Here is a 57,671-nt window from a genome sequence, read left to right as displayed (position 1 = left end):
CATCAATTAATATACAGTTAGTATGGTGTAATAAAGATGTGGGCGTTACCCTAAATCGGGTCGGGCTTTCAGTGTTACACGGTAACAGCTTCAATCCCTAACGCTAAGACTCATACATTACAAAGCCTTAAAATAAATCTAAAGCAAAGGTAGAATAATTATAATACCTTTGCACCTTCAAAAATGCAAAAGGTATGCCAATGCCTTGTTATTTTTTAAGACCGACAAAACTACAGTATTCTATGAGTAACATAACCTTCGCTTTAATAAAAGAACGTAAAAATCCGCCAGACCGTCGTGTGGTATTTTCACCATCTAAATTAAAAGATGCATCTAAAGCATTTAATGATGCTAATTTTATAGTAGAAGCCTCTAATATAAGGATATTTAAAGATCAAGCATACGTAGATGAAGGTTTCACAGTTACTGAAAATGTTTCAGAGGCTGATGTCTTTCTTGGAGTTAAGGAAGTGCCTGTAAGTGCTCTTATACCAAGCAAAAAGTATTTTTTCTTCAGTCATACCATTAAGGAACAACCATATAACAGAGCATTGTTACGTTCTATTTTAGACAAAAAAATAGAGCTTTATGATCATGAAACAATTGTAAAGGAAAATGGAGGAAGACTTATAGGTTTTGGTCGCTATGCTGGTTTGGTTGGAGCTTATAATGGCTTTAGAGCTTTAGGCTTAAGAGATACACTGTTTAGTTTGCCAAAAGCAGAAGGTCTTACAGATCTTAATGCTATGAAAACCGAACTGGATAAGATTACTCTTCCTAATATTAAAATAGTACTTTCTGGAACAGGTAAAGTGGCTTTAGGAGCTAAAGAGATTTTAGATCATCTCAAAATTAAGCAGGTTAATGTAAAAGATTACTTAACTACTAATTATGACGAGCCTGTATACACAATGATCGATGTGTTAGACTATAATACGCGTATAGATGGAAAAGAAGGTAACCGTTATGAGTTTTATAATGATCCTACGCCTTATAAATCTAACTTTATGCGTTTTGCGAAAGTGAGCAATATGTTTATTGCTGGTCACTTTTATGGTAACGATGCACCTTTTCTCTTTACTAGAAAAGACGCTAAACACCCAGAATTTAATATAGATTTAGTGTCAGATATTTCTTGTGATGTAGATGGTCCAGTAGCATCAACACTTAGGGCATCTACTATTGCAGATCCTTTTTATGGCTATAATCCAGAAACAGAACAAGAGGTTCCTTTTAATGAAAAAGGTGCAATAACAGTAATGGCTGTAGATAATTTGCCTTGTGAACTTCCTAAGGATGCCAGTGAAGGTTTTGGTGAAATGTTTTTAAAACATGTTATTCCAGCATTTTTTAACGGTGATAAGGATGGAGTTTTGCAAAGAGCGCGAATGACAACAAGTAAAGGCACGCTAACAGATAGATTTAAATATCTGCAAGATTTTGTGAACGGTAATTAATATTAAGACATTCAACGCGTTAAAAAATTGCATTTAACTTAACATTATACTTTTTTACCTATTTTTATCGGTAAAAGACAGTATTTATATGTTAAGACAATTACCCTTTGCCATTTTAAGATGTATTTTTCTATGTGTTATACTAGTAATAACTGCTTGTTCAGAAGATGATGGTTATGAAGAACCACCTACTACTGTAGATCCTACAGATGATGATCCAGTAGATGATGGTAATTCTGGTGGAGAGAATGAGACATTGGTGATTTTTAATCCAGCAGAAGTTCCTTATCAAAATCTATCTGACTATAATTTCTTTCAAGGAGACATTTCAAATTTAATTCCTCAGGACGATGTTCTGCCTTACGACTTACAGTCACCACTGTTTTCAGATTATGCTAAGAAAAAACGATTTATCTGGATGCCATCTGGCGTTTCAGCTTCATATACTTCAGATGCGTCTCTTCTAGACTTTCCAAATGGCACAGTGCTTATTAAGAATTTTTATTACATAAACGTACAGCCATCAAACACTACAAAAATTATTGAGACTCGTGTTATGTATAAACTCAACAATACTTGGGAGTTTGCAGAATACGTTTGGAATGAAGATCAAACCAATGCCGTACTAGATATGGATGGCAGTTTTACAGATATAACTTGGGTTAACGATGCTAATGAAACTCAAACAATAAACTATCGCATACCTTCTGAAGGCGAATGCTTTACGTGTCATAAAAAAAATGACCAACCAATTCCTATTGGTCTTAAGCCTCAAAACATTAATAAGATATTTGCCTATACCGATGGTGAAATGAACCAATTGGAGAAATTTCAATTTCAAGGATATTTAGATAGTTACCCTTCAACTATACAAACTGTAGTAAAGTGGGATGATACATCTGCAGATATTACAGAGCGCGTAAGAGCTTATATAGATATTAATTGTGCGCACTGCCATGCAGAAGGTAGCCATTGTGATTATAGGCCAATGCGCTTTGCGTATAATGAAACTGCAATAGCCGAAAATTTAGGAATTTGTGTGACACCTGATGAAAATATTGGAGACCAGTTTACACATATAATTGCATCGGGAAATGCAGCAAGATCGGTACTGTATGAAAGAATAAGCAGTACAGATGAAGCTATACGAATGCCACTTTTAGGCAGAACTGTAAATCACGAAGAAGGTGCCGCGTTAATACAGGAATGGATAAACAGCCTAGAGCCATCCTGCAACTAAGGAAACTAAACTAAACTTAAATACTTAACTTATGAGAAAAATTACTTTAAGCTTCTTATGTTGCCTCATCTCAAGCTTGGGGTTTTCCCAAGACGATTGTGCGAGTGCAATAGCAATAACCGAAGGTATATATACAGTTGATGCAATAGATGGAACAGAAGTGCCATCGCCAATTTGTGCAGCTAATGGTGGTGGTGCAACTGCAGGCGAATGGTATACATATACCGCACAAGAAAATTTAGGGCTTACAATTACCACAGACCTATCCCAAAACCAAAATCAAGATCCTCAGGCAGACACAAGGTTTCATGTATATACTGGAACTTGTGGAGATTTAGTGTGCCGCTCTGGAGATGATGATGCAGGAACTGGATTTTTATCTATAGCACAATTTAATGTTGAAGCAGGTACAACGTATTATATTGCTTTTGATAATAAATGGAATTCTTCAGGGTTTGATTTTCAAATTATTGAAGGTGCAGTTATTGCAGAACCAGAGACAATCATCACATTTACTTCTACTAGTTCTGATACAGATGGAACTCAAAGAGCATTGGTCGATATGAATGGCGATTATTTAGATGACATCGTTTCAATTAGCACTACCAATGTTAATATCAGATATCAGCAAACTTCAGGTGACTTTACAACAGCAAACATCGAAACTACATCTGCAGAAAACTCACCGTCGTGGAGCTTGTCTGCTGGAGATATAGATGGTAATGGCTACAACGATTTATTATATGGAGGTGCAAGTGGTGTCACATTTATGATAGCAAATGATTCTGGTACTGGTTTCTCACAAATTTCAGGGTCAGAATATGTGTTTTCACAACGCTCTAATTTTGTAGATATTAATAATGACGGTCATTTAGATGCCTTTGTATGTCATGATGTTGAACCTAATGTGTATTATATAAATGATGGTAATGGGAACCTAACCTTTAATCAAGGTGGATTAGGAGATACTGTAAATGGCGGCAACTACGGCTCCATTTGGATAGATTACGATAATGATCGCGATATGGATTTGTTTATAGCAAAATGTCGTGGAGGTAACTCTGGTGCCAACATTAATCAATTACATGAGAATGATGGTAGTGGTAATTTTACAGAAGTGAGTACGGCTATGAATTTGGCAGACCCAGTGCAAACTTGGTCTTCTGCTTGGGGAGATTTTGATAATGATGGTGATATGGATGCGTTTATTGGCGCCAGTTCATTTACTAATGGAGGTCATAAATTTATGCGTAACGACGAGTCTACTTTTACAGATGTTATTACAGGTACAGGTTTAGAGAATTTTGAAGATACAGACATAGAGTATGTAACTCATGACTTTGACAACAATGGGTATTTAGACATTTACTCAGGTTCTGGAAATTTCTTTTTTAATAACGGAGATATGACCTTTACTCAACAAATAGTAAACTTTGGAGCTGGTCCTATTGGAGACCTTAATAATGATGGATTTTTGGATATACTCTCTGGTAATATTTACATGAATGATGGTAATGATAACAATTGGCTAAAAATTACAACAGAAGGTGTGCAAAGTAACTGGAATGGTATAGGAGCAAGAATTGAAATACAAAGCGCAATGGGATCTCAAATGCGAGATATACGTAGTGGAGATGGTTTTAGGTATATGAGCTCTCTTAATGCACATTTTGGAATAGGTACAGATACAGAAATAGAAAGTGTAACTATTTATTGGCCATCTGGTATTGTAGATACTATTTTAAATCCGACTATAAATGAAACCTTGTTTGTTCAAGAAGGTCAAACATTATCAATTAAAGACAATAACGCACTGCAGTTAAATGTATACCCAAATCCTACACACCAATATTTGTATGTAGAAGGTTTACAGAATGATACAAAGAATGCATCTCTACAAATTGTTGGTGTTCAAGGAAAACAAGTAAATAATGCTAAGTTTAATTCAAATAGGGTAGATGTTTCTCAGCTATCTAATGGAATTTACTTTGCAACAATTACTATTAATAACCAAAGTCAGACTTTAAAATTTGTTAAAGATTAAAACTATTGAATCCAGCTGAAGATTATATATTAAAAAAACCTCAACCTTGGCAATCTATTTTGCTAGAGTTGAGGTTTATAATTTTATCAATTTCAGAAGATGTAGAAGAGTCCTACAAATGGAGTTTGCCATTTTATGGTGCCTACAAACAAATGTTCTGCTTTCTAAATTTCAGAAAAACTTATGTCGATTTAGGTATTCCTTATGGTATTAATATAAAACAACATACGCAATACCTTATTGATGGGGAAAACAGAAAAATGCTTAGATCTTTAAGATTTCACACTTTAGAAGATATAGATCATGCTATTGTAAAGGCAATTCTTACAGAAGCATTTCAGAATTTTAAACAACGCTAAAATGTATTAACCACTTGCCTTAATTTAGTAAGGTTAGTAAGTAGGCTTTCTAAGTATTGTAAATCTAGCATATTGGCTCCATCACTTTTAGCATTAGCAGGATCAAAATGAGTTTCAATAAATAATCCATCTACACCAGCTGCAATTCCAGCTCTTGCAATAGTATTAATCATATCTGGTCTTCCGCCAGTAACACCACTAGTTTGGTTTGGTTGCTGTAAAGAATGCGTAACATCTAAAACAGTCGGAGCGTATTGTTTCATTGTAGGTATGCCTCTAAAGTCTACCACCATATCTTGGTAGCCAAACATAGTACCTCTATCTGTAACCATAACTTGGTTATTACCACTATCTGTTACTTTCTTAACTGCATGTTGCATACTTTCTGGAGACATAAATTGTCCTTTCTTAAGGTTTACAACCTTACCAGTTTTGGCAGCAGCCACAACAAGGTCGGTTTGTCTTACCAAAAAAGCAGGGATTTGTAAAATATCTACATACTCTGCAGCTAGAGCAGCATCGCTATTTTCGTGAATATCTGTAACCGTAGGAACATCAAAAGTGTCAGAAACTTTTTTTAAGATCTTAAGTGCTTTCTCATCACCAATACCTGTAAAACTATCTATACGACTTCTGTTTGCCTTTTTAAAACTTCCTTTAAAAACATAAGGAATTTTTAATGTATTGGTAATCTCTACCACGCGTTCTGCAATGCGCAAAGCCATATCTTCACTCTCAATAGCGCACGGTCCAGCAAGTAAAAAGAAGTTGTTAGAATCTGTATGCTTTAGTCTTGGAATTAAATCAAGTTTCATAGGTTCTTTGTTTGCTGCAAAGGTACGTATATTCAGGCTCTTTTTTAATTCTGAATTTTAGTATTAAACACTGAAAAAATAGTAGTACATTTGCACGCTTAAAATAAGGCAAGACCTATGGAAATCAAAAATATAGCAATTATTGCTCACGTTGACCACGGTAAAACAACCTTGGTTGATAAAATTATGTATCACTGTCAGTTATTCAGAGAAAATGAAAACACTGGTGATCTTATATTGGACAACAACGATCTTGAACGCGAACGTGGTATTACAATTACATCTAAAAACGTTTCTGTAAACTACAAAGACATTAAGATTAATATTATTGATACACCTGGTCACGCCGATTTTGGTGGAGAAGTAGAGCGTGTACTTAACATGGCAGATGGCGTTTTATTATTAGTAGATGCTTTTGAAGGTCCTATGCCTCAAACTCGTTTTGTACTACAAAAAGCTATAGACTTAGGCCTTAAGCCTTGTGTAGTTATAAATAAGGTAGATAAAGAAAACTGTACTCCAGACTTGGTACACGAAAAAGTATTCGACTTAATGTTTGAGCTTGGTGCAGAAGAGTGGCAATTAGACTTTCCAACTGTTTACGGTTCTGCCAAACAAGGTTGGATGAGTGATGATTACCAAAAACCAACAGAGAATATCGAGCCATTATTAGAAATGGTTTATGATCATATTCCTGCGCCAAAAATTGAAGAAGGAACAACACAGATGTTAATTACATCTTTAGATTTCTCTTCTTACACAGGTCGTATAGCAATAGGTCGTTTACAAAGAGGACATCTTAAAGAAAATATGCAAATCTCTCTTGTAAAAAGAGATGGTAGCATACAAAAAGCTAGAATTAAAGAACTACATACTTTTGAAGGTCTTGGCCGTAAAAAAGTAGAAGAAGTAAAAGCTGGAGATATCTGCGCAATCGTAGGATTAGAAAGCTTTGATATTGGAGATACTGTAGCAGATTTTGAAAATCCAGAAGGGTTAAAAACTATTGCTATAGATGAGCCAACAATGAGTATGTTATTTACAATTAACGATTCTCCTTTCTTTGGTAAAGACGGAAAGTTTGTAACATCTCGCCACGTAAAAGACCGTTTAACTAAAGAACTTGAGAAAAACTTAGCACTACGTGTTGAAGAAACAGACAGTGCAGACAAGTTTATGGTATTTGGTCGTGGTGTACTTCACTTATCTGTATTAATTGAAACAATGCGTCGTGAAGGTTATGAATTACAAATTGGGCAGCCACAAGTAATCATTAAGGAAATTGATGGTGTTAAATGTGAGCCTTTTGAAGAATTAACTATTGATCTTCCAGAAGAAGTTTCTGGTAGAGCAGTGGAGTTTGTATCGCTTCGTAAAGGAGAGATGACAAGTATGGAAGCTAAAGGTGACCGTATGGTTTGTGAGTTTATTATTCCTTCAAGAGGTATTATAGGATTACGTAACCAATTACTTACTGCAACAGCTGGTGAGGCAATTATGGCACACCGTTTTAAAGAATATGCACCACTTAAAGGTGATATTCCACAACGTCAAAACGGTTCTTTAGTATCTATGGAGAATGGTTCTGCTATTCCTTATTCTATAGATAAGTTACAGGATAGAGGTCGTTTCTTTGTAGATCCAGGTGAGGATATTTACGAAGGTCAAGTAATTGGCGAAAACTCTCGTGGTGATGATATGGTTGTTAACGTAACTAAGACTAAGAAACTGTCTAACGTACGTTCTTCTGGAGCAGATGATAAAGCGAAGATTACACCAGCAATTAAGTTTTCTTTAGAAGAGGCTTTAGAATATATTCAGAAAGATGAGTATGTTGAGGTAACGCCAAACCACTTAAGATTACGTAAAATCTACTTAAAAGAAGTTGATAGAAAACGTTACAAGATTGTATAATCTAAGTAATGTCTAAATATATAAAACGCTTCAGGTTTTTCTGAAGCGTTTTTTTTATGCCTATGTGTTATTACTAAAAAAAATCTAGTTCTGTGAAGAACTAGATTTTTAATGTATGTTATATTGATTGATTACCAATCAAACTTGTAGGTGGCACCAGCCATTCCTTGTATACCGTAAACAGGAAAATTTAACCACTTCTCGTAACTATCAGCGAAAAGATTGTTTCCTTTCACAAAGAATGATAATTGATCATTTATAAGGTAGTTTAATTGCACATTAGCATCAATATAAGAATCTAATGTAATGTTCTCTGTGGTAAGGTTACCACTCATATCAAAATCTGATGCTTGAGCTTGACGTTCTCCAACAAAGAAAAGATTAGCGCCTGCAGTAAATTTATCAGTTATTTTATAGTCTGCTAATAAAGATGCTTTAAGTTCTGGCAAGTTCCAAGCTTCTTCTTGGGTGTCGGTATTGTAGCTAAAATATTCAGCATTAACCCCTAATCGTAGCACCTTTGTAATATCAAAGTTTAGTTCTCCAAAAAAGGATACTGTTTTAATATTGTCATACACAACACCAAAGCTGTTACCATATTCATAGTCTTCTAACAAACCTCCTAAAGGAAAGGTATTAGTGTTAGATTTAAATAAAGGCTGTGCTTCTACATTAGCGTAGCTTCCTTTAATATTATAACTAATAACATCACTTAATTTACCTTTTGCTCCTAAGGATCCAACATATTGTTGGTCTGTAGGCGTAATTGCAAGAGTAGGAGATACAAATGGATTGTTATCTACAAATCCTTTATAGCTATTTTGTTTAAGCTCTCCATTTAAGCCAGCATAAGCAATAAAATACTCGCCAGCTAGTCTGTAGCTTGCATTTATATTAGGATATACAAATATGTTAGATTCACTACTTTCTGAATCTAAGCTATAAAATACAGAAGCTCCTAAATTTAATTCTAAGTCATCCCTTAATATTAAGATGCTTGGGCTTAAGCCAAGGTTAAGGTAGCTAGAGGCTAGGTCTGTAGTGCCTTCGTAATTTTGGTCAAAACTAGTATTTAAGTAATCTACACTTACGTTAGTTTGAATCTTTTCGCCTGCAATCTCAAATTCCATTTCTGGTTTTAAAGTGGCATTAATTTCAGAAGAGCCATAACTATCTCCAAATACAGACAAGCCAAATCTTGTTTGATCTAAGAAGCTGTCATTTAAACTTAAGTTTGCTCTTAAACCTGCTCCAAAGTAATTTTGGACAACATCTGTACGATTAAGGTTGTCATTAGTAACTATAATGTTATTAGAAAAACCGTACCAGTTATATTGCTTATGCAACGCATCTAAACCAATTGTATAGCTTAAATCTCTATCTCTAAAAGAGTAATCTAAACCAAGATTAGTGTCGTAATAATTATCATCTAACAAAACATCATCTATGCCTCCTTGAGCCGAGTTATGTTTAAAATTAATACCGAAGTTCTCGCCGCGATTAATCTCAAAATTGGTGTAAAATTCTGCAAAAGCAGATGTGTAGTTTCCTACACCTAAAGTTGCATAACTGTCAAAAGCCTGAATTGGTCTTGCTTTCTCTACTCTAGCTGCAGTTCCTTTTGTAGGTGTAAATGTAGAAGCTACTGGTACAGAAAAGATTTTATAAGTAATACTTTTCTTTTGCAAAGTAATAGAGTCTAAAAGCTGTGGCGTTTGTTTTACTTTAAACGCATCACTAACAGATGGTGTGTAGGGCTTTACAACAACTACAGTTTCAGAACCAATAGTTTCTTTGTCATCTTCTTGAGCTATAAGGCCAGAACTTGCCAATATAGCTATGGTTAAGATTAGGTATTTTATATTTAATTTGGACATATCCAGACTTAGATTTTTTGTTAGGTGTAGGTTAATTTGAGTGTTTAACATCTTAAAGAACTTAGTTGCCGTTAGTGTTAACATCTGCATTTGTTTTAGCTTCTTCTGTTTTAATTTTAATTAGCTCTGCTTTAGCTTCATCTACAACTGTAGGGTAGTCTGTAAAGTTGTTAATGATATTTTCTAAAATATAAGTAGCTTGGTATGCATCTTCTAAAGCATAAAAGTTCTTAGCCATAACTAATAAACTCTTTACACTATATTCTTTATATCCTGAGTATTCTTTAGCTAAGGTTTGTACACTTTCATTTGAGGCTTTGTAATTACCTGCTTTATTCTTAAAATAAGCATCATAGTATAAAGCTTCTGCAGCTAACTTTCCTGTAGCAGTTTTTTGCACCGTAGCATAAGCCGTTTTTGCTTTAGCTTCATCTCCAGTTTTCATTGCAGATCTTGCTATAATGATATGCGCATCATTTTTAACCTTAGTATCTATACTTGAGTTTGCCAATACATTTTCTGCATAGGAAACAGCTTGCTCATAATTATCTTGCTGGTAATAGCTTTTCATTAAGTTAGATTGGGCAAAGACAATGTTCTGCGGGAAATCTGCTTCAGTCTCTAAACGTTTAAGCACTGGTATAGCGTCTTTATAATTTGATTTCTCTAAATAAATTTGAGACAATTGTGCTAAAGATTGTTCTGTAAACTCATTACGTTCTTTGGTTAATACAAATTTATAATGAGAGATACTTTCTTCTTTTTTATTGTCTTTAAATTGAAGTTGAGCTAGATAGAAATGACTTTGTAACGCATGTAAACCATTAGGAAACTCTTCTAAGTAATTTTCAAAACCTCTTAGTGCTGCATTTGCATTTTCCTGCCTGTATTGTTGTTCTGCAGCCTCATAAGTTGTGTTGTCAAGATCTGCATCTGTAACATTTACAAAATCTAAAGTTTTAACCCAGTTGGCATATTCAGAAGTTCGTCCTAAATCTACATATATTAATCGAGCAGTTTTAACAGCTTGGTCTGCCTGTGCGGTTCCTGGAAAATCTGCGGCTACTTTTTTAAATTTCTCCAAGGCTTCATTACCACGATCTGAGTTGTAATAAATAAGACCTTGTTTTAAAAGTGCTTTTGAAACATAAGAGCTTTTAGGGACATCTCTAATTAAACGGTTGTATGCTTTTATACCTTCTTGTGTATTGCCGATAGCTACATAAGTGTTACCTAGCTCATAAAGGGCATCATCACGATATGTAGACCTTGAAAACTGATTTAAAAATGAAGTTAAGTCCTCAATTTTTCGGTCGTTCTTGTTTACAAAACCGTAACTAATAGCTTTTTGAAATGCAGCATAATCTGCAGATTTACCACCAAGAGCAATAGCATCATTATAGCTTTCCATTGCTGGCCAATATTTACTAGTAACAAAGTAAGTATCACCCAAGCGTAAAAAAGCATCTTTTTTTCTTGAAGTATCTGAAGAGGTTTCAGAGTATTTTTTGAAATATGAGATGGCTTGCTCGTAATCTTTTTGTTTAAAGTAAGCGTACCCTAAATTATAATCTAAATTTTTATATGCTTCTGTTTGAGAGGCCGCACTCATACCTTGAAACTCTTTATAACCAATTAGAGCATCTTGAAAATTATTTAAGTTATAATCTGTTTCTGCGTTCCAATATGTAGCTCTTGCTGTAAAAGAAGCGTCTCTAGGTTCGCTTAAAGATTTTTCGAAATATGTTTTTGCTTCGGTATAGTTGTCTTCATTGTATAACTCAATTCCTCTGTAAAAAGCAACTTTTTGATATGCCACTTTATTATCAAAATCTCTACTGCTTTCTAAAAGCTCCATAGCTTCAGCGTAGTTTTTAGAGGTAATATATGAGTCGATTAATAAATTTTGAAGCTCAGTTTTTTCTGCAGTATCTGGATACGTTTCTAAGTAACGTGTTAACACTTTTGGCGTGCTCTCATAACTGTTCCCTATTTCATAGGATAGCTTTGCATAATTAAGAAGGGCGTCTTTTTTAATAGCATTATCAAACTCCATTTCAGAAGCGTTTTTAAATGCATTTAAGGCTTGCTGCTTTTGGTCAAGCTTTAAATAAGATTCTGCTAAGTGGTAGTATGCGTTTTGAGCAACAGCATTTTTACCATCTACAATTTTATTAAATTCAGATATAGCATTATCAAACTCGCCTTGTTTGTAATAGGCGTAACCTAGTTGGTAGTAATCTGTATTGTTCCATTTTCCTCTTGTACCTCTATACTCCTTTAGGTAAGGAACAGCTTCAGCATAATTACCTAAATTAAAATAGCTCTCACCAATAATCTTGTTAAGTTGCGACTTTTCTTTAGGATTAGACTTTGCGAGTTGTGCTTTACCTTCGGCTACAGCTTTTTCAAATTTACCAAGCTTGAAATTCATATCAGCTTGAAAGTAACTTAGGTTTTTCTCATAACGATCGTTTCCTTTTACTTCTTCAAACAGCTCGTCTGCTTCCTGATAATCGTCACCTTCATAAGCCATAAACCCTAAATAATATTTTGCCTGCGCACCATATTCTTTAGAGTCTCTTACTTTATTCATATAGCTTTTAGCATCATCAAAACGTTTGTTCTGAAATAATGTATAGCCATAATTAAAATTGAATTTTTCTTTTTCTGAGTTAGAAAGATTACTTTGGTTTACTTGGTCATACCATTTTCTTGCACGAGAATATTGACCGTTCTCAAAGTAATAGTTTGCAACATCACTAAACGCTGAGTTGCGTTTTGTACTTGTAGGATATCGATCTACAAAATCCTGCATAAGATCATCTGCACCTTGCTGGTTAAGTCTTACTGCACAATTAGCAATATAATAGGAGCAATTGGCCTCAACAGTACCATCTTCTGTGGTTAGCTTTACTTTTTCAAATTGCTGTTGTGCTGCAGCAAATTGATTGTTATCGTACAAAGACAGTGCTTGTTCATACGCTACATATTGATTTGTAAATACAGCTGTTTGTTGTGCTGAGGCTGTATGTAACAGTAATCCGAAACTTAGGATGACTAATATTTTGGGTAGTTTCATTATAAATAATTGTTAGTAGGTTCTGGAGAACTAAATTACAAGTTCATGACTATCATAACGTGAAAGTTCTGTTATAATTATGCAAATCTTATACAGCTTTAACGTAGTTAATTATACAACAGTAAATTTATGATGATACTAAGGTGTTTAAGTTGAAGTTATAGAAGAGAAGCTTTTTTAAATATGTTGTCTGTATATTAAAAACTATAGCAACATTTTACGCCTCATTAGCTAAAATTTGTACTTTTAACCCAAAACCTACACCAATGTCTGAAACTGTTTTAGAACTTAAAAATGCAGCAATTTATCAACGTGAAAGCCTTATACTTTCTGAAGTAGATGTGCATATAAACAAAGGTGACTTTGTGTATTTAATAGGAAAAACAGGAACAGGGAAGAGTAGTTTTATGAAAACACTATACGGCGATTTACCATTGCAAGAAGGTGAAGGTAGTATAGTAGATTATAACCTGAGAACATTAAAAGAGAAAGATATTCCCTTTTTAAGACGAAAGCTAGGTGTAGTATTTCAAGATTTTAAATTATTGAATGACAGAACTATTCGAGGTAATTTAGAGTTTGTTCTTAAAGCAACTGGCTGGAAAGACAAAAAAGGGATGGATAGTAAGATAGACGAAGTTCTTGATAAGGTTGGCATGAAAACCAAAGCCTTTAAGTTTCCTTACCAATTATCTGGTGGCGAGCAACAGAGAGTTGCAATAGCAAGAGCTTTGCTAAATGATCCAGAACTTATTTTGGCAGATGAGCCAACAGGTAACCTTGACCCGCAAACGAGTGTTGAGGTTATGGAAGTTTTGCAAGACATAAACAAAAATGGCAACACTATTTTAATGGCAACTCATGATTATGCTTTACTCCTTAAATATCCTTCAAAAACTTTAAAGTGTGATGGTCAAAAGGTATTTGAGGTTGTTCAGAAAAAACAAACTACTTAGCCTTACTTAAAGACTTAAGTTTTGGATATAATAAAACACTCAAAATAATAATTAAGGCATAGTTAGGAACGTTGAGCCTGTCATATTGTTCTGCAGAAATCCCTATAACCGTTATTGTATATCCTAAGGATAGCGCAATAAATAGCAGTAATTTATCTTCTTTAAATTGTAGTTGCTTTTTTAAAGCAAGGAAAAGCGTTAATAATAAACCTACTATCCCTAAACACGAGAATGCAATATTTTGAAATTTTGAAAGCAGTAATAGTATAGTCTTGCTTAACGTAAAGTAAGGTGTGTTCTTTAAATTTTTAGCATCTAACACATACAAACTTGGAGTGGTGAGATTGTGCAATTGGTTTTTTAAGTACACATTTATTACACCAAAAGGGTTTTCTGAAATTTCAGAAATAAATTTAGAAGTAGCATATTCACGACGCTCTGTATATGGTTTATTAAAATAAGGAGACATCCAATCGTCTTCGAAAGCTTTGCGGTCTGTGTAATTAGATGTAGCAAAAGAGGCAGGCTCTGTTAGGTAATGGTGTACTGTAAACGAATCTATGTAGCTAATTGTAAAATCACCATACTCTTGTTTCATTAAGCTACAATGTCCTAAAATGATTAAAGCAGCAGCGGCAACAAAAAAACGACTTTTAGATGCTAAAGATTTTAAAAATGTAGACCCATAAATTAATAGTAATAAAAATATTATGAATTTTGAAATTGGTCTAAATTCAATAGATATAATTATAAAAGCTATCCCAACACTCAGCCATAAAATACTGTTATCAATCTTATGTTTTGTTAGGCCATAAATACCTATGAGAATGCAGAATAACCAAGGAATTTCAGAAAGCAATAAATTATTTAATACTGTTAAACCTATACAAGACATAAATAAAAGCGCACCATAAAAAGCGAATTTCCTATTGCTTAGCTTTAAGATAATGTGGAATAGGAAGGTTATGCAGCCTAACCAAAGTAAAAGGTTTATTGGTTTTACATAGGTAAAAACACTTTGATAATCTTGCCCTAATGCACCTGGTATAGTCGCATAAATCGCCATACCTAATGGTCGCCATTGGTGAGGCTGAAAATCATAAATTAATAACTGTGCAGCTTTTAGGTAAGTAGAGCAGTCTACATAAATTGAATTCTGGCTCCACAAATTTATACTTGCAAATACTAAGACATACCAAATGACAGAAATACTAAGAAGTAGATATAGCGTTTTGTAACTTGATTTATATTTTAGAGCCACTATGATTAATTGAATATCTTTGCAATATAAATATTTTATTATTGCTTTCTATTCTCATCCCAACATATAATGATAGTTGCAGCACCTTGGTTAATAGCCTTGAAGAGCAAGCAAAGGCGATTAAGGAGCCTCTAGAAATCATTATTTTAGATGACGGATCAACCAATTCCAATATTACATTAGAACTTGAAATTTTAGAGAAACGTCCTTTAGTGACCATAATAAGGAATGCTAAAAACAAAGGAAGGTTAAAGTCTAGATTAGCTTTAGCAAATGCAGCCAAATTTGATTGGTTACTGTTTTTAGATGCAGATGTTTTACCGTGCGCGTCTAATTTTTTAAAGCAATATTTACTTGAGACAGAATTGAGTCATCCTTTTGTTTTTGGAGGTGTGTCTTATAAGGATGATGTTTCTCCTGCAAAAGAGTTTAGATTGCATTGGTTATATGGTAAGACTCGAGAACAGCGCGATGTAGCAGTGAGGCAAAATAACCCTTATANCACTATTGTTTCAGCAAATATGTGTGTACAGAAGTCATCGTTTATACAAATAACAAGTACTAATGCGACATCTAATTATGGGACAGATATTATTTTTTTAGAAGCGATAAAGCAAAGTGGTAAAANTGTNAAACATATACATAATCCCGTATATCATTTAGGNCTAGAACCTATACATAGGTATTTACCTAAACAAATTGAAGCTTTAACAACANTAAAGCAGCAAGTAGAAGCAGGTAATTTGGCTGCCAAAGAACGACCGCTACATAAAGCATATTTGTCGCTTAATCAATTTTACATGACAGCCATATTTCAAAACTTATATAGCCTATTNTCAAAATATATCATGGCGAACCTAAATAGTGCATCACCTTCAATTAGATGTTTTGATTTATTTAAGTTGTATCACTACAGTAAACTTTATAACTAATGCCATTTTTTTCAGTAATCATACCGTTATTCAATAAAGCAGAATATGTTGAGCGTACGTTGAATTCTGTGTTATTGCAGTCTTTTGATGATTTTGAAGTAATCATCGTAAATGATGGTTCTACAGATAACAGTTTGAAAATTGCTGAATCTTTTACAGACGATAGAATTGTAATTTACTCAAAAGACAATAAAGGTGTGTCAACTGCTCGTAATTACGGCGTAATAAAAGCAACTTCTAATTNCATCGCCTTTTTNGATGCAGATGATATCTGGAAGCCAAATCATTTAGATGCCTTGCATAATCTTATAGTTGATATGCCTTCTTGTGCACTTTATTGTATGGGTTATATAAAGCAAAAATCTGANAAAAGTAAAATTAGAGCTCAGTTTGGAACAATAGCAGATGGTTATAAAGGTGTGGTTAGTGNATATTTTAAAAATTCATTNCCATTTACAATTGCAGGTATGGGCGCTGTAGCAGTTAATAAAGCNAAGTTTATTGAAGTTGGAGGTTTTACTGAAGGNGTTACTCATGGAGAAGANATAGAACTTTGGACAANCTTAGCACTACAAGACAAAGTNGCATTGCATAATATTGCCACTGTTATACATTTAATTAATATTAAGGGCAGAGTAAGTAACCTGAAANTAGATGATAAAGTCTTNCCNGATTTTNNTCAATTNAATGANNCAAGAATCNNANANCTNNNGATTTAAAGNNNTATNTAGATAATAACAGATATGCAATNGCNTTGGNATANCGATTAGCNAAAGATTCAAAAAATTATAAGTTTTGGAAAAATCAAATTGAGTTAGAAAACCTTAATAAAAAACAGAAATTACTTTTAAAACTACCTGTAGATTTAGTGGTTACATTAAAAGAAATACATCAGTTTTTATTAGAAAAAGGTTTTTATATATCAACTTTTAGATGATTTAAAGTCGGAGTATTCTCTAATATAATCTGCCTCCTCAAAAATATCACTTGCGAGTACTAAGCATACACTTCCTTTTGTGAAGTCTTCAAGTTCTCTCCAAATACCATTAGGTATTAGTAATCCTTTTAATGGGTTATCTAAAGTAACACGTTTTTTGTCTTCACCATCATCTACAATTACGGTAAAACTGCCATTTAAAGCAATTAAAACTTCAGATTGCTCTATATGGGAATGACCGCCACGTTTAGCACCTTCTGGAACATCAAATAAATAGTAAACACGTTTATGAGAAAACGGAATAGTTTGTTGTTCTATAACTGCTAAGTTGCCTCTTGGGTCTATAATTTTTGGAATATCTAAAAACGTTACGTCTTTTACGGTGGTCTTATCTTCTGTCAAGTCCTTGTTTTAAAAGTTGTTTATAATCACTAATGCCTTNTTGCATTTTCCATAGCTTTTTTGGAAGCTTAGAGATAGATACATAACCTTTTCTAAGCATAAAAAAACCATATTTTGCTACATACAGATAAGCAAAGCTACCGTATTTTTTATAAAAAACTGCGCCACGAGTATATAGAATTCTGTCTGTNGAAACTTCGTCACTTGAGGATATAGGTTCGTGTAAAACTATTGGTGTAGGGTCTTCATAAAACTTAAGGCCTTGTTGCCATAAATCCTTCAAGAAAAATTGATTACTCATATTTGGAAACTTAGCACCTAAACCAAACCATTCATTAAATCGGGCTTGCTTTATAGACCCTTTTTTAAAGCACATTTCAATAGATAAGATTCTACTTAATTCTTTCTTTTTTAAAGCTCTTGGTACTTTTATATAATTTCTAAAAGGTTTTCCATTTTCATTTACTATGGTTTTAAATGAAATAAAATCGGCATCTGTTTGTCTGTTGAAACTTTGTATTATGTGTTGTCCAAAATCTTTTAAATAGACAACATCATCATCGGCAATGAGAACAATTTTTTTTCGAGCTTGTTTTAATGCCATGTTTCTGCTTTTAGACAAACCAAGTTCTGTAGTGTTTATTACTCGAACATTCTCAAAATCACTTTCAAGTTTATTGTTTCCAGTAGTTTGATTAATTATAAGGATGTGATAATTCTCAATTGGGATATTCACAAACATCGCTTTAAGAAAGTCGAAGTTANTTCGGTTCATAGTTGAAACCAAAATCTCCAAATCGTCTAAAGTATATGTATGTTTAAAGGTTATGGCGACTATCTTTTATAAAGTTCATAAGCTGTTCTTACTTGGTTGTAAATTTTTAAACCTTCTTGCCAAGTTTCAGAAATTTCTTCAGCAGTTAATCCGCTTTCAATTTGTTCTTGTAAGATTGTAGTTCCTGCTAATTTTGTGAAAAATGAATTGAAGAATTCAGCTTTGTTTGCTGTGTTGTTATAGGCAGAAATTAAAATTTCTAAATGAAGCTCTGTGAANCGTTTNTTGTTTTCGCTTAAATCAAACCCATAACATAACTCTCCCAAATGCTTAGGGTATTTTGACCCTTCATTTGCTTTGGGAGTGTATTTAAAATTATAAATCTCAGGATTTAAATACGGTGAGCCAAACACCTGAAATTGCTTATTGGTACCGCGACCTGCATTAACATTAGTGCCTTCAAAAAAACACAATGTAGGATATAAATTTACAGCAGTGGAGTTAGGTAAGTTTGGTGATGGCTTAATAGGTAAGCTATAAGGCATAGACTTGTTGTAATTTTTAACAGGTATTACGGTAAGGTCGGTCTTTTTAGGAGTGTCTAACCAGCCTTCACCACTAATCATNTGTGCATANTCACCTATAGTCATACCGTGTACAACTGGCACAGGATGCATACCTACAAAGCTAGAATGTTTTTGGTCTAATAATGGGCCATCTGCATAATGCCCATTAGGATTTGGCCTGTCTAAAACTATAAGCNGTTTACCTTGTTCTGCANAAGCTTCCATAATATAATGTAANGTTGAAATGTAAGTGTAAAAACGTGCACCAACATCTTGTATGTCAAACANAATAACATCTACATTATTTAACTGNTCAACACTAGGTTTTTTATTATTACCATATAATGAAATTATGGGTAGTCCTGTTTTAGTGTCTTTAGAGTCGTTTACTTTTTCTCCAGCATCTGCTTGTCCTCTAAAACCGTGTTCTGGTGCAAANACTTTAGTAATAGTAACTCCTTTAGAAAGAAGTGTATCTACAAGGTGAACATATCCGCTATTTTTAAAAACAATTGAGGTTTGGTTACCAACAATNGCCACTTTCTTGTCTTTTAAAAGCGGAAGATATTCCTCAAATTGATTGGCGCCAACAGTTACCGAAAGTCCGCGTTGTGGTGATCGGGTTGTAGTAGATTGGGTTGTCTTAACNTTTTCGTTTTCTGAAGCTTTGGACGTATTATTTACTTGAGTTTTTCCATTTCCGCAGGATAGGAAAGTAAAAACCATTACAAAAGCTGTATTTTTGAACCACATATTCATCATAAATTAATCATTTGAATCTCGAACGCTTTATTGCCAAACGGCTTATTGGCTCAAAATCGTATAAAAGTAGCATTTCGGCACCGATAATTAAAATTGCTATCGTGGCAATTGCTGTGGGTGTTATTATGATGCTTATTGCATTTGCAACAGGTTTAGGATTGCAGAATAAGATACGAGATAAGATATCTGCGTTTAATGGGCATATAACCATTTCAAATTTCGATAATAACAACGCCAANGTTAGTTTNAAACCTATATCTAAAAATCAAGACTTTTACCCAGAATTTAAGAGTGTAAATGGTATTACTCANGTACAAGGTGTAGCATTTAAAGCTGGTGTGATTAGAACTGAAGATGATTTTGAAGGTGTTGTAATAAAAGGTTTAGATACAGATTATAATTGGGNCGTGTTTAAAGATTACGTAGTGCAAGGCANATTGCCAAATTACAAGGAGTCTTTAAATGATGAAGTTCTTATTTCTGAATATATGTCTAATCGANTAAATATAAAATTAGGTGATAAAGCAGTTACCTACTTTTTAAGGGATAACACATTAGAGAGGCCTTTGTTGAGAGCGTTTAAAGTTGTTGGGATATATAATTCAGGTTTTCAGGAATTTGATGAAACCTATGTCATAGGAGATATAAGGCATATAAGACGTTTAAATAAATGGAATGATAATGATGTTGGACACTTTGAGGTTTTTATAGATGACTTTAGTGAACTTGAAGAAAAAGGGGTTGAGGTATATGAACACATAGATTCNACCTTAGATTCTAAAACCATAAAGCAACAGTATTACTCAATTTTTGAATGGCTTGGACTGTTCGATTTTAATATTGCTCTTATNATAGGAATAATGATCCTTATTGCAGGTATTAATATGATTACAGCGCTCTTAGTTTTAATATTAGAGCGTACACAAATGATAGGAATCTTAAAAGCACTTGGTAGTAATGACAATAGTATTAGAAAGATTTTCCTTTATAATGCAGGTTACCTAATTGTTGTAGGATTATTTTGGGGTAACCTAATCGGTCTAGGATTATTGTTTATTCAGAAATACTTTAAGGTACTTCCGCTTAATCCAGAAACCTATTATGTGACAGAAGCACCAGTTTATATTGGTTGGTATATTCTATTTGTAAACTTAGGAACACTAACCTTGTGTTTGCTTATGTTGCTCATACCATCTTATGTTATTTCAAAAATAAATCCTATAAAAGCAATAAAATTNGATTAGGGATTCTTTACTCAGAATTAACCTTTTTGCTAATTTCATTTACTAATTTTGCACCTTCAAAATAAAAGATATGCAATACGCTGAAAATATATTGGGTACTATTGGAAATACACCAATGGTAAAACTTAACAAACTTACTGCAGAGCTACCTTGTCTAGTACTTGCTAAATATGAAACATTTAATCCAGGTAACTCGGTTAAAGATCGTATGGCGGTACAAATGATTGAAGACGCAGAAGCAGATGGCCGCTTAAAACCAGGCGGAACAATAATAGAAGGNACAAGTGGTAATACAGGAATGGGNTTAGCATTAGCAGCTATTGTTAAGGGCTANAAAATGATTTGTGTATTGAGTGACAAACAGAGTAAAGAAAAGATGGATATCTTAAGAGCTGTAGGAAGTGAAGTACACGTTTGCCCTACAGATGTTGCTCCAGATGATCCAAGGTCTTATTACTCTACTTCAGCAAGATTAGCTAAAGAAATCCCAAACTCTTGGTATGTTAATCAATATGATAATTTAAGCAATACAAAAGCACACTATGAAAGTACTGGCCCAGAAATATGGGAGCAAACAGATGGCAAGGTAACTCACTTTGTTGTAGGAGTAGGTACTGGTGGTACTATTTCTGGTGTTGGGAAATATTTAAAAGAACAAAACCCGAATGTAAAAATATGGGGAGTTGATACTTACGGTAGTGTCTTTAAAAAGTATCATGAAACAGGAGAGTTTGATGAGAAAGAAATTTACCCTTACGTTACAGAAGGTATCGGTGAAGACATTTTGCCGAAAAATGTAAATTTTGATATCATAGATGGTTTTACCAAAGTAACAGATAAAGATGCTGCGGTTTATACACAACGCTTATCTAAAGAAGAAGGTATGTTCTTAGGGAACTCTGCTGGAGCAGCTATTAAAGGATTACTTCAACTTAAAGAACACTTTTCAAAAGATGATGTTGTTGTGGTATTATTTCACGATCACGGTAGCCGTTATGTTGGTAAAATGTATAATGACGATTGGATGAGAAAGATGGGTTATATTGAGTAATTCATTATCTTTCTGTTTTATTTATAATGCTAAATGAAACTGAAAAACCCTTTTAGAACAAGTCCTGTACCCGCAAATACTAGAGAAATTTTAGCACTGGAGCGTACGCGTTTAGCAAACGAGCGTACGCTCTTGGCATATATAAGATCNTCTTTATACTTGCTAATTGGCGGCATTGCAGTNTTGCAACTAAAAGATTTTAGTACGCTACATTCGGTTGGTTATTTGGCTTTAGTTTCTTGTGTGATATTTTTAACAATAGGAATATCAAGGTTTTTGTTGTTGAAACGAAAATTGTTTAAATGGAAAAAAATCTTAGGTGAGGAGTTGTTGGAAGAATCTTTAAATGAGAAAGAACACCCTAAGGAAATCTCTGAAGAATGAAAATTCAATATATCTTTCAAGTACTTTTAGTTGTTTTAGTTTGTATATTTTTTCAATGCAAAAGTGTTCCTATTTCAGATACTAAAAAAGGTGTTTCTTTTTTGGCATTAGGAGACTCATATACTATTGGTCAAAATGTTTCAGAAGATAATCGTTGGCCTAATCAACTAAAAGAAGCTTTAAAACGTGATGGATTAAAGGTTAGGGATATAAAAATTATAGCTAAAACAGGTTGGCGTACAGACGACCTTATAAGCGCTATTAATTATAGATTAGATNAAACTGAAACCTANGATGTGGTTTCAGTTTTAATAGGCGTAAANAATCAATATCAAAAAAAATCTATAACTACTTATGAGNAAGANTTAAAAGTAGTTTTTGAAAAAGCAATAAAACATTCAAAAAAAGGCGCTAAAGGTGTNTTTGCTTTAAATATTCCGGATTATGGTTCTGCACCNATGNTACANCATAAAGCAGAACAAGTAGCAGNTGAAATAGACGAATTTAATACTGTTTTTAAAAAAGTAGCTAGCACTTATGANATTCCAGTTTATGATATTAATACAATTTCAAAGCAAGCATATTCCAATGAATCTTTAATTGCTTCAGATGGCTTGCATCCTAGTGGTGCACAATATAAACTTTGGGTAGAATATATGCTTCCATTTGTAAAACAGTACTTTAAATAAGAGATTTTTGTAACTTTAAAGGTGCAAGAAACACTTCTACATCATATNTGGAACTTTAAAAAGTTCGATTTCCTTAATGCAACTACACAACAAGGCCAGCAACTTATTATAAGTTCTGTGGGTATTCATAATACCACGCAGTCCGGNCCAGATTTTTTTAATNCAAAATTAAAGATTGATGATCAACTTTGGGCAGGTAATGTAGAGTTGCATTTAAAATCATCAGACTGGTATGCGCACNNTCATGAGAAAGATCCTGCTTATGATAATGTGATACTTCATGTTGTTTGGGAGCATGATGTTGAGATTTACAGAAAAGATGGACAGCCTATACCCACATTAACATTAAAAGAACTTGTTTCAGAATCNTTATTAAGGAAAGCTCAGAAGTTACTATCTAACAAAACCAAATGGATTGCTTGTGAAGATGAGTTTCCGTTAATTGAGGAGTTTACTTTATCCCATTGGTTAGAGCGCATGTATTTAGANCGTTTGGAAGAAAAATCTAATGAAATTGAACGTTTGGTCGAACAGACACAATCTAATTGGGAAGAAGTATTGTTTTTAATGTTGGCCAAAAACTTTGGTTTAAATGTAAATGGTTCATTTTTTTNTAATGCATTACAAAGCTTACCCTTTAACGTCGTTTTAAAAACTCGTCATAATAGGTTTCAATTAGAAGCTTTGGTTTTCGGCCAATGTAATTTGTTGCAAGCCAATGAAGAGGTGTTTTATGCAAACTCACTTTTAAAGGAATACAATTATTTAGTCAAGAANTTTAAGCTCGAAAATCATAGTACAGAAANACCAAAGTTTTTTAGGTTGCGTCCTGACANTTTTCCAACAATTAGACTTGCTCAATTTGTAGAGCTTTATGCGTCGAACAGTAATTTATTTTCAAAAATTATTGAGTGTACAACTCTTCAGGAAATAGAAACTGTATTTAAGATTGAGGTGAGTGAATTTTGGCAAACACATTATTCATTCACATCGTCTCATAAACAAAAAAAGAAACAACTTAGTAAAGCTTTTGTGANGTTGTTGATTATTAACACCATCATACCTTTAACGTTTTTCTACAACAAGAAAAATGGTCTNGAAAACACAACTATTATCAATTGGATGAGGTTATTACCTCTAGAATTAAATAATATTACTAAAGGTTATACAGCTATTTATCCGTCACTAAACGCTAATGCTCTTTATTCACAAGGCTTAATACANATGAAGAGAAATTATTGTGATAAGCTAAAATGTNTAAATTGTGAAATNGGGTTGAAAATTATCAAAAAATAAGAATAAATATGATTTTTAAGAATAAATATNAATAATTACTAATATTTAACTATAATTAACAAATATTAATAATTTTTTAAGTTTTCATTTTAATATGTATGCATAGTTTTNGCCTGTACAAACCAAAACCCTTTTAATATGAAAATTTTTAAACCAAACACAACTTTTATAGCCATNGCAGGTATGGCTGTNTCATCTCTATTTTTGTCTTGTGAGGCAGAAGAACAAATTACAGAAACACAAAATTTAAAAAATGATTCTAGTGTACTTCAGGAATCACAATCCCAAGCAATATCTGGGCAATATATTGTAACCTTAAATGAAGCNGCTTCAAAATCTATTAAGAATGATNATTCTTATAAAGGTAGATTAGCAAATGTAAATGCATTTGTAAATGAAGTGATTGCAGCTCCGCACATGAAGTCTACATCTGTAAAACAAGTATATGGTTTTGCAATGACAGGATTTACAGCAACATTGTCNCCTGAGCAANTAAAATCATTACAGTCAGACAGCAGAGTAGCAAGTGTAGAGCCAGATGTAATGGTGAAATTAAGTGTTGCAAAAGAAGAAACTACAGCTATGNCATTTGTAGCTCAAAATACACCTTACGGAATTACTAGAGTAAATGGTGGTGTAGATGGTACAGGTAAAACAGCTTGGATTATAGATAGCGGAATAGATTTAGATCACCCAGATTTAAATGTAGATGTAGATAGAAGTAGATCTTTTGTTCCAGGAGAACCTTCACCAGATGATCAAAATGGTCACGGTAGTCATGTTGCAGGNACTGTTGCAGCAATTGATAATGGAATAGGAGTTATTGGAGTTGCNNCAAATGCAAAAGTAGTGGCATTAAAAGTGTTNGGAGCAGATGGTAGTGGAGCTACATCTGGTATTATAGCGGCGCTAGATTATGTTGCTGCTGTAGGAGAACCTGGTGATGCTGCTAATATGAGCTTAGGNCCAGCAGTTCCAATTTTAGGAATAAACAGTGCTTTAGATAANGCTACCACAAGAGTAGGTGCNAAAGGTATTGGTGTTGCAATTGCAGCAGGTAACTCCACAAGTATAGCAAACCTTTACTCTCCAGCAAGAGCTTCTGGAGAAAATGTATATACAGTTTCTGCAATGGATAGCAATGATCAATTTGCTTACTTTTCAAACTTTGGAAGTGTTGTAGATTATTGTGCGCCAGGTGTAAGTGTATATTCTACATCTATGCAAGGTGGTTATGCTACGTTAAGTGGTACATCTATGGCGGCACCTCATGTTTGTGGGTTATTATTATTAGGAGATTTGAGAACAGACGGAAATGTGTTTTTAGATCCAGATTTTAATCCAGATCCAATTGCAGTTCACTAATTGAATTTGATTTTTTTATAACAAAAACCACCTTGAAGTTAATTTAAGGTGGTTTTTTCTTGGTGTNTATTACATATCTTATCTTTGGAATATGTTAACTGTGGTATATAAAATAAGGCANTTTTTTGAGAGACATGGGTTTTATGTGTCTTCAAGATTAGCAGACAGATTAGGTATGCGNGCTAAAAGTGTTCGCCTATTCTTTATTTACGTATCTTTTGCAACTTTAGGAGTTGGCTTTGCAATTTATTTAACNCTTGCATTCTGGTTAAAGCTTAAAGACTTAGTATATACTAAACGAACTTCTGTGTTCGATTTATGATTAAAATATTTAAATCTAGAATTTACGTAGCATTCCTACTACTTTCAGTTAGTTTAGGATTCGGNATTTTAGGATANCGTTTCATATCTAATTATGATTGGATAGATGCACTTTATATGACGGTTATTACCATTNCCACAGTTGGTTTTGGAGAAGTAAATCCGCTTACAAATGCCGATAAGGTATTCACAATTTTCTTAATTTTATTTAGCGTTGTTATTTTAGGTTACGTAATATCTGTATTTACAGAATACATGTTTACAAGACGAAGCTACGAGGAATTTAAACACAAAACTTTGGAAAAAAAGATTCAGAAATTAAAAGATCACGTTATTGTTTGTGGTTTTGGAAGAAATGGTAGAGAAGCTGTAGAAAAACTAAAGAGTTACAAGAAAGAGTTTGTAATTGTAGAGATGGATGAAGATTTGGTTTCTAAACATGAAGATGATGATACCATGTTTTGTATAGGAAATGCCAACGAAGATGAAACCCTTATCCGTGCAGGTATAGACCAAGCTTCAGCATTAATATGTGCAATGCCTGAAGATGCAGATAATTTATTTACAGTGCTTTCTGCAAGGCAATTAAATAAAAACCTTAAAATAATTAGTAGAGCAAGTGTAGATACGTCTTTTAGAAAACTAAAACTTGCAGGTGCAGATAATGTAATTCTTCCAGATAAAATAGGAGGAGATCATATGGCAAGTTTAGTAGTAATGCCAGATTTAGTTGAATTTTTAGATAACCTTTCCGTATCAGGTCAAGATAATGTAAACGTGCGCGAAATACTTTACGAACATGTATGTCCGGATAATATAGATAAAACTATACGCGAGGTAGATTTAAGAAATTTAACAGGCTGTACAATTATAGGATATAAAAATCCTGCAGGAGATTATGTAGTGAACCCAGAAGCGTCCACGCTTATAACAAAGGGTTCAAAATTAATTGTTATAGGAAAGCCAAATCAAATAAATACCTTAAGAAATGAGTTTAATATTTAACAATAGAATAACATTTTAATGCCTTTACTTTGATAAAGGCAATTTTTTTGTCATATTGCAATCTTCAAAATTTTAACTAAAAATAATAACTTTTGATATGAGAAAACAACTTCTCTCAATTTTCACTTTATTAATACCCATTATTACGTTTGCCCAAGAGCAAACAACATCAGAAAAGATAGACGCTGTCTTTAGCAAATACACTGGTTGGTTTGTTGAGGGCATTTTTTATGAAATCCCATTTTCTGAAACCTTTCAAATTCCTTGGGTACTTATAGTATTAATAGGTGGAGCATTATTTTTTACAATATATTTTAAGTTTATAAATATTACTGGTTTTTCTAAAGCAATTCAAGTTGTTAGAGGAAAATATGAAGATATTGAAAAGCACGGAGCAGAAGAACTTTATGGAGCCGATGGTATTGCAATGTCTGATGAAGGTGATATTGTAGACACTATAAGAGATGAAAGCGCAGATGGTGAGGTTTCTCACTTCCAGGCATTAACTGCAGCATTATCTGCAACAGTAGGACTAGGTAACATTGCAGGTGTTGCAGTAGCACTATCAATTGGTGGTCCTGGTGCTACATTTTGGATGATAGTTGCTGGTCTTTTAGGTATGGCATCTAAGTTTGCAGAATGTACACTTGGTGTAAAATACAGAGATGTTGGTCCAGACGGTACAGTTTATGGTGGCCCTATGTACTATCTTAAAAAAGGTTTAAAGGAAAAAGGCCTAGGTGGTCTTGGTAAGGTATTAGCAGTTGTCTTTGCTATATTCGTTATCGGAGGATCTTTTGGTGGTGGTAATATGTTTCAAGCTAACCAAGCAGCTGCTCAATTTGTGCAGTTATTTGATATAGAATCTGCAAATGCAGGTATGTTTTTCGGTATAGGTATGGCTGTGCTGGTTGCAGTTGTAATTATTGGAGGAATTAAAAGAATTGCTTCTGTTACAGAAAAGATTGTTCCGTTTATGGCTGGTATTTATGTATTAGCAGCTTTAATAATTTTAGGAGCTAACTTCACGTTAATTGATGATGCCTTCGGTTTAATATTTGAAGGTGCATTTTCTGGATTAGGAATAGCTGGTGGTTTAATAGGAGTAATGATACAAGGTATACGCCGTGGTGCATTCTCTAACGAAGCTGGTGTTGGTTCTGCTGCTATTGCTCACTCTGCAGTACGTACTAAGTATCCTGCTAGTGAAGGTATTGTTGCATTATTAGAACCATTTGTTGATACAGTTGTAATTTGTACAATGACTGCATTAGTAATTATTATTACAAATTTCGAATCATCTTTTATGGAGTACGGAACTCCAATTACAGAAGGTGTAGAGCTTACTGCAACAGCTTTTGATACGGTAATTCCTCACTTCTCAATAGTATTAACAATTGCAGTAATCTTGTTTGCATTTTCTACTATGATCTCTTGGTCATACTATGGAATGCAAGGTTGGAAATTCCTTTTTGGTAAAGGACGTATTACAGATTTAGTATATAAATTCTTATTCTTAATGTTTGTAATTGTAGGAGCATCTATTAGTTTAGGTTCTGTTATTGATTTCTCTGATGCAATGATTTTTGCAATGGTAGTTCCAAATATTATAGGTGTAATCTTGCTTTCACCAAAAATTAAGAAAGAACTTAAAAAGTATAATAAAGCAATTTCTAAAAAACACAATGCACTAGAAGATGGTGCTACAGATGTAAATAATCTTTAAAATTTATTAATGATATGAAATCCCATTTCGTTTTCTCAAAAAGTGAACGTAATGGGATTTTTTTATTGGTGACAATTATACTTGTGCTTCAATTAGCATATTGGTTAATTCCTTTTCCTAAGTATATTGCTCCCAAGGATACTCCAGAACTAGTTAGATTTCAACAGAAGGTAGATTCTCTTAAGCAATTAAAAATTAAAGAGAATACGCCTAAGCAGTATCCTTTTAATCCAAATTTTATAACAGATTATAAAGGTTATACTTTAGGAATGTCTACTCAGGAAATTGATAGACTTTTGGCCTATAGGAAGCAAAATAAATGGGTAAATTCAAAAAAGGATTTTCAAGATGTTACAAAAGTTTCAGACTCATTATTAAATACGTTTTCACACCTTTTTAAATTCCCAGATTTTATTACAAACCCTAAAAAGAAAAAGGTTTTTGCTAAAGACCGTAAATTATCCTATAAAGATAAAATTGACCTCAATAAAGCTACAGCACTGCAGTTGCAAGAGGTATATGGTATAGGACCTTATTATTCAGAAAAAATAATAGCTTACAGAACTAAGTTGAATGGTTTTTCAGATAATGTTCAACTTAAAGATGTATATGGTTTAGAGCCAAATGTTATTAATAATATACTAAAGAAGTTTACAGTGAAAACACCTGTAAACATTAAAAAAATAAATATAAACACAGCTAAAGTTACAGATCTATCAGAATTGCCAAATTTAAATTATGAAATAGCACGGCAAATTATTAAGTATAGAGAACTTAATGGTGAGTTTAACGATATTAACCAACTCAAGTCGATTGCTGAGTTCCCTATTGAAAAGTTCGATAGAATTCAATTATATTTGACCTTGTAATAAAACCAATTTGAATGTATTTTACAGAAGAACATAATTTATTTAGAGAAAGCTTTAGAGAGTTTTTACAAAAAGAGGTTGTACCACATATTGACAAGTGGGAAGAAACCGGCCATATAGAACGATTCATCTGGGAGAAGTTTGGTGAGATGGGATATTTTGGTCTTACTTATCCAGAACAATATGGAGGGCTTGGTTTAGACTTCTTTTATACTGTTATCTTCTTGGAGGAATTACAGCGTGTTAATTCTGGTGGTTTTGCAGCTGCAATGTGGGCTCATAATTACTTAGCTATGACACACCTAAATGCCGAAGGTGATGAGCGCATAAAAGAAAAATACCTGTCCGCAAGTATCTCAGGAGAAATGATAGGTTGCCTTTGTGTTACAGAGCCATTTTGTGGATCAGATGTAGCTGCAATGAGAACAACAGCAGTTAAAAAAGGAGATAAATACATTATTAATGGATCTAAAACATTTATAACAAATGGTGTTTATTCAGACTACCTTGTAGTTGCAGCAAAAACAGCTCCAGAACTTGGTAACAAAGGGATGAGTATGTTTGTAATAGATAGAGATACAAAAGGAGTATCTGCCACTAAACTTAATAAATTAGGTTGGAGAGCATCAGACACAGGAGAAATAGCATTTGATAATGTAGAGATACCTGCAGAGAATTTAATGGGAGAAGAAGGTAAAGGTTTTCCTTATATTATGCAGCACTTTGCTTCAGAGCGTTTAATTATGGGAATAAATGCTCACGCCAGAGCAGAGTTTGCTTTAGAGTATGCTATGGACTATATGAAAGAACGTGAAGCTTTTGGCCGCTCAATAGATAAATTTCAAGCTCTAAGACACATTATAGCGCAACGTGTAAGCGAAGTAGAAATGGCAAAAACATTTAATTATACAGTCTCTAAACGCTTAAGTGAAAATGAATATGTTGTTAAAGAGGCAAGTATGTCTAAACTTTTGTCTACTAAAATTGCAGATGAAACAATATATGACTGCTTACAAATGTTAGGAGGTTATGGTTATATTGAAGAATATCCTATGGCAAGATTGTTAAGAGATAGTCGTCTTGGTCCTATTGGTGGAGGTACTTCTCAAATTCTGAAAGAAATTATAGCCAAAATGGTAATAGATAAAAAAGAATATAAAGCTGCTGCTAGGTAATCCTAAAGTTACGCAAACTTTGTAGGTTAATTTATTCTTAATGATTACGAAATCGTCAGTTTTTACTGGCGATTTTTTTATTTTCATCAATATTGTATAACCAAAATTAACTATTATGAAAAATTATTATAAGTATAGTGCTTTATTGCTTATTGCATTATTTTTATTTAGCTGTAATAAAGATGAGTCTTTTACTGAAACTGAAACCATTTCAGAAGAATCAGAACTTACTGTTAATGCGATGGCTACTATAGGAAGCGGAGTAATGATGCAGGCTTTTTATTGGGATGTACCTGCTGGCGGAACATGGTGGAATACAGTTAACGGTAAGCTCCAAAATTGGAGCAATGCAGGAATAGATGCAATCTGGTTACCACCAGTTTCAAAAGCTCAAAATGGTCCTTTTTCTATGGGGTATGATCCTTTTGATTATTATGATTTTGGTGAATATGATCAAATGGGAAGTGTAGAAACAAGATTTGGCTCACGAACAGAATTAGAGTCTTTAATTTCAACAGCTCATAATAATGGTATTAGCGTTATTGCAGATATTGTAATAAACCATAATAGTGGAGGAGCATCAGAAAGTAATGTCTTTACAGGCTCAGATACTTATACAGATTACAATCCTGCTTCAGGTATTTTCTATAGAACGCAATATGATTTTCATCCTAATGATTATCATAACAATGATTCTGGAGCCTTTGGCGGATTTCCAGATCTCTGTCATCATAAATCTTATGTACAGGATCATTTGTGGAACAATCCTAATTCTGTGGCAAAATATTATAAAAACGTTCTAGGGTTTGATGGTTGGAGATTTGATTATGTTAAAGGCTTTGAGCCTTGGGTTGTAAACAGTTGGACAAATGCAGTTGGAGGTTTTTCTGTTGGAGAATATTGGGATGCTAATGTAAATACATTAGAGTGGTGGGTTAATAACTCAGGATCAAGTGCTTTCGATTTTGCATGTTATTACAGGATGAGAGATGCATTTCAAAATAATGATTTAAATAATTTAAGTGGTGATATGTTATGGAAACGTAATGCTAACAAAGCAGTCACTTTTGTTGCAAACCATGATACAGATGAAATCTTTAATAATAAACTTTTAGCTTATGCGTATATACTAACCCATGAAGGTTATCCTACGTTATTTTATAAAGATTATGAAGAATGGTTAGATAAAAACAAGTTGAATAATCTTATTTGGATACATAATAATCTTGCAGGAGGTTCTACAATTAACCTCTATACAGATGTAGATGAATATATAGCCAAAAGAAATGGCTACAATAATAATGGTTTAGTTGTTTACTTAAATATTAGTAATAATTGGCAGGAGCGTTGGGTACAAACAAACTGGAACTCAACTAGAATAAAGGATTACACTGGAAATTCATCTTGGGAGCCAGTTACTCAAGCAGATGGTTGGGTTAAAATTCAGGTACCTCCAAATGGGTATTCTGTGTGGTCTGTAAAATAAATTCAATTTTATATTTCAGAATTCAGAAATAGTTTTATATTTGCACCCTATTAATCAAAACGAATCAGTTTTAAAGAAAGGAGGTACATCTATGTTAATTATACCAGTAAAAGACGGAGAAAATATCGATAGAGCGCTTAAGCGTTTTAAGCGTAAATTTGATAAGACAGGAACGATGCGTGAGCTTCGTAGACGTCAGCAATTCAATAAACCTTCTGTAGTACGTAGAGCTGAGATTCAGAAAGCTGAATACATTCAACATCTAAGAGACCAGGAGAACAAATAATCTCCGTTTAAATACGTATAAATTAAACCGCTAATTTCATAACTTTGAAATTAGCGGTTTTCTTATGGCTACAATTAAAGCATTTTTAGATTATTTAAGGTTGGAAAAAAAATATTCCATCCACACTATTAGTGCATATAATAATGATCTTGTAGCATTGTCAGATTTCGTTTCTAGAGAATTCTCAGAGACATCAATTAATAACATTCCTTATGCCCTTATAAGGAGTTGGATAATTAGCCTAGTCGATTCAGGTATTTCTAATCGCACAATTAATAGAAAAGTTTCCTCCCTTAAGTCTTACTACAGTTTTTTGCAAAAAATTGAAGAGTTAGAAGTTTCCCCTTTAATAAAACATAAATCTTTAAAAGTTGAAAAAAGGTTACAGGTACCTTTCTCTAAAAAGGAAGTTTCAGATGTGTTGTCAGGTTTCACATTAAATTCATTTGAAGACTACAGAGATAAAGCAATAGTTGAGTTATTCTATAGTACAGGAATGAGACGTTCAGAGCTAATTAATTTAAAATTGTCTGATATTAATATAGTTAACCATTACGTAAAGGTTTTGGGTAAAAGAAATAAAGAGCGGATTATCCCATTAATTGAGAGTGTGTCGCTTACTTTAAGACAATATTTTGAGATTAAAGATGCTGAGTTTAAAGAATCTTCTAAATGGGTTTTTGTAACCTCTAAAAATGATAAAGTTTACGAAACGCTTGTCTATAGAATTATTAATAATTACTTTAGTAAGGTGTCGAGTAAAATAAAAAAGAGTCCACATTTATTGCGGCACTCATTTGCTACACATTTATTGGGTGAAGGTGCAAACCTAAATGCTGTTAAAGATTTATTGGGGCATTCAAGCCTTGCTGCAACACAAGTTTATACTAATAATGATATTGCAGTAATTAAAAGAGCTTACTCTGCATCGCACCCAAGAAACAAAAACTAATCTATTAACCTAAAATTTAAGAGTATGAAGGTAAATGTTCAGTCCGTTAACTTTAATGTAGATCAGAAACTTGTAGTATTTATTCAAGAGAAACTAGATAAGTTGGAGCAATTTTATGATAAAATAATATTTGCTGATGTTTTTTTAAAGGTGCAACATACCAGCGAGAAGGAAAATAAAATCACAGAAGTATTATTAAGTATTCCTGGAGATGAGCTTATGGTGAAAAAAAATACTAAAACTTTTGAAGAAGGTATAGATGAGTGTGAGCGCGCACTACAGAGGCAATTAATAAAGAAGAAAGAAAAAATAAATGCACATTCTAATAAAAAAATTGCATAAAAGTTTTGTCAATCTATAAATATGTTTAAATTTGCAGTCCGTTAGAAATAGCGGACTTTTTTATGCGGAGTTTGTCGCTTAAAAAAGGAACTAAAAAGCCGATGTAGCTCAGCTGGCTAGAGCAGCTGATTTGTAATCAGCAGGTCGTGGGTTCGAGTCCCTCCATCGGCTCTTTTTAAAGTTCATTTAAATAAAATATTGAAACCTTTTTATAAGGTTCGTTGGGGAGATACTCAAGCGGCCAACGAGGGCAGACTGTAAATCTGCTGACTACGTCTTCGCAGGTTCGAATCCTGCTCTCCCCACTAAATATTTTAGAAGGATTTTCCTTCGTTAGATTTATATTTTAAATCTATTTTATTGTTACCATTAATTCTATATGAATTATAAATGCGGGAGTAGCTCAGTTGGTAGAGCGTCAGCCTTCCAAGCTGAATGTCGCCAGTTCGAACCTGGTCTCCCGCTCTAATAAAATCAATAATAAATTTGATTTTTATTGAGCTGAATAGGATATGAAGAATTCGTCTTTTGCGGACATAGCATCGTGAAAGTCGGAATTTTGGTGTATCTGCTCTTTCTGGCCGACGTAGCTCAGGGGTAGAGCGTTTCCTTGGTAAGGAAGAGGTCACGGGTTCAATTCCCGTCGTTGGCTCTTTGTGAAGATTTCAAACTCTTTGCAATTAATAATGAACACTAATATATAACTAAGAATAAATAAATTTAATTATGGCTAAGGAAACTTATGACAGGTCCAAACCGCACTTAAACGTTGGTACTATTGGACACGTTGACCACGGTAAAACAACTTTAACTGCTGCTATCACTAAAGTTTTAGCAGATGCTGGATTCTCAGAAGCTTCAGCTTTTGATCAAATTGATAATGCTCCAGAAGAAAAAGAAAGAGGTATTACAATTAACTCTTCTCACGTAGAGTATGCAACTGCTAACCGTCATTACGCACACGTTGACTGTCCAGGTCACGCGGATTACGTAAAGAACATGGTTACTGGTGCTGCACAGATGGATGGTGCTATTCTTGTTGTTGCTGCAACAGATGGTCCAATGCCACAAACTCGTGAGCACATCCTTTTAGGACGTCAGGTTGGTATTCCTCGTATCGTTGTTTTTATGAACAAAGTTGATATGGTTGATGATGAGGAGCTTTTAGAGCTTGTTGAAATGGAAATCCGTGACTTATTATCTTTCTATGAGTATGATGGAGATAATGGTCCTGTAATTCAAGGTTCTGCTTTAGGTGCGCTTAACGGTGAGCAAAAGTGGGTTGATACTGTTCTTTCTTTAATGGAAGCAGTTGATTCTTGGATCGAAGAGCCACAGCGTGAAGTAGATAAGCCTTTCTTAATGCCTATCGAAGATGTATTCTCTATTACTGGTCGTGGTACTGTTGCAACTGGTCGTATTGAGACTGGTATCGCTAATACTGGTGATCCAGTAGAGATTATCGGTATGGGTGCAGAGAAGTTAACTTCTACTATTACTGGTATTGAAATGTTCCGTCAAATCCTTGATAGAGGTGAAGCTGGAGATAACGCAGGTATCTTATTAAGAGGTATTGAGAAGTCTCAAATTTCAAGAGGTATGGTAATTGTTAAGCCAGGTTCTGTAACTCCGCACAAAAAGTTCAAAGCTGAGGTTTATATCTTGAAAAAAGAAGAAGGTGGTCGTCACACACCATTCCATAACAACTACCGTCCACAGTTCTACGTACGTACAACTGATGTTACAGGAACAATTAGTTTACCTGATGGTGTAGAAATGGTAATGCCTGGTGATAACTTAACTATTACAGTTGAATTACTTCAGACAATTGCAATGAACGTAGGTTTACGTTTCGCAGTTCGTGAAGGTGGTCGTACTGTAGGTGCTGGTCAGGTAACTGAAATTCTAGATTAATTTAGATTATATATAAAAGGCGAGGTGTCTTGATAGTTCAAGATACCTTACCTTTTTATTTACGGGTTTAGCTCAGTTGGTAGAGCACTGGTCTCCAAAACCAGGTGTCGGGAGTTCGAGCCTCTCAACCCGTGCAAAAAGAAAGTTGAATTTCAACATACTTAAAAAATTTCAAAATGGCAGGATTTATAAATTACGTATCTGAGTCTTTTAATGAACTCAAAAACCACGTAACGTGGCCAACTTTTGCAGAAGCTCAAAAGCTTACTGTTACTGTAGCGGTATTTTCAATTATATTTTCTTTAGCTATTTGGGGAGTAGATACTGTTTTTAGTAACCTTATCGACAAGTATTTCGAATGGGTTAAATCTTAAAATTACAGTAGTATGTCAGAAGTGAAAGAGAAAAAATGGTATGTTGTACGTTCTGTAAGTGGTCAAGAGAATAAAATTAAAGACTATATAGAGCGAGAAATATCCCATCACGGTTTAGAAGACTTTGTAGATCAGATTTTAGTTCCTACAGAAAAAGTTATTCAAATACGTAATGGAAAAAAAGTAAATAAAGAACGCGTTTACTTTCCTGGATATATAATGGTTCAGGCTAATTTGAGTGGAGAAATTCCTCATATTATTAAAGGTATTAATGGTGTTATAGGCTTTTTAGGTGAAGTTAAAGGAGGAGATCCTGTGCCACTTAGAAAATCTGAAGTAAACCGTATGTTAGGTAAGGTAGATGAATTATCTGTTGCGGCAGATAATGTTGCAATACCATATACAGTTGGTGAAACTATTAAGGTTATAGATGGACCATTTAATGGCTTTAATGGTACGGTTGAAAAAGTAAATGAAGAAAAACGTAAACTTGAGGTAATGGTTAAGATTTTCGGAAGAAAAACACCATTAGAATTAAGTTATATGCAAGTAGAAAAAGTATAAATGTTACATTTTATAGAGTTATTCTTATTGCTTCCACATTCAGAACAACTCAATTAAATTTAATTAGAAATGGCAAAAGAAGTAAGTAAAGTAGTAAAGCTACAAGTGCGCGGTGGAGCGGCAAACCCATCACCACCAGTTGGGCCTGCTTTGGGTGCTGCCGGTGTGAACATCATGGAATTCTGTAAGCAATTCAATGGTCGTACACAGGATAAAGCTGGGAAAGTACTTCCGGTTGTTATCACCGTTTATAAGGATAAGTCTTTCGACTTTGTAATTAAAACGCCACCAGCAGCAGTTCAAATATTGGAAGCAGCAAAAACTAAGAGTGGTTCAGGTGAACCTAACCGTAAAAAAGTAGCTACTATTTCTTGGGACCAGGTCCGTGCGATTGCTGAAGACAAGATGCCAGATTTGAATGCGTTTACAGTAGAGTCTGCTATGCAGATGGTTGCTGGTACAGCACGTTCAATGGGCGTTAACGTTAAAGGCGGTAATGCACCCGTTTAATCCTAAAAAAAAGTTTAAAAATGGCAAGATTAACAAAGAAACAAAAAGAGGCTCAATCTAAGATTGAAGCTGGCAATACCTACACGGTAGCCGAGGCCTCTGCTTTGGTTAAAGAAGTCACTAACGCAAATTTTGATGCATCTGTAGATTTAGCAGTTCGTTTGAACGTAGATCCTCGTAAAGCAAATCAAATGGTGCGTGGCGTTGTAACATTACCTCATGGTACTGGTAAAGACGTTAAGGTGCTTGCTTTAGTCACTCCAGATAAGGAAGCAGAAGCAAAAGAAGCTGGTGCAGATTTTGTTGGTTTAGATGAGTATCTAGATAAAATTAAAGGCGGTTGGACAGACGTTGATGTAATTATTACTATGCCAAGTGTTATGGGTAAGTTAGGACCATTAGGTCGTGTATTAGGACCAAGAGGTCTTATGCCTAACCCAAAAACTGGTACAGTAACAATGGATGTTGCTAAAGCAGTATCAGACGTTAAAGCTGGTAAAATCGACTTTAAAGTTGACAAATATGGTATTGTTCATGCTGGTATCGGTAAAGCATCTTTTGATGCAGACAAACTAGCTGGCAATGCAAGAGAATTATTAACCACATTAGTGAAATTGAAACCTACTGCAGCAAAAGGTGTTTACATAAAGTCTATCTATATGTCTAGCACAATGAGCCCAAGTGTTCAAATTGATACTAAAAGATTTACTGAGGACTAAGTTATGGCAATGACAAGAGAACAAAAAGGACAAGTTATAAAAGACTTAACCGCTCAGTTAAATGATAATTCAATCATTTATTTAGCAGATATTTCAACGCTAAATGCTGGTTCAACATCAGACTTACGTCGTGCTTGTTTTAAAGCAAACGTAAAATTGAACGTGGTTAAGAATACATTACTAGCTAAAGCTATGGAAAACACTGAAAAAGATTTCGGTGGACTTTCAGAAGTTTTAAAAGGTAATACATCTATAATGATATCTGAAACTGGTAATGCACCAGCTAAGGTAATACAAGAATTCCGTAAGAAAACTAAAGGTGAAAAGCCTCTTTTAAAAGGAGCTTTTATCGAAGAAGCAGTATTCGTTGGAGATGATAAACTAGAAACACTAGTTAATATCAAATCTAAAGAAGAAGTTATCGGAGATATCATCGGCTTACTTCAATCACCTGCTAAGAACGTTATTAGCGCTCTTAAGTCTAGTGGAGGTAAACTTGCAGGAATCTTGAAGACTCTTTCTGAAAAAGAAGGATAAACAAGTACGCACTTAAAAATTCAAATAAAAAACAACACATTTTAAAACGATAGAAAATGGCAGATTTAAAAGATTTCGCAGAACAATTGGTTAACTTGACCGTAAAAGAGGTAAATGAGTTAGCAGATATTTTAAAAGAAGAGTATGGTATCGAGCCTGCTGCTGCAGCTGTAGCTGTTGCTGCTGGTGGTGGTGCAGATGCTGGTGGAGCAGACGAGCAAACTGAGTTTGACGTTATCCTTAAAGGCGCTGGTGCTTCTAAATTAGCTGTAGTTAAATTAGTAAAAGAATTAACTGGAGCAGGTCTTAAAGACGCTAAAGAATTAGTTGATAATGCACCATCTCCAATTAAGGAAGGTATTGCTAAAGACGAAGCTGAAGCACTTAAAGCACAGTTAGAAGAAGCAGGAGCTGAGGTTGAGCTTAAGTAAGCTCACCACCTAATATTTTAAAGGTTTAGACCTGGAGAATTTGTTCTCTAAGGTCTAAACCCTTTTGCGTATACATACGCAGCCTATTATTTAGCGTTTTTTAACGCACCTATTATATATTTTAATTGGCCCAAATAAGTGTTTCATTACTAGAGTTGTGCACTTAACTAAGCTACTAAATTCCGTCCATTGATGTTAGCAACGCAGACTGAAAGATTGAATTTCTCAAATGTGAAGAATAGACCTGATTATCCAGATTTCTTGGATATTCAAATACAGTCTTTCCAAGACTTCTTCCAATTGGAAACAAAATCTGATGAGCGGGAAGCAGAAGGTCTTTACAAGACCTTTATGGAAAACTTCCCTATTACGGATACCCGTAATCAATTTGTATTAGAGTTTTTAGATTATTTCGTGGACCCGCCAAGATATTCTATTCAAGAATGTATTGAACGCGGTTTAACATACAGTGTACCACTTAAGGCAAGACTTAAGTTGTATTGTACAGATCCAGAACACGAAGATTTTGAAACCATCGTACAGGACGTGTACCTTGGTACTATTCCTTATATGACACCAAGTGGTACTTTTTGTATCAATGGTGCAGAACGTGTTGTTGTTTCTCAATTACACCGTTCTCCTGGTGTATTTTTTGGACAATCTTTCCACGCCAATGGAACTAAATTATACTCTGCAAGAGTAATTCCTTTTAAAGGATCTTGGATAGAGTTTGCTACAGATATAAACAGCGTAATGTATGCTTATATCGATAGAAAGAAAAAATTACCTGTAACAACGCTTTTCCGTGCAATAGGTTTCGAAAGAGATAAAGATATTCTTGAAATATTTGACCTAGCTGAAGAAGTAAAAGTTACTAAATCTGGTCTTAAAAAAGTACTTGGCCGTAAATTGGCTGCACGTGTTTTAAATACGTGGTATGAAGATTTCGTAGATGAAGATACGGGTGAAGTTGTTTCAATTGAAAGAAACGAAATTGTATTAGACCGTGATACAGAATTAGAAAAAGAGCACATAGAAGAAATTCTTGAGACTGGTACTAAAACTATTCTTTTACATAAAGAAGACAATAGTACTGGTGATTATGCAATTATTCATAATACACTACAAAAAGATCCAACAAACTCTGAAAAAGAAGCTGTTGAGCATATCTATCGTCAATTACGTAATGCAGAGCCGCCAGATGAGGAAACTGCACGTGGTATTATAGATAAGCTATTCTTTAGTGACCAACGCTACAACTTAGGTGAGGTAGGTCGTTATAGAATGAACAAAAAACTTGGTTTAGATATCGCTATGGATAAGCAAGTGCTTACCAAAGAGGATATTATTACAATCATAAAATATTTAATTGAGTTAATTAACTCAAAAGCTGAGATTGATGATATTGATCACTTATCTAACCGTCGTGTACGTACAGTAGGTGAGCAATTATCACAACAATTTGGTGTTGGTCTTGCACGTATGGCTCGTACTATTCGTGAGCGTATGAACGTTCGTGATAACGAGGTCTTTACTCCTATAGATTTGATTAATGCAAAGACTTTATCGTCTGTAATTAATTCTTTCTTTGGTACAAACCAACTTTCTCAATTTATGGATCAAACCAATCCACTAGCAGAGATAACGCACAAGCGTCGTCTTTCAGCTCTTGGACCTGGTGGTCTTTCTCGTGAGCGTGCAGGTTTCGAAGTTCGAGATGTACACTACACACACTATGGAAGACTTTGTCCTATTGAAACACCAGAAGGACCTAACATTGGTCTTATCTCTTCTTTGTCTGTATATGCTAAAGTAAATGCTTTAGGATTTATTGAAACGCCATACAGAAAAGTAGATGATGGTAAAATTAATTTAGATGAATCACCAATTTACCTTTCTGCAGAAGAAGAGGAAGGAATGAAAATTGCACAAGCAAACATTCCATTAGACGATAAAGGTAATATTGAGGCAGAACGTGTAATTGCTCGTCTTGAAGGAGATTTCCCAGTGGAAGATCCTAAGAACGTAAATTATATAGATGTTGCTCCAAACCAGATATCATCTATTTCTGCATCTCTTATTCCGTTCCTTGAGCATGATGATGCAAACCGTGCCTTGATGGGATCTAACATGATGCGTCAAGCAGTACCATTATTAAGAGTAGATTCTCCAATTGTAGGTACAGGTCTTGAGCGTCAGGTAGCATCAGATTCTAGAGTGCTCATTAATGCAGAAGGTGCAGGTACTGTAGAGTATGTTGATGCTAATATGGTAACTATTAAGTATGATAGATCAGAAGAAGAACGTCAAGTTAGTTTTGATAGTGATTCAAAATCTTACAACTTAATTAAATTCCGTAAAACTAACCAAGGTACATCTATCAACCTTAAGCCAATTGTAAAAGTTGGTGACCGTGTTGAAAGAGGACAAGTACTTTGTCAAGGATATGCAACAGAAGCTGGAGAACTTGCTTTAGGTAGAAATATGAAAGTAGCCTTTATGCCTTGGAAAGGGTATAACTTTGAGGATGCAATTGTAATTTCAGAAAAAGTAGTACGTGAAGATATATTTACATCTATTCACGTAGATGAATATTCTTTAGATGTTAGAGATACAAAATTAGGTAATGAAGAATTAACTAATGATATACCAAACGTTTCAGAAGAGGCTACTAAAGACCTTGATGAATATGGTATGATTCGTATTGGTGCAGAGGTTAAACCAGGAGATATTTTAATTGGAAAAATTACTCCAAAAGGAGAAAGTGATCCAACTCCAGAAGAAAAATTACTCCGCGCAATATTTGGTGATAAAGCAGGAGATGTAAAAGATGCATCTTTAAAAGCATCGCCATCTCTTAACGGTGTTGTAATAGATAAGAAATTGTTTGAAAGAGCAATTAAAGATAAGCGTAAGAGAGCACAAGATAAAGAAGATATAGCAAGACTTGAAGTTGAGTATGACGCTAAATTTGATGACCTTAAAGCTGTTTTAGTTGAAAAGTTATTTAACCTAATAGGTGGAAAAACAGCACAAGGTGTTAAGAATGATTTAGGGGAAGATATTTTGCCAAAAGGTAAAAAGTATACTTTAAAAATGCTTAACTCTGTTGAAGATTATACTCACCTTACTCAAGGTACGTGGACTACAGATGATGAGTTAAATAGTATGGTTGCAGACTTAATCCATAATTATAAGATTAAGGAAAACGACTTACAAGGTAACTTAAGACGTGAGAAATTTACTATTTCTGTAGGAGATGAATTACCAGCAGGTATTATCAAGTTGGCAAAAATTTATATTGCTAAAAAGCGTAAGCTTAAGGTTGGTGATAAAATGGCAGGTCGTCACGGTAACAAAGGTATTGTAGCACGTATTGTACGTGAAGAAGATATGCCTTTCTTAGAAGACGGAACGCCAGTAGATATTGTACTTAACCCACTTGGTGTACCATCTCGTATGAACATTGGGCAAATTTACGAAACAGTTCTTGGTTGGGCAGGACAAAAATTAGGACGCAAGTTTGCTACTCCAATTTTTGACGGTGCAACTTTAGACCAAATAAATGAATTAACAGACGAAGCAGGTATTCCTCGTTTTGGCCATACACATTTATATGATGGTGGTACAGGAGACCGTTTTGATCAACCAGCAACAGTAGGTGTTATCTATATGTTGAAGTTAGGTCACATGGTAGATGATAAGATGCACGCTCGTTCTATAGGTCCTTACTCATTAATTACACAACAACCATTAGGTGGTAAAGCACAATTTGGTGGTCAGCGTTTTGGTGAGATGGAGGTTTGGGCTCTTGAAGCATATGGTGCATCTAGCACTCTTCGTGAGATCCTTACAGTAAAATCTGATGATGTTATTGGTAGAGCAAAAACTTACGAAAGTATAGTAAAAGGTGAGCCAATGCCAGAACCAGGATTGCCAGAATCTTTTAACGTGTTAATGCACGAATTAAAAGGATTAGGACTTGATATTCGACTCGAAGAATAATTTATAATTCCCGCGAAAGCGGGAATATTATAAAACTTCGAATGATAGAGACGTGATGGTCGTCTCAACTTAAAATAACAAAGTATATTTTTAGCATTATGGCAAGAAATAATGAACAGAATACAGTAAAGAGATTTAATAAAATCTCTATTGGTTTAGCTTCTCCAGAAGCGATTTTGGCAGAGTCGCGTGGTGAGGTGTTAAAACCAGAAACTATAAACTACCGTACGCACAAACCAGAGCGAGATGGTCTTTTTTGCGAGCGTATCTTTGGTCCTGTAAAGGATTACGAATGTGCTTGTGGAAAGTATAAAAGAATACGCTACAAAGGTATTGTTTGTGACCGTTGTGGTGTAGAGGTTACAGAAAAGAAAGTACGCCGTGATCGTGTAGGACACATTAATTTAGTGGTTCCTGTTGCTCACATTTGGTACTTCCGTTCTTTACCAAACAAAATAGGTTACCTTCTTGGATTGCCATCTAAGAAGTTAGATATGATTATATACTATGAAAGGTATGTAGTTATACAACCAGGAATCGCGAAGAATGAAGATGGAGAAGCGTTACAAAAATTAGATTTCCTTACAGAAGAAGAATACTTAAATATTCTTGAAACTCTTCCGCAGGAAAACTTATACTTAGAAGATAGTGATCCAAACAAATTCATCGCCAAAATGGGTGCTGAATGTTTAATTGATTTACTACAACGTATAGATTTAGATGCACTTTCTTTTGAATTGCGTCATAAGGCTAACAATGAAACTTCTAAGCAACGTAAGACAGAAGCATTAAAAAGACTTCAGGTTGTAAAAGCTTTACGTGATTCTAATGAATACCGTGAAAATAAACCAGAGTGGATGATAATGAAAGTAATTCCGGTTATACCACCAGAATTACGTCCGTTAGTGCCTCTTGATGGTGGTCGTTTTGCAACTTCAGATTTAAATGATCTTTACCGTCGTGTTATTATACGTAATAACCGTCTTAAGAGATTAGTTGAAATTAAAGCTCCAGAAGTAATTCTTAGAAATGAGAAACGTATGCTTCAGGAATCTGTAGATTCNTTATTTGATAACACANGNAAATCTTCNGCNGTAAANACAGATNNTAANNGNCCNTTAAANTCNNTNTCAGATTCNTTNAAAGGTAAGCAAGGNCGTTTCCGTCAAAACTTACTNGGTAANCGTGTAGATTACTCAGCACGTTCAGTTATTGTTGTAGGACCAGAATTAAAGTTATTTGAATGTGGTCTTCCAAAAAATATGGCTGCAGAACTTTATAAGCCTTTTGTAATACGTAAGCTTATTGAGCGNGGTATTGTTAAGACTGTAAAATCTGCTAAGAAGATTATAGATAAAAAGGAGCCTGTAGTTTGGGATATNCTGGAAAATGTACTTAAAGGACATCCAGTATTACTAAACCGTGCGCCTACGCTTCACCGTTTAGGTATTCAAGCTTTTCAACCTAAATTAATTGAAGGTAAAGCAATTCAATTACACCCATTNGTGTGTACAGCATTTAACGCCGATTTTGATGGTGATCAAATGGCAGTACACTTACCATTAGGACCAGAAGCAATTTTGGAGGCTCAATTATTAATGTTGGCTTCTCATAATATTCTTAACCCTGCAAATGGCTCACCAGTAACGGTACCATCTCAGGATATGGTCTTGGGTCTTTACTATATGACTAAAGGAAGAAAGCATACGCCTGAAGTACCTATTGTTGGTGAAGGCTTAACTTTTTATTCTNCAGAAGAAGTAGTAATTGCATANAACGAAAAACGTTTAAATATTAACGCAAATATTAAAGTTAGAACTAAAGANTTTAATGAGGAAGGCGAGCTTGTTAATCAAATTATTGAGACAACAACTGGNCGTGTNATATTTAATATGGAAGTTCCTGAGAAAGCAGGTTACATAAACCAAGTATTAACTAAGAAGGCTCTTAGAGACATTATTGGTGATATTTTAAAAGTAACTAGTGTTCCAGAAACGGCACAATTCTTAGATAGAATTAAATCATTAGGTTATGANTTTGCATTCCGNGGTGGTCTTTCATTCTCATTAGGTGATATTATTATACCGCCAGAGAAGCAACAGATGATTGATGAGGCAAATGAGCAAGTTGAAGGTATCCGTGGAAACTATAACATGGGTCTTATAACCTTTAACGAGCGTTATAACCAAGTAATTGATATATGGACTGCTACCAACGCTAATCTTACAGACTTGGCAATGAGCCGAATTAGTACAGACCAGCAAGGATTTAACTCAGTATTTATGATGNTNGATTCTGGAGCNCGTGGTAGTAAAGAACAAATTCGCCAGTTAACAGGTATGCGTGGTCTTATGGCTAAGCCTAAAAAATCTAACTCTGGTGGTGGTGAAATTATTGAAAACCCAATTCTTTCTAACTTTAAGGAAGGTCTTTCAATTTTAGAATACTTTATCTCAACTCACGGTGCACGTAAAGGTCTTGCCGATACAGCACTTAAAACAGCCGATGCTGGTTACTTAACTCGTCGTTTAGTTGATGTATCACAAGATGTGATNATTAACGAAACAGANTGTGGTACCTTGCGTGGTGTAGAAGTTTCTCCATTAAAGAAAAATGAAGAAGTTGTTGAGAAGTTAAGTGAAAGAATTATTGGTCGTACAGCATTAAATGATGTTATAAACCCACTTACTAAAGAAGTATTAGTAGAAGCAGGTGTAGAAATTACAGATGCTATGGCTAAGCTTATTGAAGCAGCACCTATTGAAAGTGTAGAGGTAAGATCTGCATTATCTTGTGAAGCTAAAAAAGGTATTTGTGTTAAATGTTATGGTCGTAACCTAGCTACTGGTAAAACAGTACAAATGGGTGAAGCTGTAGGTGTTGTAGCAGCACAATCTATTGGTGAACCTGGTACACAGCTTACGCTNCGTACATTCCACGTTGGTGGTGTTGCGGGTAACATTTCAGAAGAGAATAAGCACATTGCTAAGTTTAATGGTGTTGCTGAAATTGAAGATCTTAAAACGGTAAAAGGAGAAAACAACCAAGGCGAAGAAGCTGATATTGTAATCTCTAGAACTACAGAGATTAAGATTGTAGATAAGAAGACAGGTATTGTTTTAAGTACTAGTAATGTTCCTTATGGTGCTCAAATATTTGTGAAGCCAGGAGACAAAGTTTCTAAAGACGATGTTTTAGTACAATGGGATCCATTTAANGGTGTGATTATTTCTGAATTTGCTGGTAAGATTAAGTATGAAAACCTTGTACAAGGTATGACATACCAAGTTGAAACAGATGAGCAAACAGGTTTCCAAGAAAAAGTAATTACAGAATCTCGTGATAAGAAAAAGATACCTACGTTATTAATTATGGGTAAAAAGGATGAAGTTATTCGTTCTTACAACTTACCAGTTGGAGCTCACATAATGGTAGATGACGGTGATAAGATTAAGATTGGTAAAATCTTAGTTAAGATACCTCGTAAATCTGCAAAAGCAGGTGATATTACAGGAGGTCTTCCACGTGTAACAGAACTTTTNGAAGCTCGTAANCCTTCTAATCCTGCTGTAGTTAGTGAGATAGATGGTGTAGTTAGCTTTGGTAAAATTAAACGTGGTAACAGAGAGATTATAGTNGAGTCTAAACTTGGTGAGGTTAAGAAATACTTAGTTAANCTTTCTAACCAAATTCTTGTTCAAGAAAATGATTATGTAAGAGCAGGTATGCCATTATCAGANGGTTCTATAACTCCGGAAGATATCTTAAATATTAAAGGGCCAAGCGCTGTACAGCAGTACTTAGTTAATGAGGTTCAAGAAGTTTACCGATTACAAGGTGTTAAGATTAATGATAAGCACTTTGAAGTTGTTGTAAGACAAATGATGCGTAAGGTTAAGATTAATGATCCAGGTGATACAATTTTCTTAGAGAACCAATTAATTCATAAGTCTGACTTTATCGAAGANAACGATGCTATTTTTGGTATGAAAGTAGTTGATGATGCTGGTGATAGTAATAACTTGAAGCCAGGACAAATTGTTTCTCCAAGAGAATTACGTGACGAAAATAGCTTATTAAGACGAGAGGATAAGAACCTAGTTGTTGCAAAAGATGCACAGCCAGCTACTGCTACTCCAATCTTACAAGGTATTACAAGAGCGTCATTACAGACTAAGTCATTTATCTCTGCTGCCTCTTTCCAAGAAACAACTAAAGTATTAAACGAAGCTGCAGTAAGCGGTAAGGTAGATTCTTTAGAAGGTCTTAAAGAAAATGTAATTGTAGGACACAGAATTCCTGCAGGAACAGGTATGCGTCGCTATGATAACATTATTGTAGGTTCTAAAGAGGAAATGAACGAAATGGTTGAAGCTAAACAGGAAACTGAAGTGAACTATAATTAATAGGGTTTGTCTAANTAATTAGACAAACTCTTTAATATAAATCTCACCTAATAAGGTGAGAGTGTATGAAAGTTACTTATTTTAGTTAATAGTTAATTAGAGAGGATTTATCTTTTTTAATTTAACTAACTAAAATGAGTAACTTTTTTAATTTATAAAAACAAAAAAATGTCAGACGAAAAGAAACCACAAAACCCAAAAGGTAAAAAGGGTCAGATAAATATTGAATTAGATGAAACAGTAGCTCAAGGTACTTATAGTAATTTNGCTATAATTAATCATTCTGTTTCAGAATTTGTAGTTGANTTTGTAAATATTATGCCAGGTACTCCTAAGAGTAAAGTAAAGTCAAGAATTATTTTAACGCCACAACATGCTAAACGATTAGCTAAAGCTTTAAATGATAATATTAAAAGATTTGAAAAAGCTCATGGCGAGATAAGAGATTATGAGCAACCNCCAATGCCTCTTAATTTTGGNCCAACNGGTCAAGCTTANCTGAATAAGTATTTATTATNAATAAATCAGTANATATAGATTTATTTTATNCNTATTAAAAAAAACCACTTGTATAAATTANTTTACANGTGGTTTTTNTGTTTNAGCTTANNNTAGTATTGCTTNAAAATATTTAAGCTCTTAAATTAGCTTATAAAGATTAATATTTAAATTATTTAGACTCTTTATCAAATTCTGAAACAAAATGGAATTTTACNTTAGGATATTTTTGTTGAGTCATTTGTAAGCTAAATTGACTATCTGATAAGAAAACTAATTGATTTCTTTTGTCCTTTGCTAAAAACTTAGATTTTACTCGTTTAAAATCTTTAAACTCTTCACTTTTTGGATCTTTAGCTTCAACCCAACAAGCCTTATATACATTTAAATTTTCGTAAGAACATTTAGCATTATACTCGTGTTCTAGTCTGTATTGTATAACCTCAAACTGTAATGCACCTACTGTACCTATTACTTTTCTTCCATTTAATTCAAGTGTAAATAATTGAGCTACACCTTCATCCATAAGTTGATCTATTCCTTTATAAAGTTGCTTAGACTTCATAGGGTCTGCATTGTTTATATACCTAAAATGTTCTGGAGAGAAACTAGGAATNCCTTTGTAATTAAGCTCTTCACCTTCGGTAAGAGTATCTCCTATTTTAAAATTCCCAGTATCGTGTAACCCTACNATATCACCNGGATAAGAAGTATCTACAATTTCTTTTTTTTCAGCAAAAAAGGCATTAGGACTGCTAAATCGTAANTTNTTNCCTTGNCTTACNTGAAGATANGGTACATTTCGTTCAAATTTACCAGAAACAATTTTTATGAAAGCCAATCGGTCCCTATGTTTAGGNTCCATATTTGCNTGNATTTTAAATACAAATCCAGTAAATTCTTTTTCATCAGGTTTAACTAGTCTTGTGTCACTCNGCTTTGCGCGTGGAGTAGGAGCTATNCTTACAAANCAGTCTAAGAGCTCTCTAACACCAAAATTATTTAATGCAGAACCAAAAAATACGGGTTGTAAGTTTGCATCATTATAAGCTTGCTTATCAAAACTAGGGTAAATACCTTCAACCAATTCTATTTCTTCTCTTAAGGTTTCTGCGGCATCTGTACCTATTAGTTCTTCTAACTCGCTACTTTGAAGGTCTTCAATTTCAATAGTTTCCTCNATATTTTTCCTGCTATCTCCACTAAACAGGTTTACATTNTTTTCCCATATATTATAAATTCCTTTAAAATCATAACCCATACCTATAGGGAAACTTAANGGTGTNACTTTTAAGCTTAATTTTTGTTCAATTTCATCCAAAAGTTCAAAGGCATCTTTACCNTCACGGTCAAGTTTGTTAATGAAAACAATTATAGGAATATTGCGCATTCTGCAAACTTCGACTAGTTTTTCAGTTTGCTCTTCTACACCTTTAGCAACGTCAATTACAACAATAACGCTATCTACAGCTGTTAAGGTTCTAAATGTATCTTCAGCAAAATCCTTGTGACCTGGCGTATCTAGGATATTTATTTTAATACCATCATACTCAAATGCAAGTACAGATGTTGCTACAGAGATTCCTCTTTGCCTTTCAATTTCCATAAAGTCACTAGTAGCACCTTTTTTTATTTTGTTAGATTTAACAGCTCCAGCTTCTTGTATGGCGCCCCCAAAAAGTAGTAATTTCTCAGTTAAAGTAGTTTTTCCCGCATCTGGATGCGAAATGATACCAAAAGTTCTTCTGCGAGCTATTTCTTCGTTAAATTTCATATACTTCTATAAAAATAAGCTGCAAATATACAACTACTAGCCATTCTGAAAGTGATGTTATTACCTTGAATAATTATAGATAATAATCATTTCGTTAAAATTACAGGCTTGCGCACTTTATCGATAAATTGATTCCAATTAACGAATAATTAAGAATAATTAAGAAAAATTATGAAAATGAGCCGTTAACAAATTTCTATAATGCTATTTTTGTAATATGGTTCAGCCATACATGCGTTTAGTTTAAACACGTGTATTAATGAAACTATAATGCTTAATTTTACGTATATTAATGCGTATTGATGATAAGCAACACAAGACTATAATACATAACCATCATTTATTATATGGGAAATATTACTATTACTCCAAGATTTAAAGCTTTATTAAAGTTTTTAATTTTATTTCTATTTTTCTTCTACGGCTCTCTTTTGCAATCATTTGCACAGGATAATCGTGCCTCAAATATTGGAAAAAATATAGATTTACAAGTTAACTATCAATTTGATGAAGTTACAGGTGAGATCATTTGGCCAATGCCTTCAGATTTTACAAATAGGTTAGCTTTATCTGGTGCTAATTCCTCATCATACAGATCTGCTGTTTCTTATTTCGGGCAAGATCAAGATGGTGTTGCAGATGGTTTAGATCAAGATGATGATAATGATGGTATTCTTGATATAAATGAATGTAACGCTACTGGTCCTGAAGAAGTAGTAAACGGAACTTTTCAAGCTAATTTTACCAGTTGGACTGAAAGTGGAAATGGAGACTGGTTTGACGCGAATACTGGTGGTGGAAATATAAGTGCTGTATTTGGNGCTGTAAGCCCTGCAGGTGTGCAATCTTTACTTGAGCAAGCAATTACAGTTGTCCCAAATGAACCTTATGAAATTACTTTCCTAGTTGCTGCGCAATTTGTTGAAGCAGTTCCTGCTACATTAGATCTTTTAATCGATGGAGAGTTGGCATATACAGCTACAACAGAAGATGTTATTAATGACTTTGGAGTGCTAACATTTGGTCAAATTTCGTTAGTTACTACCTTTAATAATGCTAATCCTGTTATAACTTTTAGAGGTACTACTGGTTCAGGAGGTTTTAGTGGCCCTGATAATTCAGTTGACGTATTGTATGTTGATAATGTTTCTGTTGTTGGTGGTTGTGTAGACACGGATAATGACGGATTTCCAGATGTTGTAGATCAGGATTCAGATGGTGATGGTATTCCAGATAATATTGAGGCTCAGGAAACATTAAGCTTTCAGGTATCTACAGGGAATGATACTGATGGAGATGGTTTAGATAATGCTTATGATACTGATAATGGAGGTGTTCAAATTTTCTTATTAGATTCAGATGCAGATGGTACTCCAGATTTTTTAGATTTAGATAGTGATGATGATGGTGTCCCGGATAGTAATGAAAGTGGGTTGCCAAGTTCGATAGCAGATTCTGATGGAGATGGATTAAATGATGCTGTTGATGCTTCTAATGGGTTTAGTGTTCCTAATGGAATTATAAGTGATCCTGCAACATTACAAGATTCTGATGAAGATGTGAATCTTCCTGGTGGAGATGTTGATTTTAGAGATGATATTGATAGAGCAGATTTAGATAATGATGGTGTTTATGACGATGTAGACCTAGATGATGATAATGATGGTATTTTAGATACTGTTGAAGGACAATGTACGCCACCACAGAGTCAAACTTGGACATTAAACGGAACTTCTGCAAGTTATAATTTTGGTAATGGTATTACTGCAGTTATTACGCAAACAGGAGTTAATAATGTTGCAGCTGAAAACTTTAATGCTGCTGGAGCAGGTTTTTGGTCTGAGCCATTAGAAGGTGATGCTTCTGTTGAGCTTATTATGGCAGAAAATCAGTCTTTTACAATTAGTTTTCAAGATAATGGTGGTAATCCTGTCTTTGTAACTAATCCTATTTTTAATATAGATAGAGTTGGTGGGCAAGTTAACGGACTTCAAAATGCGTTACGATTTACATTACAAGGAGGTTTAACTTGGGATTTATTGGCGTCTACAGATGATTTAATGTATACTTCAAATTCTGTAACGGATAGTGGTGCTGCAAATGGCGTGCCTCCTGGTCCTGACCATACTGCGCAAAGTTCGCAGGATGATATTAATGGAACTGCTGCGGGTACTCTACGCATTAACGGTACTATTAGTGAGTTTACTATAAATACAACGCAAGTAGGTCCTGCAGGAAATGACGCTTTCGAGATTATATTAGCGGCTTGTTTAAGTACAGATACAGATGGTGATAATATTCCAGATTTTGCAGATGTAGATTCTGATGGAGATGGTTGTTTTGATGCATTAGAAGGAGCAGATAATATTTCGTTTACACAGGTAGATTCTGATGGTATGTTAGAAGGTGCTGTAAACCCTTCAACTGGTGTGCCTAATGATGTTAACACTACTAATGGTCAGGCAATAGGGACTTCTCAAAATGCAGCTGCAGAAGATAGTTTTGGGCAATGTGAATTTGCTACAAGTGGAGAAGACACAGATGGAGATGGTATTTTTAATATCGACGATTTAGACGATGACAATGATGGTATCTTAGATGTAGATGAATGTCCTGCAATGGCAACACCTCCAGCAGCAGCAGTACCAGAGGCTTTAAATTGGGTGGTAGGAAATTATAATGTATTTGCTGTAGGTGGTAATACAAATGCCCAAGGACCAATAGAATCAGGTTTTGTAAGAAATGCCTTTGAAAATGGTTACAATGTTGAAATTTTAGAAGGACCAGATGATTACACTGTTGTCGGAACGGTTGCTTCTTTTGATGGTGGTACAATAGCATTAGATGATTCAGGTATTCCTGGAACAGTTGATTTTGCAGATACAGTTGATGGTAACTTTATTTCAGGAGATGCTGGAGATGGTATTAGAATTGAAGGTCCTGGAAATGCACCTGCAGGTTCAGAATACTCTGTAACTTATACATTTGATGATCCTTTAGATTATTTTTCTTTTGATTGGGTAGATATCTTTGATGCAGCTGGCGGACAATTAGTTCGTTATGAATATTATGCAGATGGTAATTTAGTTGGTTATTTAGAAAATAATTTATTAGGAGGTAGTCAAGTAGGGCAAGTAAACGCTTATGATGCTAATGGTAATCTTAGAGGTCAATTAGTTGCAGGTCAGAATACTGAAACTACAATTGGTTTTCAATCTGAGATAGAGTTTTCTACTATTACATTAAGGTATACATATCCTAATGGTTATACAGCTGTAGATTTTCACGGTATTGATGCTTTAACGTATAGAAAAACTCCAGTTTGTGATAATGATGGTGATGGCGTTCCTAATTCAATAGACTTAGATAATGACAATGATGGTATCTATGACGTTGTAGAGAATGGAAATGGAGATTTAGATACAAATAATGATGGTCGTATAGATACAAACGACAATCCATCTCAAGGTGTTGGAGTTAATGGTGTTCCAGATGTAGTTGAAGATACTCCAGATTCAGGAACTACAGATGCTCCTTTAAATGCTGATGGCGATGCATTACCTAATTTCTTAGATATTGATGCAGATGGTGATGGTATAATTGATAATATAGAAGGACAAACAACCGATGGTTATGTTGCTCCTAATGATACATTTACAGATGTTGATGGTAATGGTGTAGATGATATTTACGATACAAATGGAACGCCAATCCAGCCAACTAATACAGATACTTTTGATCAACCAGATTATTTAGACATCAATAGTGATAATGATGGTGATTCAGATTTAATAGAAGCATATGATACTAATGGTGATGGTGTTGCAGACATTACACCAACCGGAACAGATTCAGATAATGACGGTTTAGATGACGCCTTTGATGATGTGGATTTAACGGTCGATGATTTTCAGGATAATCCTGATAATAATGACCAACTTCCTACAGACTTTCCTGACGATGAAATGCCTGGTGGCGACAGAGATTGGAGAGATGTATTAAATATTGATTCAGATGGTGATGGTATCTTTGATGATGTCGATTTAGATGATGATAATGATGGTATTTTAGATACAGATGAAAATGGTCCAAATGGCGGAAACAACCAGCCAGATTGTGGTAATCATACTGCATTAAGTTTTGATGAACCTTTTACTGAAGAAAGTGGTGATGGCGATAACAACACCTTTCTTCAAGGTGAAGTATTTAGATTCCCAAATGTTGCAAACTTTAATGGACAAAATGTAGATGCTCTTGTTACAATAGTAGATTTAGTAAATGTTACTAGCATTCCTACAATTGATGATAACGGATCAGATTCTGGTTCATTTAAACCACGTACCGCATTTACTTTAGCAAATGCTGGAGATAGAGCATATACTGAATACAGATTTGATTTTGTAAATTCTGCAAATGGAAACCCAGTAGTATTAGAAGAATTCTTTGTTAACTTTAATGATATAGATGGTAACAACAACTACAGTGAGCAAAATTGGTCACAATATCCATATACTTATACAATTGACGATCCAACACAAATTTCTACAAGTACAGAAGGTGACTTCCTAATTGGTACAGGTGGAACTGAAGAGTTTACTGGTGCTGGAAATACAAATCCTTCAGTAAATTATACAACTAAACATATATCGAGTAGCTCTTATACTATTCGTATTGGTGTTCAAGCAAATCAGCCAAATGTTTCAGCTGGTGGAAGGCAGCATAATGTTGAGTTTGATTGTATAGACAATTATAATAACCCACAAACTTTAGGTCTAGATTCAGATGGTGATGGTATACCTAACCAGTTTGATTTAGATGCTGATAACGATGGTATTTATGATATCGTTGAAAATGGTAACGGTGCCTTAGATACTAATAACGATGGTGCTGCAGATGCTGCAGATGGCCAAAATGTTGGCGCTAATGGTGTTCCAGATGATGCAGAAGATTCTCCTGAATCAGGTACTACGCCACAGCCATTAGATCAGGATACAGATGGTCTTCCTAACTTTATAGATATAGATGCAGACAACGATGGTATTATAGATAATATTGAAGGTCAAACAACTGCAGGATATCAAACTCCAGGACTTTTTGATGATGTAGATAATAATGGAGTAGACGATAATTATGATACTAATGGAACGCCAATAGTACCAACTGATACAGATGGTGATGGTCTTCCGGATTACTTAGATACAGATTCAGACAATGACACAATACCTGATAATACAGAAGGTTATGATGTTAATATGAATGGTGTTGCAGACACACTTCCTACAGGTTTAGATTCTGATAATGACGGATTAGATGATGCTTATGATAATGTAAATCTTGGTGAAGATGATTTTCAAGATAATCCAGATAATAATAATCAATTCCCTACAGATTTTCCAGATGATGATATGCCAGGCGGCGATCGTGACTGGAGAGAAGGAAATGATTTAGACATGGATGGTGTTCCTGATGTTGTTGATATAGATGATGATAATGATGGAATTATTGATGTTAGAGAAAGTCCAGGATTTGATGCAGATGTCGATGGAGATGGTGTTCCAGCTTATTTAGATGATAATGATAATGATGCAGCTGTAGGTAATGATGATGGATTAGTTCAGCCAGAATTCGATTTCGATGGAGATGGTATTGCAAATTTCCAAGATTTAGATTCAGATGGAGATGGTATTCCAGATAATGTGGAGGCTCAAACAACTCAAGGTTATACCTTGCCAAGTGGTGATGGTCCTGCAATTACAGATGCAAATGGTGATGGATTAGATGATGCTTATGATCCTGATTTAGAAGGATTAGGGTTGTTGCCTATAAATACAGATGGCGCTGCAGATGGTCCAGATTACTTAGATACAAATGCAGATAATGAAGGAGCAAATGATACGATTGAAGCAGGTCTAACTTTAGCAAATGCTGATGATGATGGTGACGGATTAGATAACTCTGTTGATACAACTGTTGGTTATAATGATGTTAACGGAACAATTAATGATCCAGCGCTTCTTCCAGATACAGATAATGATTTAGGTGAAGGTGGAAATGTTGACTTTAGAGATAGATCAACTCCAAATGATTTTGATGGTGATGGTATAGATAATGCTGAAGATAGAGATGATGATAATGATGGTATAGATGACGTTACGGAAGGATTCGGATTTTATACAAACGGAAATGATGTTTGTACAGGTTCAAGATATGATTTCCAAGGCGGTACTTATATATCAGGGACAGGTAGTGGTATAGGAACTGTTGGAGCAAGATATAGATTTCCAAACGCAGCTCCAGGATTAAATGCTATTGTAACTGTAGTTTCTAAACCAGCTTCTGTTACAATAAATAGTATAGATTTTACAGATCCAGCAGACAATGTTGATAATAATCAAAGATCACTTCAGCCTTTATTAACTTTTGCTCAAAATGCTACGGGTAATTTATCAGTTCAATTATCTATAAGATTAGAAAATTCCGCAGATAATTCACCAGCATCCGTTCCAAGATTAGGAGGTTTTATTCAAGATATAGATAGTAATGCGAACAATGGTACAGTTAGAGAATTCTATAGAGTTCAAAACGCAACTGGTTATGCTATCGGAAACCCAACAAATGTATTAGCTCAAAATTTAGGGGGTTCTCCTCAAATTACTCAGTTTATAGCTAATAATACTGGTGCAGCTCCAGTTCAACCTATAGATATAGATAATAGGTATAGAGTATTTTTCCAAAAAAGAAATGTAACTCAAGCAGCGCCATTAGTATTTAATATTGGTGCAGTGAAAAACACTAACACCTCACAACAACGTTATTATTCAATACGTTTTGATGAGTGTAGAATAGATTTATATAACGACCCTTCATATGTATTCTTCGATGCGCCAAATACAGATGGTTTAGCAGGTCCAGATTATCAAGATTTAGATTCAGATAACGATGGTTGTTTTGATACTACAGAAGCAGGATTTACAGATAATACAGATCCAGCATTTAACGATGGTATATTAGGATCTCAATCTCCTGAAAGTGTAGATGGAAATGGGTTAGTAACTTCTGGAGATAATGGAGATTTCTATCAACAACCAGTTGATATGGATAATAATGGAATTTTTGATTTTCAAGAATTTGGTCCAGATGTAAATGGAAATGGTATAGCAGATGCTTGTGATGACCAGGATATGGATGGTATTCCAGATTTTGTAGATATAGATGATGATAATGATGGAATTCTTGATGTAGTTGAATCGCCAGGATTTGATGCAGATGTCGATGGAGATGGAGTTCCAGCATATTTAGATGATAACGATAATAATTCAGCAATTGGTAATGATGACGGGTTAGTTCAACCAGCTTTTGATTTTGATGGAGATGGTAATGCTAATCATTTGGATCAGGATGCAGATAATGATGGAATCCCTGATAACGTTGAATCTCAAACTACAGCTGGATATACTCAACCAACTGGGTTAGATGATGATAATGATGGGTTGGATAACGCGTATGAAGCAGGAGGAATTACTCCAATTAATTTTGACGGTCAAGACAATCCAGACTATTTAGACTTAGATTCAGATAATGATGGTGTTGTAGATGCTATTGAAGGTAATGATGTAAACAATGATGGTATTGCAGATATTGCTCTAACAGGATTGGATGATGATAATGATGGTTTAGATAATGCTTTCGATAGTACTGTAGGATATGGTGATCCAAATGGAAACCAAGTTACCACCAATCCACAAGCAGAATTAAACAATACAGATAACGACCCAGAACCAGATTATAGAGATTTAGATGATGAAAATGATGGTGTACCTACTGCAACAGAATTAGGAGATCCAAATAATCCTGTTGATTCAGATAATGATGGTACTCCAGATTATTTAGAAGTTAATGACCCGGAATTAACTTTAACTAAAACTTCAAATGCTACAGGAAACGAAGTTGCAGGACAAACAATCATTTATACTTTTTCTGTAGAAAATACTGGAAATGTATCAGTGTCTTCTATTACTGTAGATGATGTTCTAACAGGAAGTACAGATTTAGCTATTTCTCCAGGTTCGTTAGCTCCTGGTGAAACAGGAACTGCAACAGCCAACTATATCGTTTCTCAAGCAGATGTAGATAATGGTAGTATAGTAAACTCTGCTTCTGTAGAAGGAACTGCTATAGGAAATGTTACAGTTACGGACGTATCAGATAATGGAGATGAACTAGTAGATGATGATAATGATGGTGATTCAACTAATGACCCTACGGTGATCACCTTGACACAGACACCTGAGCTTACATTATTGAAGACCTCGGATGCTACGGGCAATGAGGTTGCCGGCGATGTGATCACCTACACGTTCGAGGTGACC

At 34.4% G+C, this 57,671-nt stretch carries 42 protein-coding genes and 5 tRNA genes; 39 read left to right on the top strand and 8 right to left on the bottom strand.

The window, feature by feature from the left end; translation table 11 throughout:
* Nucleotides 1-251: 251 nt before the first annotated feature.
* The 4 genes from CL818_RS06200 to CL818_RS06185 all read left to right on the top strand — a co-directional run bounded on the left by CL818_RS06200 (nt 252) and on the right by CL818_RS06185 (nt 5,100).
* Complete coding sequence (locus CL818_RS06200; protein ID WP_286972405.1) at nt 252-1,457, top strand: NAD(P)-dependent oxidoreductase; 1,206 nt, start codon at nt 252-254, stop codon at nt 1,455-1,457.
* 88 nt (nt 1,458-1,545) lie between these two features.
* Nucleotides 1,546-2,697, top strand: coding sequence for a hypothetical protein (locus CL818_RS06195; RefSeq protein WP_272973360.1), 1,152 nt, complete (start codon nt 1,546-1,548; stop codon nt 2,695-2,697).
* Nucleotides 2,698-2,728: 31 nt separating this feature from the next.
* Nucleotides 2,729-4,741: a T9SS type A sorting domain-containing protein gene (locus CL818_RS06190; protein ID WP_272973361.1), complete on the top strand. Its 2,013-nt coding sequence runs from the start codon at nt 2,729-2,731 to the stop codon at nt 4,739-4,741.
* Nucleotides 4,742-4,746: 5 nt separating this feature from the next.
* Nucleotides 4,747-5,100 carry a DUF1801 domain-containing protein gene (locus CL818_RS06185; protein ID WP_272973362.1) on the top strand — a complete coding sequence of 118 codons (354 nt, stop codon included), beginning with the start codon at nt 4,747-4,749 and terminating at the stop codon, nt 5,098-5,100.
* Here the strand turns inward: CL818_RS06185 and kdsA are convergent.
* Complete coding sequence (gene kdsA / locus CL818_RS06180) at nt 5,097-5,915, bottom strand: 3-deoxy-8-phosphooctulonate synthase (protein WP_219360373.1); 819 nt, start codon at nt 5,913-5,915, stop codon at nt 5,097-5,099. The genes CL818_RS06185 and kdsA overlap by 4 nt on opposite strands.
* A gap of 117 nt (nt 5,916-6,032) precedes the next feature.
* On the opposite strand from kdsA, the gene typA reads away from it, so the two are divergent.
* Complete coding sequence (typA, locus tag CL818_RS06175) at nt 6,033-7,829, top strand: translational GTPase TypA (RefSeq protein ID WP_013185808.1); 1,797 nt, start codon at nt 6,033-6,035, stop codon at nt 7,827-7,829.
* 131 nt (nt 7,830-7,960) lie between these two features.
* Here the strand turns inward: typA and CL818_RS06170 are convergent, their stop codons facing one another.
* Both CL818_RS06170 and CL818_RS06165 read right to left on the bottom strand, forming a co-directional pair.
* A complete protein-coding gene (locus CL818_RS06170) occupies nt 7,961-9,706 on the bottom strand; it encodes a TonB-dependent receptor (RefSeq protein WP_272973363.1) in 1,746 nt (581 codons plus the stop codon).
* Nucleotides 9,707-9,767: 61 nt separating this feature from the next.
* Entirely contained in the window at nt 9,768-12,788 is a 3,021-nt protein-coding gene (locus CL818_RS06165; RefSeq protein ID WP_013185806.1) for a tetratricopeptide repeat protein, read from the bottom strand.
* Between the two features lie 266 nt (nt 12,789-13,054).
* On the opposite strand from CL818_RS06165, the gene CL818_RS06160 reads away from it, so the two are divergent.
* Nucleotides 13,055-13,744, top strand: coding sequence for a cell division ATP-binding protein FtsE (locus CL818_RS06160; RefSeq protein ID WP_013185805.1), 690 nt, complete (start codon nt 13,055-13,057; stop codon nt 13,742-13,744).
* On the opposite strand, the gene CL818_RS06155 is transcribed toward CL818_RS06160, so the two are convergent.
* Nucleotides 13,737-15,005, bottom strand: a complete 1,269-nt coding sequence (locus CL818_RS06155; protein ID WP_286972279.1) for a glycosyltransferase family protein — start codon at nt 15,003-15,005, stop codon at nt 13,737-13,739. The genes CL818_RS06160 and CL818_RS06155 overlap by 8 nt on opposite strands.
* A 41-nt stretch (nt 15,006-15,046) precedes the next feature.
* On the opposite strand from CL818_RS06155, the gene CL818_RS06150 reads away from it, so the two are divergent.
* Nucleotides 15,047-15,937 (top strand): glycosyltransferase family 2 protein, encoded by an 891-nt coding sequence (locus CL818_RS06150; protein WP_286972277.1) that lies wholly within the window; start codon nt 15,047-15,049, stop codon nt 15,935-15,937.
* Complete coding sequence (locus CL818_RS06145) at nt 15,937-16,656, top strand: glycosyltransferase family 2 protein (RefSeq protein ID WP_286972276.1); 720 nt, start codon at nt 15,937-15,939, stop codon at nt 16,654-16,656. The genes CL818_RS06150 and CL818_RS06145 overlap by 1 nt, the downstream gene beginning before the upstream one ends.
* 203 nt (nt 16,657-16,859) lie before the next feature.
* Here the strand turns inward: CL818_RS06145 and CL818_RS06140 are convergent, their stop codons facing one another.
* The 3 genes from CL818_RS06140 to CL818_RS06130 all read right to left on the bottom strand — a co-directional run bounded on the left by CL818_RS06140 (nt 16,860) and on the right by CL818_RS06130 (nt 19,343).
* Nucleotides 16,860-17,276 (bottom strand): sugar 3,4-ketoisomerase, encoded by a 417-nt coding sequence (locus CL818_RS06140; protein ID WP_272973368.1) that lies wholly within the window; start codon nt 17,274-17,276, stop codon nt 16,860-16,862.
* Complete coding sequence (locus tag CL818_RS06135) at nt 17,263-18,018, bottom strand: glycosyltransferase family 2 protein (RefSeq protein WP_502692216.1); 756 nt, start codon at nt 18,016-18,018, stop codon at nt 17,263-17,265. Before CL818_RS06135 ends, CL818_RS06140 begins: the two co-directional genes overlap by 14 nt.
* Nucleotides 18,019-18,110: 92 nt before the next feature.
* Nucleotides 18,111-19,343, bottom strand: a complete 1,233-nt coding sequence (locus tag CL818_RS06130) for an exo-beta-N-acetylmuramidase NamZ family protein (protein ID WP_502692215.1) — start codon at nt 19,341-19,343, stop codon at nt 18,111-18,113.
* 47 nt (nt 19,344-19,390) lie between these two features.
* Here CL818_RS06130 and CL818_RS06125 point away from each other — a divergent pair, with 47 nt between their 5' ends.
* From CL818_RS06125 to CL818_RS05980, 30 genes are all read left to right on the top strand, one after another.
* Complete coding sequence (locus tag CL818_RS06125) at nt 19,391-20,623, top strand: ABC transporter permease (protein WP_286972272.1); 1,233 nt, start codon at nt 19,391-19,393, stop codon at nt 20,621-20,623.
* 70 nt (nt 20,624-20,693) lie between these two features.
* A complete protein-coding gene (locus CL818_RS06120) occupies nt 20,694-21,674 on the top strand; it encodes a PLP-dependent cysteine synthase family protein (RefSeq protein WP_286972271.1) in 981 nt (326 codons plus the stop codon).
* Nucleotides 21,675-21,707: 33 nt separating this feature from the next.
* Nucleotides 21,708-22,058, top strand: a complete 351-nt coding sequence (locus CL818_RS06115) for a DUF202 domain-containing protein (protein ID WP_013185796.1) — start codon at nt 21,708-21,710, stop codon at nt 22,056-22,058.
* Nucleotides 22,055-22,747 (top strand): SGNH/GDSL hydrolase family protein, encoded by a 693-nt coding sequence (locus tag CL818_RS06110; RefSeq protein ID WP_286972267.1) that lies wholly within the window; start codon nt 22,055-22,057, stop codon nt 22,745-22,747. Before CL818_RS06115 ends, CL818_RS06110 begins: the two co-directional genes overlap by 4 nt.
* A gap of 21 nt (nt 22,748-22,768) precedes the next feature.
* Nucleotides 22,769-24,043, top strand: coding sequence for a DUF2851 family protein (locus tag CL818_RS06105; RefSeq protein WP_286972266.1), 1,275 nt, complete (start codon nt 22,769-22,771; stop codon nt 24,041-24,043).
* Nucleotides 24,044-24,181: 138 nt separating this feature from the next.
* On the top strand, nt 24,182-25,408 hold the full coding sequence (locus tag CL818_RS06100; RefSeq protein WP_286972264.1) for a S8 family serine peptidase: 1,227 nt from the start codon (nt 24,182-24,184) through the stop codon (nt 25,406-25,408).
* A 91-nt stretch (nt 25,409-25,499) separates the two neighbouring features.
* Nucleotides 25,500-25,730: a PspC domain-containing protein gene (locus tag CL818_RS06095; protein WP_286972262.1), complete on the top strand. Its 231-nt coding sequence runs from the start codon at nt 25,500-25,502 to the stop codon at nt 25,728-25,730.
* Nucleotides 25,727-26,734 carry a potassium channel family protein gene (locus CL818_RS06090; RefSeq protein ID WP_286972260.1) on the top strand — a complete coding sequence of 336 codons (1,008 nt, stop codon included), beginning with the start codon at nt 25,727-25,729 and terminating at the stop codon, nt 26,732-26,734. Before CL818_RS06095 ends, CL818_RS06090 begins: the two co-directional genes overlap by 4 nt.
* 97 nt (nt 26,735-26,831) lie before the next feature.
* Nucleotides 26,832-28,460, top strand: coding sequence for an alanine/glycine:cation symporter family protein (locus CL818_RS06085; protein WP_219360378.1), 1,629 nt, complete (start codon nt 26,832-26,834; stop codon nt 28,458-28,460).
* 14 nt (nt 28,461-28,474) lie between these two features.
* Nucleotides 28,475-29,329, top strand: coding sequence for a ComEA family DNA-binding protein (locus CL818_RS06080; protein WP_272973374.1), 855 nt, complete (start codon nt 28,475-28,477; stop codon nt 29,327-29,329).
* A 14-nt stretch (nt 29,330-29,343) separates the two neighbouring features.
* A complete protein-coding gene (locus tag CL818_RS06075) occupies nt 29,344-30,504 on the top strand; it encodes an acyl-CoA dehydrogenase family protein (RefSeq protein ID WP_013185788.1) in 1,161 nt (386 codons plus the stop codon).
* A gap of 115 nt (nt 30,505-30,619) precedes the next feature.
* Entirely contained in the window at nt 30,620-31,990 is a 1,371-nt protein-coding gene (locus CL818_RS06070; protein WP_272973375.1) for an alpha-amylase, read from the top strand.
* A gap of 91 nt (nt 31,991-32,081) precedes the next feature.
* Nucleotides 32,082-32,276, top strand: coding sequence for a 30S ribosomal protein S21 (gene rpsU / locus CL818_RS06065; RefSeq protein WP_041241045.1), 195 nt, complete (start codon nt 32,082-32,084; stop codon nt 32,274-32,276).
* Between the two features lie 64 nt (nt 32,277-32,340).
* Nucleotides 32,341-33,228, top strand: a complete 888-nt coding sequence (locus tag CL818_RS06060; protein WP_272973376.1) for a tyrosine-type recombinase/integrase — start codon at nt 32,341-32,343, stop codon at nt 33,226-33,228.
* A 24-nt stretch (nt 33,229-33,252) separates the two neighbouring features.
* Nucleotides 33,253-33,570, top strand: a complete 318-nt coding sequence (hpf, locus tag CL818_RS06055; RefSeq protein ID WP_013185784.1) for a ribosome hibernation-promoting factor, HPF/YfiA family — start codon at nt 33,253-33,255, stop codon at nt 33,568-33,570.
* Between the two features lie 97 nt (nt 33,571-33,667).
* A tRNA-Thr gene (locus CL818_RS06050) sits at nt 33,668-33,741 on the top strand.
* Between the two features lie 52 nt (nt 33,742-33,793).
* A tRNA-Tyr gene (locus CL818_RS06045) sits at nt 33,794-33,875 on the top strand.
* Between the two features lie 87 nt (nt 33,876-33,962).
* Nucleotides 33,963-34,035, top strand: a tRNA-Gly gene (locus tag CL818_RS06040).
* 115 nt (nt 34,036-34,150) lie between these two features.
* Nucleotides 34,151-34,222, top strand: a tRNA-Thr gene (locus tag CL818_RS06035).
* A 74-nt stretch (nt 34,223-34,296) separates the two neighbouring features.
* On the top strand, nt 34,297-35,484 hold the full coding sequence (gene tuf / locus CL818_RS06030; RefSeq protein ID WP_013185783.1) for an elongation factor Tu: 1,188 nt from the start codon (nt 34,297-34,299) through the stop codon (nt 35,482-35,484).
* Nucleotides 35,485-35,545: 61 nt separating this feature from the next.
* Nucleotides 35,546-35,618 (top strand) — tRNA-Trp (locus CL818_RS06025).
* Nucleotides 35,619-35,660: 42 nt separating this feature from the next.
* The gene (gene secE, locus CL818_RS06020; protein ID WP_013185782.1) at nt 35,661-35,858 is read left to right on the top strand and encodes a preprotein translocase subunit SecE; all 198 of its coding nucleotides are present in this window, start codon (nt 35,661-35,663) and stop codon (nt 35,856-35,858) included.
* 12 nt (nt 35,859-35,870) lie between these two features.
* Complete coding sequence (nusG, locus tag CL818_RS06015) at nt 35,871-36,422, top strand: transcription termination/antitermination protein NusG (protein ID WP_013185781.1); 552 nt, start codon at nt 35,871-35,873, stop codon at nt 36,420-36,422.
* Between the two features lie 69 nt (nt 36,423-36,491).
* The gene (rplK, locus tag CL818_RS06010; protein WP_013185780.1) at nt 36,492-36,932 is read left to right on the top strand and encodes a 50S ribosomal protein L11; all 441 of its coding nucleotides are present in this window, start codon (nt 36,492-36,494) and stop codon (nt 36,930-36,932) included.
* 20 nt (nt 36,933-36,952) lie between these two features.
* The gene (rplA, locus tag CL818_RS06005; RefSeq protein WP_272973377.1) at nt 36,953-37,651 is read left to right on the top strand and encodes a 50S ribosomal protein L1; all 699 of its coding nucleotides are present in this window, start codon (nt 36,953-36,955) and stop codon (nt 37,649-37,651) included.
* A gap of 9 nt (nt 37,652-37,660) precedes the next feature.
* Entirely contained in the window at nt 37,661-38,188 is a 528-nt protein-coding gene (gene rplJ, locus CL818_RS06000) for a 50S ribosomal protein L10 (RefSeq protein WP_041241044.1), read from the top strand.
* A 56-nt stretch (nt 38,189-38,244) separates the two neighbouring features.
* The gene (gene rplL / locus CL818_RS05995; RefSeq protein WP_013185777.1) at nt 38,245-38,619 is read left to right on the top strand and encodes a 50S ribosomal protein L7/L12; all 375 of its coding nucleotides are present in this window, start codon (nt 38,245-38,247) and stop codon (nt 38,617-38,619) included.
* A gap of 192 nt (nt 38,620-38,811) precedes the next feature.
* Complete coding sequence (rpoB, locus tag CL818_RS05990) at nt 38,812-42,624, top strand: DNA-directed RNA polymerase subunit beta (protein WP_219360379.1); 3,813 nt, start codon at nt 38,812-38,814, stop codon at nt 42,622-42,624.
* Between the two features lie 98 nt (nt 42,625-42,722).
* The gene (gene rpoC, locus CL818_RS05985) at nt 42,723-47,030 is read left to right on the top strand and encodes a DNA-directed RNA polymerase subunit beta' (RefSeq protein WP_286972255.1); all 4,308 of its coding nucleotides are present in this window, start codon (nt 42,723-42,725) and stop codon (nt 47,028-47,030) included.
* A gap of 168 nt (nt 47,031-47,198) precedes the next feature.
* Nucleotides 47,199-47,567: a DUF3467 domain-containing protein gene (locus CL818_RS05980; protein ID WP_286972254.1), complete on the top strand. Its 369-nt coding sequence runs from the start codon at nt 47,199-47,201 to the stop codon at nt 47,565-47,567.
* Nucleotides 47,568-47,700: 133 nt separating this feature from the next.
* Here the strand turns inward: CL818_RS05980 and CL818_RS05975 are convergent, their stop codons facing one another.
* Nucleotides 47,701-49,302 carry a peptide chain release factor 3 gene (locus CL818_RS05975; protein ID WP_286972252.1) on the bottom strand — a complete coding sequence of 534 codons (1,602 nt, stop codon included), beginning with the start codon at nt 49,300-49,302 and terminating at the stop codon, nt 47,701-47,703.
* A 347-nt stretch (nt 49,303-49,649) separates the two neighbouring features.
* Between CL818_RS05975 and CL818_RS05970 the strand changes: the two genes are divergently transcribed.
* The coding region (locus CL818_RS05970; RefSeq protein WP_286972251.1) for a CLIPPER-2 domain-containing protein at nt 49,650-57,671 on the top strand (8,022 nt) is incomplete at its 3' end.

The organism is Croceibacter sp., from assembly GCF_002716225.1.
In the GTDB taxonomy this organism is placed as follows: Bacteria; Bacteroidota; Bacteroidia; order Flavobacteriales; family Flavobacteriaceae; genus Croceibacter; species Croceibacter atlanticus.
Note: the sequence above shows the minus strand (reverse complement) of the source record. Positions and strands in the feature narration are given on the sequence as shown.

Coding starts and splice junctions, on each gene's coding strand:
- CL818_RS06170 (WP_272973363.1), bottom strand. CDS start 9,706: ATGTCCAAATTAAATATAAAATACCTAATCTTAACCATAGCTATATTG.
- kdsA (WP_219360373.1), bottom strand. CDS start 5,915: ATGAAACTTGATTTAATTCCAAGACTAAAGCATACAGATTCTAACAAC.
- CL818_RS06080 (WP_272973374.1), top strand. CDS start 28,475: ATGAAATCCCATTTCGTTTTCTCAAAAAGTGAACGTAATGGGATTTTT.
- rpoB (WP_219360379.1), top strand. CDS start 38,812: ATGTTAGCAACGCAGACTGAAAGATTGAATTTCTCAAATGTGAAGAAT.
- typA (WP_013185808.1), top strand. CDS start 6,033: ATGGAAATCAAAAATATAGCAATTATTGCTCACGTTGACCACGGTAAA.
- rplJ (WP_041241044.1), top strand. CDS start 37,661: ATGACAAGAGAACAAAAAGGACAAGTTATAAAAGACTTAACCGCTCAG.
- rplA (WP_272973377.1), top strand. CDS start 36,953: ATGGCAAGATTAACAAAGAAACAAAAAGAGGCTCAATCTAAGATTGAA.
- CL818_RS06190 (WP_272973361.1), top strand. CDS start 2,729: ATGAGAAAAATTACTTTAAGCTTCTTATGTTGCCTCATCTCAAGCTTG.
- CL818_RS06060 (WP_272973376.1), top strand. CDS start 32,341: ATGGCTACAATTAAAGCATTTTTAGATTATTTAAGGTTGGAAAAAAAA.
- tuf (WP_013185783.1), top strand. CDS start 34,297: ATGGCTAAGGAAACTTATGACAGGTCCAAACCGCACTTAAACGTTGGT.
- CL818_RS06165 (WP_013185806.1), bottom strand. CDS start 12,788: ATGAAACTACCCAAAATATTAGTCATCCTAAGTTTCGGATTACTGTTA.
- rplL (WP_013185777.1), top strand. CDS start 38,245: ATGGCAGATTTAAAAGATTTCGCAGAACAATTGGTTAACTTGACCGTA.
- secE (WP_013185782.1), top strand. CDS start 35,661: ATGGCAGGATTTATAAATTACGTATCTGAGTCTTTTAATGAACTCAAA.
- hpf (WP_013185784.1), top strand. CDS start 33,253: ATGAAGGTAAATGTTCAGTCCGTTAACTTTAATGTAGATCAGAAACTT.
- CL818_RS06085 (WP_219360378.1), top strand. CDS start 26,832: ATGAGAAAACAACTTCTCTCAATTTTCACTTTATTAATACCCATTATT.
- rplK (WP_013185780.1), top strand. CDS start 36,492: ATGGCAAAAGAAGTAAGTAAAGTAGTAAAGCTACAAGTGCGCGGTGGA.
- CL818_RS06160 (WP_013185805.1), top strand. CDS start 13,055: ATGTCTGAAACTGTTTTAGAACTTAAAAATGCAGCAATTTATCAACGT.
- CL818_RS06195 (WP_272973360.1), top strand. CDS start 1,546: ATGTTAAGACAATTACCCTTTGCCATTTTAAGATGTATTTTTCTATGT.
- nusG (WP_013185781.1), top strand. CDS start 35,871: ATGTCAGAAGTGAAAGAGAAAAAATGGTATGTTGTACGTTCTGTAAGT.
- CL818_RS06070 (WP_272973375.1), top strand. CDS start 30,620: ATGAAAAATTATTATAAGTATAGTGCTTTATTGCTTATTGCATTATTT.
- CL818_RS06075 (WP_013185788.1), top strand. CDS start 29,344: ATGTATTTTACAGAAGAACATAATTTATTTAGAGAAAGCTTTAGAGAG.
- rpsU (WP_041241045.1), top strand. CDS start 32,082: ATGTTAATTATACCAGTAAAAGACGGAGAAAATATCGATAGAGCGCTT.